General features: G+C 45.8%; 46 protein-coding genes and 1 pseudogene (1 of these 47 running past the window's edge). 29 read left to right on the top strand and 18 right to left on the bottom strand.

What is annotated here, in order from left to right:
• The 10 genes from BCV39_RS05270 to BCV39_RS05210 form a co-directional block, all read left to right on the top strand.
• On the top strand, positions 1-333 hold the final stretch of the coding sequence (locus BCV39_RS05270) for an anaerobic C4-dicarboxylate transporter (RefSeq protein ID WP_102433323.1). It extends 975 nt beyond the left edge of the window; the window shows 333 of its 1,308 coding nt (coding positions 976-1,308); the start codon falls outside the window, past its left edge; it ends in the stop codon at positions 331-333.
• A gap of 510 nt (positions 334-843) precedes the next feature.
• Positions 844-2,292: a YfcC family protein gene (locus BCV39_RS05265; protein WP_048659196.1), complete on the top strand. Its 1,449-nt coding sequence runs from the start codon at positions 844-846 to the stop codon at positions 2,290-2,292.
• A gap of 817 nt (positions 2,293-3,109) precedes the next feature.
• A complete protein-coding gene (gene arcA / locus BCV39_RS05255; RefSeq protein WP_017062724.1) occupies positions 3,110-4,333 on the top strand; it encodes an arginine deiminase in 1,224 nt (407 codons plus the stop codon).
• Positions 4,334-4,405: 72 nt separating this feature from the next.
• Entirely contained in the window at positions 4,406-5,317 is a 912-nt protein-coding gene (arcC, locus tag BCV39_RS05250; protein ID WP_048659197.1) for a carbamate kinase, read from the top strand.
• A 147-nt stretch (positions 5,318-5,464) separates the two neighbouring features.
• Positions 5,465-6,475 carry an ornithine carbamoyltransferase gene (gene argF / locus BCV39_RS05245; protein ID WP_102433238.1) on the top strand — a complete coding sequence of 337 codons (1,011 nt, stop codon included), beginning with the start codon at positions 5,465-5,467 and terminating at the stop codon, positions 6,473-6,475.
• Positions 6,476-6,940: 465 nt separating this feature from the next.
• The gene (gene pyrB / locus BCV39_RS05235; protein ID WP_017062721.1) at positions 6,941-7,870 is read left to right on the top strand and encodes an aspartate carbamoyltransferase; all 930 of its coding nucleotides are present in this window, start codon (positions 6,941-6,943) and stop codon (positions 7,868-7,870) included.
• Positions 7,871-7,885: 15 nt separating this feature from the next.
• On the top strand, positions 7,886-8,350 hold the full coding sequence (pyrI, locus tag BCV39_RS05230) for an aspartate carbamoyltransferase regulatory subunit (RefSeq protein WP_004729721.1): 465 nt from the start codon (positions 7,886-7,888) through the stop codon (positions 8,348-8,350).
• 326 nt (positions 8,351-8,676) lie between these two features.
• Positions 8,677-9,165 carry an arginine repressor gene (locus BCV39_RS05220; protein ID WP_048659199.1) on the top strand — a complete coding sequence of 163 codons (489 nt, stop codon included), beginning with the start codon at positions 8,677-8,679 and terminating at the stop codon, positions 9,163-9,165.
• A gap of 175 nt (positions 9,166-9,340) precedes the next feature.
• Entirely contained in the window at positions 9,341-11,206 is a 1,866-nt protein-coding gene (locus tag BCV39_RS05215; protein ID WP_102433240.1) for a protein-disulfide reductase DsbD, read from the top strand.
• 211 nt (positions 11,207-11,417) lie between these two features.
• A complete protein-coding gene (locus BCV39_RS05210) occupies positions 11,418-12,047 on the top strand; it encodes a response regulator transcription factor (protein ID WP_102433241.1) in 630 nt (209 codons plus the stop codon).
• Here BCV39_RS05210 and BCV39_RS05205 read toward each other — a convergent pair.
• Positions 12,044-13,795 carry a potassium/proton antiporter gene (locus BCV39_RS05205; RefSeq protein WP_102433242.1) on the bottom strand — a complete coding sequence of 584 codons (1,752 nt, stop codon included), beginning with the start codon at positions 13,793-13,795 and terminating at the stop codon, positions 12,044-12,046. The two genes, BCV39_RS05210 and BCV39_RS05205, sit on opposite strands and share 4 nt — an antisense overlap.
• A gap of 416 nt (positions 13,796-14,211) precedes the next feature.
• Between BCV39_RS05205 and BCV39_RS05200 the strand changes: the two genes are divergently transcribed.
• The 4 genes from BCV39_RS05200 (at position 14,212) to BCV39_RS05185 (ending at position 18,166) form a co-directional block, all read left to right on the top strand.
• Positions 14,212-14,478, top strand: coding sequence for a DUF4212 domain-containing protein (locus BCV39_RS05200; RefSeq protein WP_010435433.1), 267 nt, complete (start codon positions 14,212-14,214; stop codon positions 14,476-14,478).
• A 10-nt stretch (positions 14,479-14,488) separates the two neighbouring features.
• The gene (locus BCV39_RS05195) at positions 14,489-16,192 is read left to right on the top strand and encodes a sodium:solute symporter family protein (RefSeq protein WP_017062715.1); all 1,704 of its coding nucleotides are present in this window, start codon (positions 14,489-14,491) and stop codon (positions 16,190-16,192) included.
• Positions 16,193-16,384: 192 nt separating this feature from the next.
• A complete protein-coding gene (locus BCV39_RS05190) occupies positions 16,385-16,768 on the top strand; it encodes a hypothetical protein (RefSeq protein WP_026084247.1) in 384 nt (127 codons plus the stop codon).
• Between the two features lie 12 nt (positions 16,769-16,780).
• Positions 16,781-18,166 carry a class II fumarate hydratase gene (locus BCV39_RS05185; protein WP_048663021.1) on the top strand — a complete coding sequence of 462 codons (1,386 nt, stop codon included), beginning with the start codon at positions 16,781-16,783 and terminating at the stop codon, positions 18,164-18,166.
• A gap of 93 nt (positions 18,167-18,259) precedes the next feature.
• Here the strand turns inward: BCV39_RS05185 and BCV39_RS05180 are convergent, their stop codons facing one another.
• Both BCV39_RS05180 and BCV39_RS05175 read right to left on the bottom strand, forming a co-directional pair.
• Positions 18,260-21,691, bottom strand: coding sequence for a PAS domain-containing hybrid sensor histidine kinase/response regulator (locus BCV39_RS05180; RefSeq protein WP_102433249.1), 3,432 nt, complete (start codon positions 21,689-21,691; stop codon positions 18,260-18,262).
• Positions 21,692-21,802: 111 nt separating this feature from the next.
• Positions 21,803-22,993 (bottom strand): 3-phenylpropionate MFS transporter, encoded by a 1,191-nt coding sequence (locus tag BCV39_RS05175; RefSeq protein ID WP_099165046.1) that lies wholly within the window; start codon positions 22,991-22,993, stop codon positions 21,803-21,805.
• Positions 22,994-23,223: 230 nt separating this feature from the next.
• Between BCV39_RS05175 and BCV39_RS05170 the strand changes: the two genes are divergently transcribed.
• From BCV39_RS05170 to fis, 9 genes are all read left to right on the top strand, one after another.
• Positions 23,224-25,056 carry a DUF294 nucleotidyltransferase-like domain-containing protein gene (locus BCV39_RS05170; RefSeq protein ID WP_102433243.1) on the top strand — a complete coding sequence of 611 codons (1,833 nt, stop codon included), beginning with the start codon at positions 23,224-23,226 and terminating at the stop codon, positions 25,054-25,056.
• An 11-nt stretch (positions 25,057-25,067) separates the two neighbouring features.
• Positions 25,068-25,700 (top strand): 3'-5' exonuclease, encoded by a 633-nt coding sequence (locus tag BCV39_RS05165; protein WP_048663023.1) that lies wholly within the window; start codon positions 25,068-25,070, stop codon positions 25,698-25,700.
• A gap of 218 nt (positions 25,701-25,918) precedes the next feature.
• Entirely contained in the window at positions 25,919-27,868 is a 1,950-nt protein-coding gene (gene acs / locus BCV39_RS05160; protein ID WP_009844693.1) for an acetate--CoA ligase, read from the top strand.
• Positions 27,869-28,190: 322 nt separating this feature from the next.
• The gene (gene aroQ, locus BCV39_RS05155) at positions 28,191-28,640 is read left to right on the top strand and encodes a type II 3-dehydroquinate dehydratase (protein WP_010435475.1); all 450 of its coding nucleotides are present in this window, start codon (positions 28,191-28,193) and stop codon (positions 28,638-28,640) included.
• Between the two features lie 74 nt (positions 28,641-28,714).
• On the top strand, positions 28,715-29,170 hold the full coding sequence (gene accB, locus BCV39_RS05150; RefSeq protein ID WP_048659206.1) for an acetyl-CoA carboxylase biotin carboxyl carrier protein: 456 nt from the start codon (positions 28,715-28,717) through the stop codon (positions 29,168-29,170).
• A gap of 15 nt (positions 29,171-29,185) precedes the next feature.
• On the top strand, positions 29,186-30,529 hold the full coding sequence (gene accC / locus BCV39_RS05145) for an acetyl-CoA carboxylase biotin carboxylase subunit (protein WP_017062706.1): 1,344 nt from the start codon (positions 29,186-29,188) through the stop codon (positions 30,527-30,529).
• Between the two features lie 170 nt (positions 30,530-30,699).
• A complete protein-coding gene (gene prmA / locus BCV39_RS05140) occupies positions 30,700-31,587 on the top strand; it encodes a 50S ribosomal protein L11 methyltransferase (RefSeq protein WP_009844690.1) in 888 nt (295 codons plus the stop codon).
• Between the two features lie 140 nt (positions 31,588-31,727).
• Entirely contained in the window at positions 31,728-32,696 is a 969-nt protein-coding gene (dusB, locus tag BCV39_RS05135; protein WP_032546269.1) for a tRNA dihydrouridine synthase DusB, read from the top strand.
• A 23-nt stretch (positions 32,697-32,719) separates the two neighbouring features.
• Positions 32,720-33,016 carry a DNA-binding transcriptional regulator Fis gene (fis, locus tag BCV39_RS05130; RefSeq protein ID WP_004729744.1) on the top strand — a complete coding sequence of 99 codons (297 nt, stop codon included), beginning with the start codon at positions 32,720-32,722 and terminating at the stop codon, positions 33,014-33,016.
• An 89-nt stretch (positions 33,017-33,105) separates the two neighbouring features.
• On the opposite strand, the gene zntR is transcribed toward fis, so the two are convergent.
• Positions 33,106-33,546 carry a Zn(2+)-responsive transcriptional regulator gene (zntR, locus tag BCV39_RS05125; RefSeq protein WP_048659207.1) on the bottom strand — a complete coding sequence of 147 codons (441 nt, stop codon included), beginning with the start codon at positions 33,544-33,546 and terminating at the stop codon, positions 33,106-33,108.
• A 325-nt stretch (positions 33,547-33,871) separates the two neighbouring features.
• Here zntR and purH point away from each other — a divergent pair, with 325 nt between their 5' ends.
• Positions 33,872-35,482, top strand: a complete 1,611-nt coding sequence (gene purH, locus BCV39_RS05120) for a bifunctional phosphoribosylaminoimidazolecarboxamide formyltransferase/IMP cyclohydrolase (protein ID WP_102433244.1) — start codon at positions 33,872-33,874, stop codon at positions 35,480-35,482.
• Positions 35,483-35,764: 282 nt separating this feature from the next.
• The gene (purD, locus tag BCV39_RS05115) at positions 35,765-37,054 is read left to right on the top strand and encodes a phosphoribosylamine--glycine ligase (RefSeq protein ID WP_048612396.1); all 1,290 of its coding nucleotides are present in this window, start codon (positions 35,765-35,767) and stop codon (positions 37,052-37,054) included.
• 182 nt (positions 37,055-37,236) lie between these two features.
• On the opposite strand, the gene BCV39_RS05110 is transcribed toward purD, so the two are convergent.
• A complete protein-coding gene (locus tag BCV39_RS05110) occupies positions 37,237-37,935 on the bottom strand; it encodes a DUF1481 domain-containing protein (protein WP_048659209.1) in 699 nt (232 codons plus the stop codon).
• Positions 37,936-37,982: 47 nt separating this feature from the next.
• Positions 37,983-38,255 carry a nucleoid-associated protein HU-alpha gene (gene hupA / locus BCV39_RS05105; protein WP_004729753.1) on the bottom strand — a complete coding sequence of 91 codons (273 nt, stop codon included), beginning with the start codon at positions 38,253-38,255 and terminating at the stop codon, positions 37,983-37,985.
• A gap of 270 nt (positions 38,256-38,525) precedes the next feature.
• Here hupA and BCV39_RS05100 point away from each other — a divergent pair, with 270 nt between their 5' ends.
• Positions 38,526-39,707 carry a hemolysin family protein gene (locus tag BCV39_RS05100; protein WP_102433245.1) on the top strand — a complete coding sequence of 394 codons (1,182 nt, stop codon included), beginning with the start codon at positions 38,526-38,528 and terminating at the stop codon, positions 39,705-39,707.
• Positions 39,708-39,787: 80 nt separating this feature from the next.
• Here the strand turns inward: BCV39_RS05100 and BCV39_RS05095 are convergent, their stop codons facing one another.
• Positions 39,788-40,375, bottom strand: coding sequence for a DUF416 family protein (locus BCV39_RS05095; protein WP_017062699.1), 588 nt, complete (start codon positions 40,373-40,375; stop codon positions 39,788-39,790).
• Between the two features lie 71 nt (positions 40,376-40,446).
• Between BCV39_RS05095 and BCV39_RS05090 the strand changes: the two genes are divergently transcribed.
• Positions 40,447-41,373, top strand: coding sequence for a D-2-hydroxyacid dehydrogenase (locus tag BCV39_RS05090; RefSeq protein WP_102433246.1), 927 nt, complete (start codon positions 40,447-40,449; stop codon positions 41,371-41,373).
• Entirely contained in the window at positions 41,373-41,966 is a 594-nt protein-coding gene (locus BCV39_RS05085) for a uracil-DNA glycosylase family protein (RefSeq protein WP_102433247.1), read from the top strand. The genes BCV39_RS05090 and BCV39_RS05085 overlap by 1 nt, the downstream gene beginning before the upstream one ends.
• A gap of 103 nt (positions 41,967-42,069) precedes the next feature.
• Here BCV39_RS05085 and hemE read toward each other — a convergent pair whose 3' ends face one another.
• Complete coding sequence (gene hemE, locus BCV39_RS05080) at positions 42,070-43,137, bottom strand: uroporphyrinogen decarboxylase (RefSeq protein WP_017060530.1); 1,068 nt, start codon at positions 43,135-43,137, stop codon at positions 42,070-42,072.
• A gap of 299 nt (positions 43,138-43,436) precedes the next feature.
• A complete protein-coding gene (gene nudC, locus BCV39_RS05075; protein ID WP_102433248.1) occupies positions 43,437-44,246 on the bottom strand; it encodes an NAD(+) diphosphatase in 810 nt (269 codons plus the stop codon).
• Between the two features lie 165 nt (positions 44,247-44,411).
• Between nudC and BCV39_RS05070 the strand changes: the two genes are divergently transcribed.
• A complete protein-coding gene (locus tag BCV39_RS05070; protein ID WP_048605474.1) occupies positions 44,412-44,909 on the top strand; it encodes an Rsd/AlgQ family anti-sigma factor in 498 nt (165 codons plus the stop codon).
• Positions 44,910-45,268: 359 nt separating this feature from the next.
• Here BCV39_RS05070 and rpoC read toward each other — a convergent pair whose 3' ends face one another.
• The 9 genes and pseudogenes from rpoC to tuf form a co-directional block, all read right to left on the bottom strand.
• The gene (gene rpoC / locus BCV39_RS05065; protein ID WP_017060527.1) at positions 45,269-49,471 is read right to left on the bottom strand and encodes a DNA-directed RNA polymerase subunit beta'; all 4,203 of its coding nucleotides are present in this window, start codon (positions 49,469-49,471) and stop codon (positions 45,269-45,271) included.
• A gap of 92 nt (positions 49,472-49,563) precedes the next feature.
• Complete coding sequence (gene rpoB, locus BCV39_RS05060; protein WP_017060526.1) at positions 49,564-53,592, bottom strand: DNA-directed RNA polymerase subunit beta; 4,029 nt, start codon at positions 53,590-53,592, stop codon at positions 49,564-49,566.
• 235 nt (positions 53,593-53,827) lie between these two features.
• On the bottom strand, positions 53,828-54,196 hold the full coding sequence (gene rplL / locus BCV39_RS05055; RefSeq protein WP_017631516.1) for a 50S ribosomal protein L7/L12: 369 nt from the start codon (positions 54,194-54,196) through the stop codon (positions 53,828-53,830).
• Between the two features lie 57 nt (positions 54,197-54,253).
• Positions 54,254-54,748 carry a 50S ribosomal protein L10 gene (gene rplJ, locus BCV39_RS05050; RefSeq protein ID WP_010435550.1) on the bottom strand — a complete coding sequence of 165 codons (495 nt, stop codon included), beginning with the start codon at positions 54,746-54,748 and terminating at the stop codon, positions 54,254-54,256.
• Between the two features lie 250 nt (positions 54,749-54,998).
• Positions 54,999-55,703 carry a 50S ribosomal protein L1 gene (gene rplA / locus BCV39_RS05045; protein ID WP_048659214.1) on the bottom strand — a complete coding sequence of 235 codons (705 nt, stop codon included), beginning with the start codon at positions 55,701-55,703 and terminating at the stop codon, positions 54,999-55,001.
• A 4-nt stretch (positions 55,704-55,707) separates the two neighbouring features.
• Positions 55,708-56,136: a 50S ribosomal protein L11 gene (rplK, locus tag BCV39_RS05040; RefSeq protein WP_010435555.1), complete on the bottom strand. Its 429-nt coding sequence runs from the start codon at positions 56,134-56,136 to the stop codon at positions 55,708-55,710.
• A 213-nt stretch (positions 56,137-56,349) separates the two neighbouring features.
• Positions 56,350-56,898, bottom strand: a complete 549-nt coding sequence (gene nusG / locus BCV39_RS05035; RefSeq protein WP_010435556.1) for a transcription termination/antitermination protein NusG — start codon at positions 56,896-56,898, stop codon at positions 56,350-56,352.
• A 13-nt stretch (positions 56,899-56,911) separates the two neighbouring features.
• On the bottom strand, positions 56,912-57,289 hold the full coding sequence (secE, locus tag BCV39_RS05030) for a preprotein translocase subunit SecE (protein ID WP_010435558.1): 378 nt from the start codon (positions 57,287-57,289) through the stop codon (positions 56,912-56,914).
• Positions 57,290-57,512: 223 nt separating this feature from the next.
• Positions 57,513-57,671 (bottom strand): annotated as a pseudogene (tuf, locus tag BCV39_RS05025) (elongation factor Tu); the annotation flags it as partial.

The raw sequence follows: 57,671 nt of genomic DNA, 5'->3' as shown, positions 1-57,671 counted from the left end.
GCTCTACTGGCTGACTACCCATGGATGCTGGCTCTTGTTCTGTTCTTCGCTTCGATGCTGCTTTACTCTCAAGGCGCAACAACGGTTGCACTGATGCCTGCAGCACTAGCGATTGGCGTAGCACCACTAACAGCCGTTGCTTCTTTTGCTGCGGTAAGTGCGCTGTTCGTACTTCCAACTTACCCTACGCTACTAGCAGCGGTTGAGATGGATGACACAGGCTCAACGCGTATCGGTAACTACGTTTTCAACCACCCATTCTTCATTCCAGGTGTGGTAACAATCAGTACAGCGGTAGCACTAGGCTTCGCGTTCGGCGGTCTGTTTATCTAATATTCGCTGATGATTGAACATTTAAAAGGAAGCTTCGGCTTCCTTTTTTATTTTCTACTCAACGTGTTGTTTGATACACATCAAATAACCATTATAAACTTTAAAAACCGCCTAAAAATAAAGTTTGAATAAAATTCCAAGATTATTCAACCCAACTAGAAACAACACCTATCAAATCAATCCCCCCTCGCTTTCCTTTAATCCATAGCGAATATTAATCCAAGCTAACTAACCAAAAAACCTTGCCGTTTTTCTGCCATTTTTCAGACCATTCATTAGCGATTATTTTTGTGAACAGCACCAAACTTAAATACTGACGTAAGGAATAAAATAACCGCAGCTAAATTAAATCTAACTTCATTTGGATTAGTAAATATAAAAACAAACTTAATTTAAAGTCAGCAACTTTATATCGTTGAGTGCTTTATAAGTGTCCGTGTATTTACAATCTATAAATCATTAGTCGCTAATTCACATCACTTCTATTTAAGATGATGTAAGGAGATAGCCATGACAACTCAAACGATACCAAGCGAGAAAAAAAAGGGCGGCTTCTTTGCCAACTTTAAATTCCCTTCTGCCTACACCATTCTATTTATTCTGATAGCGTTCGTCGCTCTGCTTACCTGGATTGTTCCAGCAGGCCAATACGACCGAGCAATGAATGAAGAGCTAGGCCGAGAAGTACCCGTAACCGGAACCTATCAAGCGGTAGAAGGTAACCCTCAAGGCGTGATTGACGTACTGCTAGCGCCTATTGACGGCTTCTACGACCACAATAGCTATGAAGCTGCGGCAATCGACGTTTCGCTGTTCATCCTAATCATTGGTGGCTTCTTAGGACTAGTAACTAAGACGGGGGCGATTGATGCCGGTATCGAACGCGTTACCGCCCGATTAGAAGGGCGAGAAGAGTTGATGATACCAATACTGATGGCACTGTTCGCCGCAGGCGGTACTGTCTACGGCATGGCGGAAGAATCACTACCATTCTATACATTGTTGGTGCCTGTAATGATGGCTGCTCGCTTTGACCCTCTGGTGGCTGCTGCGACGGTACTACTTGGCGCAGGGATTGGGGTGCTAGGTTCAACCATTAACCCATTCGCAACCGTGATCGCTGCCAACGCCTCTGGCATTCCATTTACCGACGGTATCGTGTTGCGTATTGCGATGTTGATTATTGGTTGGGGTATCTGTGTCGCCTACGTGATGCGCTACGCAAGAATGGTTCAAGCCGATCCAAGCAAATCCATTGTGTACGACAAATACGAAGAGAACAAAGCGCACTTCCTTGGCAACGCAAGTGGCGAAAAACTGGAATTCACCGCAACTCGTAAACTGATTCTGACCATTTTTGGTGGTTCATTCGCGGTAATGATTTACGGTGTATCCGTTGCTGGGTGGTGGATGGCAGAGATCTCTGCAATGTTCTTAGCAGCAACCATCATCGTCGGTATTGTGGCTCGTATGAGCGAAGAAGAGTTTACCACCAGCTTTATTGATGGTGCCCGTGACCTACTTGGTGTTGCGCTTATCATAGGTATTGCACGTGGTATCGTAGTGGTGATGGACCGCGGTATGATCACCGATACCATTCTGTTCTCTGCAGAACAAATGGTAACGGGGCTTTCTTCGGTTATCTTCATTAACGTGATGTTCTTCTTAGAGATTCTACTGTCGTTCTTAGTTCCATCGACCTCTGGCTTGGCGGTACTTACCATGCCAATCATGGCACCACTGGCTGACTTTGCTGGCGTAGGTCGTGACCTGGTTATCACTGCGTACCAATCAGCATCTGGCTTGGTGAACCTAATTACGCCAACCTCCGCGGTGGTGATGGGTGGCTTGGCGATTGCTCGCGTCCCTTATGTACGCTGGGTTAAATGGGTAATGCCACTAGTCGGTATCTTGATGGTGTTCTGCATCATTGTTCTGAGTATTGGTGCGCTTATCTAAAACCTACACACCTCACTTTCTCACTCAAAGCCGCTTTCTAGCGGCTTTTTTTGTCACTATCGATGACCAACAAAACCCTTCCATCGAAACACCCTCACAAGCTGCACACGCATCATTTAAAGCCACTCTATTAATCTATCTACCTATCAAAGCCGCAAAGCCTAAACGAGCTGAGACACTTGCTAGAAAGCAAAGATAACCTTTAAATATCGATACTAAGGTTAATTAAAAATCAAATATTCATCGCTACTATATTTAGATAAATACTTAGTCACTTATTAGAGTTAATTATATTCAAAGTAAATTAATCTGTAATAACCAAAGGACAAGCATTAGCTATTTTCATAGAAAATCGGATTAAAACACTCGATTGTAAAGTGTGACCGCAATAGCTTTATTCGCATTTAAATTGTTAAAGAATAATTAATTTCATATTCAAAATTAAATATATAAATACTAACATTGCATACTTCCACCTTAAGCTCATTCTTATCAATAAAATTATTTTGCATATAAACCCCTGTAATTACCACTCTAGTAATACGAGTGAAAAAAGTATGCATAATGTTCCCAAAGAGTTAACTATTTAGAAGGGATAGCCAATAGTTAAAAGTGCATAAAGTTTGTTAAAACCCTTAATTTTAAAGGGCTGAGGGATAAAAAACGATTTGTGATAGATCTCTAAGAATACCTGACTAGCAGGCGTAATATTAATTCCAGACAAGAGATATGAATAAATAATTCATTCTTCTCAACTGAAAATAAATAATTACTCTTAGCGATAAAAGTAATTCAAATATATAAGAGAGAGACGATCATGAGTAAGTTCTATGTAGGTTCTGAAATAGGTCAATTACGCCGCGTTCTAGTTCACCGTCCAAGACGCGCACTGACTCACCTAACACCCTCTAACTGTCACGATTTACTATTTGATGACGTACTGGCTGTTGAGCGTGCAGGTAAAGAGCATGACGCATTTACTCAAACGCTACGTGATCAAGGTGTTGAAGTTCTTCTTCTTACTGACTTACTAGCGGACACGCTAGCCGTGCCAGAAGCGAAAGATTGGCTTTTGAATCATCAAGTTTCTGATTACCGCTTAGGCAAAACTTTTGCTAACGACGTGCGCTGCTACTTGGGCGACTTACCAAACCTAGAGCTAGCAAAAATCCTAACGGGCGGCCTGTCTTACGCTGAGATGCCAATGAAATCATCTTCAATGATGCAAGGCATGCACGCACCAACTGACTTCATTATCGAACCTCTACCAAACCACCTATTTACTCGTGACACATCTTGTTGGGTATATGGCGGTGTATCAATCAACCCAATGGCGAAACCTGCTCGTCAACGTGAAACCAACCACGTTCGCGCTATTTACCGTTGGCACCCAACATTCGCAGGCCAAGACTTCATCAAATACTTCGGCGATGAAGAAAACATCAGCTACGACAACTCAACGATTGAAGGCGGTGACGTTCTTGTTATCGGTCGTGGCACAGTGCTTATCGGTATGTCTGAGCGTACAACAGCACAAGGTGTTGAGCACTTAGCATCTAGCCTATTCAAACACGGTCAAGCGAAACAAGTTATCGCAATGCAGCTACCAAAACACCGCTCTTGCATGCACTTAGACACCGTTATGACGCACATGAACGAAGATACGTTCTCTGTTTACCCTGAAGTGGTGAGTAAAGACGTTCAGTGCTGGAACTTAACTGGCGATGAGTCTGGTGCGGTAAAAGTGAAAGAGGAAGGCTACTTCGTAACGGCTATCGAAAAAGCATTGGGCGTAGACAAGTTAAACCTAATCACGACTGGTGGTGACAACTTCCATGCAGAACGTGAGCAGTGGAACGATGCAAACAACGTTCTAACGGTTAAACCTGGCGTCGTGATTGGCTACGAAGGCAACACATACACCAATGAAAAATACGACAAAGCAGGCATCACAGTTCTTCCGATTCCAGGCGATGAACTTGGCCGCGGTCGCGGTGGCGCACGCTGCATGAGCTGCCCAATTGAGCGTGATGGTATCTAATCACTAAGACGAAACGGCCAAGTTGAACGATCTTAAATCATCTCAGCTTGGCCAAAATGAGAGAACACAATTATGACTAAGCAAACTGTTGTTGTCGCACTCGGTGGTAATGCCCTACTTCGTCGCGGTGAGCCGTTAGAAGCCGATGTTCAACGCCGCAATATTGAAACGGCTGTGAAAACCATCTCTGAAATCGCAAAAGTGTACAACGTGGTGTTAGTGCACGGTAATGGCCCACAAGTTGGCTTACTTGCTCTGCAAGGTTTGGAATACAAGAAAGTAAATCCATACCCGCTAGATGTATTGGGCAGCGAAACTCAAGGCATGATCGGCTATATGTTGATGCAAGAGTTTAAGAACTACCTGCCTAACCGCAACATCTCTTGCATGTTGACCCAAATGACGGTTGATCCAAATGATCCTGCATTTGCGGATCCAACCAAACCGATTGGCCCAATCTACGAAGAAGCTGAAGCGCGTGAATTAGCGGAGAAATTCCACTGGATCGTCAAACCAGACGGACAACACTTCCGTCGCGTTGTGCCAAGCCCACGCCCTACTGGCATTGTTGAGCACGAAGCGATTACGCAACTTATCGATGCAGGCCACCTCGTAATTTGTACAGGCGGCGGTGGCATCCCAGTAAAAAAAGAAAACGGCAAATTAGTGGGTGTTGAAGCGGTTATCGACAAAGACATGTCAGCGGCTTTCTTGGCGAAACAACTGGATGCGGATGCACTGCTTATTTTGACCGACGCGGACGCTGTTTACCTTGATTGGGGCAAACCGACTCAACACGCATTGCGCAGTACCACCCCAAGCGAGTTAGCAATGTTCGAATTCGATGCAGGCTCTATGGGGCCAAAAATTGAAGCGTCGTGCGAATTCATTCAGCAAGGCGGCAAGGTTGTGGGTATCGGCGCACTCGAAGATGGCTTGCAAATCCTGCAAGGCCAAGCGGGTACCAATATCACCAAAGGTTAACGCACAAATAAGTTTCTATGTCCTTGTAAACACAGAATCAAACGAAACAAACCGAACCGAACAAATTTAACTAAAAATTGAATCGCGCTTTCTTGAATTTTCTTTCCCTGTAACAGGAAAGCGCCTAAATCTAAGAAGGAATACATCATGGCTTTTAACCTACGCAATCGTAACTTCCTAAAACTACTAGATTTCACTCCACGCGAAATTCAACACTTGTTAGATCTTTCTATGGAGCTAAAAAAAGCGAAGTACAACGGTTACGAACAGCCAACACTGACTGGCAAAAACATCGCACTTATCTTTGAGAAAACCTCAACTCGTACTCGCTGTGCATTTGAAGTTGCTGCATTCGACCAAGGTGCTCGAGTTTCTTACTTAGGCCCATCTGGCTCTCAAATTGGCCACAAAGAATCAATGAAAGATACCGCTCGCGTTCTTGGCCGTATGTACGATGGCATTGAATACCGCGGCTTCGGTCAAGAGATCGTTGAAGAGCTAGGCGCTTACGCTGGCGTACCAGTATGGAATGGCCTGACTGACGAATTCCACCCAACACAAATCCTGGCTGACTTCCTAACTATGACGGAATACGGCCGTGGTAAACAACTGCATGAAATCAGCTTTGCTTACCTAGGTGATGCTCGTAACAACATGGGTAACTCTCTAATGGTTGGCGCTGCGAAAATGGGCATGGACATTCGCCTTGTTGCTCCAAAACAATTCTGGCCACAAGAAGAACTATTAGCTGAATGTCGTGAAATTGCTGAACACACAGGCGGCAAAATCACGCTAACAGAAGATGTTCAAGAAGGCGTGCAAGGTTGTAACTTCCTATACACCGATGTTTGGGTATCGATGGGCGAAGCAAAAGAAGCGTGGGCTGAGCGCATCAACCTAATGATGCCTTACCAAGTCAACATGGACATGATCAAAGCGACTGGCAACCCACATGTGAAATTCATGCACTGCCTACCGGCTTTCCACGGCGAAGATACCACCGTAGGCAAACAACTTGCTGCTGAATATCCACAACTAAAAGACGGCGTTGAAGTGACAGATGAAGTGGTTGAGTCTGAATACTCTATCGTGTTCGACGAAGCTGAAAACCGCATGCACACCATCAAAGCAGTAATGGTTGCGACACTAGGCAGCTAATAAGTTAATAAGTTAAGCACTCACTTGTTCGCAAGACGTTGACAAGTTAAGTGCAATAACAGGGAAATGCGGGTGGCGTTCTTGGGATTTTGACCTTGGATAAAACCCGCATTTTTTTTCATGTACTAGAAAGGATTATTACCTGAAAAAACCTGAGATTCGCAGTTCCGACAAAGGCTTAAATGAAAGCTAAAAACGGACGCAATTTCGCATAAAAATCCATTAAATGAATACTTTACAGAAAGTATTGCATGGTCTTTTTATCTGAGTATAATCCTCCGCAATTTGTCTAAAGAGAGCAAAAAATGAACCGCAATTCTGTCGCACATAATTGTCAAACCACACGCCAAAGAGTGGCGTTGGTGTCATTTTTATTTTGCTCTATTGATCGTTTCGAAGCCTCCTATTTTTAGGGGGCTTTTTTTTGTCCGCAATTTGACTGTATGCATAGAAGGAAGACCCGTTATGGCGCATTCGTTATTTAACAAGCACATCATCTCCATACCTGAGCTCACTCGTAATGAACTAGAGCTTATCGTCGACACAGCAGCAAGACTCAAGGCCGAGCCAAACCCAGAGTTGCTGAAAAATAAAGTCGTTGCGAGCTGCTTCTTTGAGCCTTCAACTCGAACTCGTCTTTCATTTGAAACCGCCGTTCAACGCCTTGGTGGCACGGTCATCGGCTTTGATAATGGCGGTAACACATCACTGGCGAAAAAAGGCGAAACGCTTGCCGACTCAGTGCAGGTTATTTCATCTTACGTGGATGCCTTTGTGATGCGTCACCCACAAGAAGGCGCAGCACGTTTAGCGTCTGAATTCTCTAACGGTGTTCCGGTGGTAAATGGCGGCGATGGTGCCAACCAACACCCAACTCAGACCTTGCTGGATCTGTTCTCGATTTACGAAACGCAGGGCACGCTTGATAACCTCAATGTCGCATTCGTCGGCGACCTAAAATATGGCCGTACTGTGCACTCACTAACCCAAGCGCTATCAAAATTCAATAACGTACGTTTCTTCTTTATCGCACCAGAAGTATTAGAGATGCCAGATTACATCTGTGAAGAGCTAGAAGAGATGGGGATCCAATACAGCACTCACAGCAGCATTGAAGAAGTCGTGCCAGAACTGGATGTTTTATACATGACTCGCGTACAGAAAGAGCGCTTTGATGCGTCGGAATACGCACACATGAAATCGGCTTACATCCTAACCGCCGATACATTGAAAGACGCTCGTCAAAATATGAAGGTCCTTCACCCACTGCCACGCGTCGACGAAATCACCACCGACGTCGATAAAACGCCACACGCTTACTACTTCGAACAGGCTGAAAACGGTGTGTACGCACGTGAAGCTTTATTAGCCCTAGTTCTAAACGACACTTTATAAGCAGGAGATATAGTCATGGTTAAACAAACTCAGCTACAAGTAGAAGCGATCCGTAATGGCAGCGTGATTGACCACATCCCTGCTCATCTTGGGATTAAAATTCTCAAACTGTTCAAGCTGCATAAAACAGAACAACGCATCACGATGGGCTTAAACCTGCCATCATCAGCGCTCGGCAACAAAGACCTAATCAAAATTGAGAACATCTTTCTGACCAAGGAACAAGCCAACCAATTGGCTCTGTACGCTCCACAAGCGACAGTGAATCAGATTGAAGAGTACAAAGTGGTCAACAAGCTAACCCTTGTGCTGCCAGAACAAATCAACAGTGTGTTCGCCTGCCCAAATAGCAACTGTATTTCACACGGTGAACCTGTCGAAAGTAGCTTTAAAGTGCAGCTAAAACACGAAAACGTACAGCTAAAATGTCACTATTGTGAAAAAGTATTCTCTCGCGAGATCATGAGTGAAATTCGCTAACCCTTAGCGGTATTACCTTCGCAACAAAAACCACTAAAGTAACATGGATATTTATTCCCAAGCCGGAATAAATATCCATTAGCCAAAGAATAAAACCCCAAAATAAAAGCAATAAACCAGAATATTATTTGGTGATCGCCTTCAAAAAGATAACTATCCTTTAGTGGTAGACTCAATGAATAGATGATCATACATCTCGCATACCCTTCCTTCTCTACTTCGGGATTCATCGGTAAGCCTAATTAATAATCGTACTCTACGGCTTTGGGAGTGCGTTCTGCGCTATGGACAAGCGATATCCACACGTTGACCTTAAGGAGTTGTTCATGAACGAAATCACTGAGCACGGTTGCTTGTATTCAGCTGAAGATAAAACACTGACTGCGGCGTGCAAACGCTTACTACAACAACAAAGCTTCTCGACCCAAAATCAACTGCGCGAGAAACTGGTCGAGATCGGTTATACAGGCATTAGCCAATCGACTGTCTCTCGCATTTTGTCACAGCTTGGCGTTGTCAAAATTCAGAATGCCTGTGGTAAAAAGGTTTACTGCATTACAGTTGAAAGCGCGCCTGTGCGTGTCGATGCCTCCATCTCATCGCAAATCGAATTAATTACTCACAACCAAGCGATGGTGATCGTCAAAACAAACCCTGGTTGTGCGCAGTTGGTCGCAAGGTTAGTCGATATCGACCCACATACAGAGATTATCGGTACTGTTGGCGGCAATGACACTGTGCTCATTATTCCAAAAGATACGATGAACATTGATGCTTGCGAACAAGTAGTAAGAGCACGCTTAGGTGTTGCCTAAATGTCTTACTGGCAAGGGCTGTTCACTGCAGTTGCGCAGCTAACCCTCTCTCGACTGCCTAGCAAAGTGGCTCACCCGCCCTAGCGGATATTTGCTGGTCGATGAAACTAATCACAAACTATTACGGTCTGATTGAGTTAAGATACCTTCAACTCCAATTTGATGACTAAATAGTATGCGACGACTTGCCACATTACTTTTTGTTTGTGTTTCCCTGTTCACCCAGCCTGCGTGGGCGCTTTTTGGAAATGACAACGCCGAGCCAAGCTTCGGAGGCAATAACAACGGTTTTGTCCCTGTAGACCAAGCTTTCCCTTTCAATTACTACCAGCAAGACGGCAAGGTGCTTCTCGACTGGCAAGTAAAAGAAGGCTACTACCTCTACCAACATAGCCTCTCTTTCACTGGGCAAAATCTCGCGATCGGTAACGTTGAATTAGAAGATGGTAAGCCACACCAAGATGAATTCTTTGGTGAGGTGAGCATTTATACCCAGCCGTTATTCGTTCAAGTTCCCCTACAGAGTTACCAAGATGGCTCACAGCTGATCGTTAAATATCAAGGCTGTGCGGATGCGGGTTTCTGCTATCCACCCGAAACTCGAATCATCGACATTGAACCATTTGCGGCTACAGATTTTGGTTCTGGTTCAGGCGACTCTCAAGCTAATGCGGTATCGCAAGAGTCATCGGCTGCAAACAATGAAACCGATGTTTCAACGCAACAAGCTTCTCTAAAAGCAGACGTTGCAACTAACACCACTCCACAATCAAGTGCACCCGTTTCAAAAGAAGCGAGCCTAGCCGATAAGCTCGGTGACAGTTGGTGGACGCCATTATTATTCTTAGCACTTGGTGTTGGCTTAGCCTTTACACCGTGTGTTCTGCCGATGTACCCAATTCTAACGGGTATCGTTTTAGGTGGCGGCAAGCTCAGCCAAGGTCGTGCGCTGATGTTGTCGTTCATCTATGTGCAAGGTATGGCGCTAACCTACACCCTGTTAGGTTTAGTGGTTGCCTCTGCAGGTATGCAGTTCCAAGCGGCGATGCAACACCCTTACGTATTGATTGCGTTGAGCGTTCTATTCGTGGCGTTAGCCATGTCGATGTTTGGCGTTTATAACCTGCAACTGCCAAGCAGCATTCAAACTTGGCTCAACAACCAAAGTAACAAGCAACAAGGTGGCAATACCTTGGGCGTGTTCGCGATGGGTGCTATCTCTGGCTTGGTGTGTTCGCCTTGTACCACAGCGCCACTATCGGGTGCGCTGTTGTATGTGGCTCAAAGTGGTGACCTGTTTACTGGCGCGATCGCTCTATACGCATTGGCGATGGGTATGGGTATCCCGCTGATCTTAGTTGCGGTATTTGGTAATAAGCTACTACCGAAAGCGGGCAGCTGGATGGACAAGGTAAAAATCGTATTCGGCTTTATCTTGCTGGCAGCACCAATCTTCCTGCTAGAGCGTATTATCCCTGAGTTATGGGCAACAGTGCTTTGGTCTGGCCTTGGCTTCATCGCCTTCGGTTGGCTGTACCACAGCAAAAATGCACTGCCATTCGGCGGCTGGAAGCAAAGTGCGGTCGGTATCATCGCAATGCTTGGCTTGTTTGCTTCCGCACAGCCTGCATTGAACTATTGGTTTGCGGAGAAGAGCGTAACGGTAGAACAACAGCATATCCAATTTGCACGCATCAATACCGTTGAAGAGCTAGAAATCCAGCTCATCGAAGCGAAAAAGCTGGGTAAACCAGTGATGCTCGATTTCTACGCAGATTGGTGTGTGGCGTGTAAAGAGTTCGAGAAGTACACCTTCCATCAAGCTGATGTTGAGAACAAACTTTCTGACTTCGTACTGCTTCAGGCTGACGTAACAAGAAACATGCCTCAAGATATTGAACTGCTTAAACAATTACAGGTACTCGGCTTACCAACGATTGAGTTCTGGGATGGCGAGGGTAACCATGTTCCAAATGCTCGTGTCACTGGTTTTATGCCTGCCGATGTATTCTTAAAACACATGCAAGACCACCAGCTATAACGACGACATTCGTCTAAATACAAGCTCTAACGCAAGCTGCACTGCTCCTCATAACGAGATGGCAGTGCGGCTTTTTTGTGATTATAGGAAACGCTTTCCAAGAACAGGGATAAAAGTCGATATGGTTCAGACTTTTAATGCATAGATATTGTCCACATACTCAATCAGGATGATAATAAATATTAACTAAATTGTTAAAAGTATGAACGTCATGGACTCGACCTATACCATCATCATTGCTGATGACCACCCTCTCTTCCGCAACGCCCTGTTTCAGTCAGTTCATATGGCGATCAGCGGTGCGAACCTGCTTGAGGCTGATTCTCTCGACGCCTTACTGACTCTGCTTAAGAAAGAAGATGAACCCGACCTGCTGCTGCTCGACCTGAAAATGCCGGGTGCCAATGGCATGTCAGGCTTAATTCAACTGCGCGCTGAATACCCAGATCTACCGATTGTGGTGATTTCTGCCAGTGAAGATGCCAGCGTAGTGACTCAAGTGAAGAGCCACGGTGCGTTTGGCTTCATTCCTAAGTCGAGTGATATGCGTGAATTGGTGAGTGCACTGAATCAAGTGCTGAATGGCGACCCGTTCTTCCCTGAAGGACTGATTACCAACAATGCTGCCTGTAGCGACCTTGCAGAAAAGATTTCCACACTGACGCCTCAGCAGTACAGGGTATTAGGGATGCTTTCTGACGGCTTGCTGAACAAGCAAATCGCCTATGAATTGAATGTTTCGGAAGCGACCATCAAGGCACATATGACGGCCATCTTCCGTAAACTGGATGTGAAAAATCGTACTCAAGCGGTTATCTTGCTACAAGAAGTCCACAATTAGGCTTCGCTCATATCCTCTTCTAAAGTCGTCTTAGGTAAACATAAACCCAACCTGACGACTTTATGATCATCTATCTCTGCGACTACCCAAGTGATGTCATGCCACTCGAAGCTATCGCCCAATACTGGGTGCGCGCCAAGTTCGCGCTCAGCCAATTGTTTTAGCGTCATGTCGCGCTCTTCTTCCGAGCCAAGTTCAATGCCATAGCAGTCACTCACGGCAGCAATCGATAACCCAACCTCAAGGAAGAAATCACCAAAGAATCGAGCTGCATCTTCGGCTAAAGGTGCCTCACTGAATAGCTCACTTAGGCTATCTAGGTCTTTATCTTGACCAAGCACACAGAGAATATCGTTCGCCTCTAGCACGGTACTGCCCGATGGGTGAAGCAAGGTATCCTTTCTAAACAGTGCAGTAATGCGCGTTCCTTCCGGCATAGACAAACGCTTCAGTGGTTCGCCCACACACCATTTCTCTTCTTTCAGCTTGTAGACAAACATCTCCCACTCACTGGCAGGGTAGATTTCAATGCCTGTACGAGAAATCGGTGTCGGTGTTGGAGGTAAAGTCACTTGAGCCAATCTCGCGACTTTCATCAAGCTGCCGCCTTGAACAATCAGCGACACCATAACCACGAAGAAGGCGATATTAAAATACAGCTGAGCATTGGGCAGGCCAGCCATCATCGGGAACACGGCCAGAATGATCGGCACCGCACCACGTAAACCGACCCAAGAAACAAACCAACGTTCCTTGGTGGTAAAGCTTCTGAACGGCAGCAAACCCAACCAAACCGACAGCGGACGAGCAAACAAAATCATACCGAAGGCCAGTGCTAATGCAGGCAGAGCAATGTCCATCAGCGTCGATGGCGTCACCAGTAAACCCAATACCAAGAACATCACGATTTGGCTTAACCACGTCATGCCATCAAGGACATTAAGAATCGAGTGTCGAGAGCGTGTCGGACGATTACCAATGAACAAGCCCACTAAGTAAATCGATAAGATACCGCTGCCGCCAAGCATGTTAGAGAAGGCAAACAGAGCTACACCGCCACTGAGCACCAGAATCGAATACAGGCCATCAGCCAGCTGCACTCGATTGATTAAGCTCCACAGAACCCAACCGCCACCAAGGCCGATAAGCGTGCCGACACCAAACTGCATCGCGAAACTTTTCAGTAGGAAGTTCATTCCCATCTCGGCATCTGGGGTGCCAAGTAGCGTAATTAAGGTCACTGTCAGGAAGACTGCCATTGGGTCGTTGGTACCCGATTCGATCTCTAAGGTTGAGCCAACACGCTCATTGAGGCTTTGCCCTTTCAACAAAGAGAATACCGCTGCCGCATCGGTGGAGCCAACAATTGCGCCCACCAAAATGCCCTGCATCAGTGACAGGTCGAACAGCCAAGAAGCCATAAGTCCAGTTAAGGTCGCAGTACAGGCCACGCCTATTGTGGCTAGTGACAGTGACGGCCAGAAAGCGACCTTGAAGCTTGCAACCTTGGTCCGCATACCGCCATCAAGCAGGATCACAGCAAGCGCAAGATTACTCACCAAATAAGTTAGGGAGTAGTCATCGAAATTGATGCCACCGGGCCCATCTTCACCAGCTAACATGCCAACGAAAAGGAAGATCAAAAGAATAGGAACGCCCAAGCGAGAGGAGACTTGCGAAAAAAGCACACTGATGGCGATGAGCACCGCACCAGTTAAAAATAAGTGGTTAATAGTTATTGCGTCCAATTCGTCCCCCCAAAGAATAAAACCCGAGCTTTAAGCATGTTGATCTTCTGCCGTTAAGCAAGGCGCGGTCGGTAAAAGTGCCGCTGATACTATAACAAACTTATGTTTCGCTTCGTGTCATATGCAGGACTAAATACCGTTTCTCGGTCATTTAGTTGTTAAATTTTATGACTCGCACCCTAATTCATGCGTTTTTGTTAGACCTTAGGCTAATTTAACAACATTGTAACATCACATTTTTCTATGGTTATGTCTTCCAACTCCCATATTTCAGTGGATTAGTGCTAATCGCGTCCCGACTAAAGTTGCACAGATCCCTTTACTTATCCTTGCTACATTCTAAATCGTAACATTACGTTAACACGATAATTTTCTACAGAAACAGTTTCTACGGAAACGAAATAAAGGAGAAGGCAATGGCGTTCGAATCTACGGAACATGCTCAAGCCTACTGGAAGGAAAACTTGGGAATTATGGGAACACTGCTCGCGGTCTGGTTTGCAGTGTCTTACGGCGCTGGCATCTTATTTGTGGATGCCCTCAATACCGTTCAGTTTGGCGGGTTCAAGCTAGGATTTTGGTTCGCTCAGCAAGGTTCGATATACACCTTCGTGGCGCTGATATTTATTTACGTTGTTCGCATGAATGCGCTCGACAAAAAATACAACGTACAGGAAGACTAGAGGCTAGAACATGGATATTCAAACTTGGACGTTTATTCTCGTCGGTATTACTTTCGCGGTATATATCGGCATCGCAATCTGGGCTCGTGCAGGGTCTACGAGTGAGTTCTACGTTGCTGGCGGTGGTGTACACCCAGTAGCAAACGGCATGGCGACCGCCGCTGACTGGATGTCGGCAGCATCATTCATCTCAATGGCAGGTATCATCTCATTCGTTGGTTACGACGGTGCGGTTTACCTAATGGGTTGGACAGGCGGTTACGTACTACTTGCGCTATGTTTAGCACCTTACCTACGTAAGTTCGGTCAGTTTACGGTTCCTGATTTCATCGGTGAGCGTTACTACTCGAAAACTGCCCGTATGGTAGCGGTATTCTGTGCAATCTTCGTATCATTTACGTACGTTGCAGGTCAGATGCGTGGTGTAGGCGTTGTATTCTCTCGTTTCCTAGAAGTCGACATTAACCTAGGTATCATCATTGGTATGGGTATTGTGTTCTTCTACGCAGTGCTTGGTGGCATGAAAGGCATCACTTATACGCAGGTAGCTCAATTCTGTGTCCTCATTTTCGCCTTCCTTGTTCCAGCAATCTTTACGTCAATCATGATGACAGGTAACCCACTTCCACAAGTTGGTATGGGCTCTACGCTATCAGGCACAGATGTTTACTTACTTGATAAACTGGATGGACTCACCGAAGAACTCGGATTTACCGCCTATACCGAAGGTAACAAGAGCATGGTGGATGTATTCTTCATCTGTGCGGCTCTAATGGTAGGTACTGCGGGTCTTCCACACGTAATCATTCGTTTCTTCACTGTACCAAAAGTACGTGATGCTCGTATCTCAGCGGGTTGGGCTCTACTGTTCATCTCATTGCTATACACAACAGCACCAGGTGTTGCAGCATTCGCTCGTGTAAACATGATCGAAACAATCAACGGCCCTGACATGCAAGGTGTCGCAGCAGCAGACGCACCAAGCTGGTACAAAAACTGGGAAAGCACAGGTCTAGTAGGTTGGGAAGATAAGAACGGCGATGGAAAAATGTTCTACTCGGGCGATGAACGCAACGAGATGAAGATTAACCGTGACATCATCGTATTGGCTTCTCCAGAGCTAGCGAAACTACCAAACTGGGTTGTAGCACTGCTTGCAGCCGGTGGCCTAGCAGCCGCACTATCAACTGCCGCAGGTCTACTACTGGTAATCTCTACGTCGATTTCACATGACTTGTTGAAGAAAGGCTTCAGACCAAACATGACCGACAAACAGGAGCTGTTAGCCGCTCGTTTGGCAGCTATGGTCGCGATTGTCGGTGCAGGTTACTTGGGTATTAACCCACCAGGCTTCGTAGCACAGGTAGTAGCGTTTGCCTTCGGCTTAGCCGCAGCATCCTTCTTCCCAGCGATTATCCTAGGTATCTTCTACAAGAAGATGAACAAGGAAGGCGCAATTGCAGGTATGTTGTCAGGTATTGCCTTCACAGCAAGCTACATCATCTACTTCAAGTTCATTAACCCAGCAGCAAGCACACCTGAAAACTGGTGGTTTGGTATCAGCCCAGAGGGCATCGGTACGCTAGGTATGTGCCTAAACTTCGTAGTATCAATTGCTGTAAACAAGGTAACTGCTGAAGTGCCACAAGATGTACAAGATATGGTTGAGAACATTCGTTACCCGAAAGGTGCTGGTGAAGCTCACGACCACTAAGCAGAGATGTTTAGCAAAAAATGAATCAGTACTTACATTGTAGGGATTAGGTACTGAATCTCAGAAAGCCGATACGTTATGTATCGGCTTTTTCTTTTCCCGTTTTATTTTATAAAAAGACAAACAAAAGGTTGTTTTTAAAATCTCATTTGATAATAATTATCATTAAGATCCAGTGGGGAGATGCAAGTGATGATGAAAGAACAGCAGGGTCTCTATTCGAGGTTTTACAAAGCACAAGATCGCTTTGCTTCATTAGAACAAGTCCAAGGCCATGAGCCATTTGTGATTCGAGACTACATCGAGTGCGCACTGACGCTTTCCGCTTACTATGAAAAGCACGCCGCCCAAGAAAACATCTTGTTGTGCGAGCTGTACCTGCGCCAAGTTTTCTTCCATCTGATTGAAGCGATTGAGTCTCCTGAGCGCAGTTTCGCCTTTCGTCATATCTGCCTAGACTCTATTCACTCACCACTATTTTATTTGAAACGCCACTACTGCCAGCAGCCTCAAGGCCAAGCGCGTTTTTTGAATCTCAGCCAAACACTACAACAAGTCCAAGCCCCACTTGGCTAACAAGGATAGAACATGACCCTACAATATCGAATTGAGAAAGACAGCATGGGGGAAGTGAAAGTCCCTGCTGATGCGCTATACCAAGCACAAACTCAACGTGCTGCAGATAACTTTGCTTTTAGTTCACACAAGATGCCAACCAGCTTCATTCAAGCATTGGCATTCATTAAACAGGCCGCCGCAGACACCAACGCTCAGTTGGGTTTATTGGAAGGTGATATCGCCAACGCGATTGCCGAAGCGAGCCAAGAGATCATCGATGGTAAATACCTCGATCAATTCCCGATCGATGTTTATCAAACTGGCTCTGGTACTAGCTCCAACATGAATGCTAATGAAGTGATTGCCACGCTCGCTTCAAGAAGCTTACAAGGCGACGTAAACCCGAATGATCACGTCAATATGGGTCAAAGCAGCAACGATGTGGTACCAACTGCAATTCAAGTCAGTGTCGCTCTTATGGCTGAAAACAAACTACTGCCTGCATTAACTCACCTTTCTGAAGCACTTACCGTTAAACAGCAAGAGCTTGCTGAGGTAGTGAAAACCGGTCGTACTCATCTAATGGATGCGATGCCAATTACCTTTGCTCAAGAGCTTGGTGGCTGGAAGTTCCAGATTGAACACGCCAAGCAAGCCATTGAAAGCACCCTGCCCGCTATCAAGGCGCTAGCTCAAGGTGGAACAGCGGTAGGAACCGGGATCAATGCCGACCCACGCTTTGCCGATAAGTTTGCAAGTCACCTATCTCAATCGACAAAGATCAGTTTTAACTCGAGTGAGAACTTCTTTTTCAACCTCAGCAGCCAAGATGCGATCGTTGCCTTTTCAGGGCAGCTCAAAACTGCAGCAGTTGCGATCATGAAGATCTCAAACGATCTTCGCTGGATGAACTCAGGCCCGCTAGCAGGTTTAGGTGAGATCGAATTGCAGGCGCTACAGCCGGGTTCTTCTATCATGCCGGGCAAAGTGAACCCTGTGATTCCAGAAGCCGCAGCGATGGCAGCAGCACAAGTGATTGGTAACGACACGACGATTACTGTGGCAGGCCAATCAGGCAACTTCCAACTGAATGTGATGCTGCCAGTCATTGCTCATAACGTATTAGAAAGTATCGAGCTTTTAGCTAACAGCTCCATCGCATTGGCTGATAAAGCCGTTGCGACCTTTACTGTGCGCCAAGACAATCTTGATTTAGCACTTTCAAAGAATCCAATTCTGGTCACGGCACTCAACCCTGTGATTGGTTACTTGAAAGCTGCGGATATTGCTAAGAAAGCCTACAAAGAGGGTTTGCCAATCCTTGAGGTTGCAGAAAGAGAAACCGATCTCAGCCGAGAAGAACTCAGCAAACTGCTTGATCCAACCACACTGACGCAGGGTGGTATTGCTGGTTAAAACCAGTAACTCATAGCAAGTCTATCGGATCAAAAAAAGGCCTCATCTGAGGCCTTTTAGTCTCTAATAGTTAATTAAAAATAGTGATTTGAATTAACTCACGCGATTCAATACCGCTCTGAGTTTTAGCGGCTTCACAGGCTTGGCAATAAAACTAAAGCTGTTGGCCTTTATCGCTGCCAACATGTCATCTGTTCTATCGGCACTGATGATGACCCCTTCAAAAGAGTCTCCAAGGCGCAGTCGACACTGTTGCAACACCTCAAGTCCCGTTCGACCATTGTCGAGACGATAATCAGAGAAGATCACATCCGGCTGCCAGTCGTCATCGAGACACTTCAAGCTTTCAACCAGATCAACCGCGGTCTTAACCTCACAACCCCAACGACCAATCAGGTTCTCCATCCCGACCAAAATTTCGCGCTCATTATCGACACACAATATTTTCAGATGTTCGATGTCGCTGGTCGCCATTGGCGCTGAAGCTTGCACAACTGGAGCCACTTTTTCCGCTCGAGCTAAGGTGATGGAAAAGACACTACCTTGACCCGGCCATGAGCGCATCGAAATTTGATGACCAAGTACATGAGCAATACCTTTCGAGATGGCTAACCCTAACCCCAACCCTTGATCAGAACGCACTTGGCTGCCACGAGTAAATTCTTCGAAGATCTCTTGTTGCTTGTCTTCATCGATACCGGTTCCGTTATCCCACACATCGATTCGCACTTGCCCGTTCACTCGCCTTGCACCCAGAACCACTTTACCTTCCGGGTTATAGCGAAAGGCGTTGGTCAAAAAGTTCTGAATCACACGTCTCAATAACTTAGGATCAGAGTGAATGAACAATGACGATGGGATCATCTTGAACTCAATTTTTTGTTGTCTCGCTAAGGCACTAAATTCCGCATTTAAGTTGGTTAGCACATCGTGTACAGCAATCGCATGAATGTTGGTTTCTAGCTTCCCTGATTCCAGTCGAGAGATATCCAGTAAGTCACCAATCAGATCTTCAGCAGCACCAAGCGCACTCTCGATGTGAGATGACAGTTGCTTCACCTCTTGCTCTTTCGCCACCTCAGAAAGTGACGAAGCAAACAAGCGCGCAGCATTGAGCGGCTGCATTAAATCGTGGCTTACCGCGGCGAGAAAACGACTCTTTGATTGGGACTCTTGATCCGAAATCTGAGTTGCTTTTACCAAGCGATGATTCAGTTTCTCGAGCTCTTGAGTTCGCTCATGCACTCTTGATTCCAAGCTTTCATTGGCATCTTTTAGCGCTTGCTCTGCTTGTCGGAATACCGTGATATCAGTGAAGCTCATTACGAAGCCGCCACTTGGCATCGGATTACCTTGCACCTCAATCACTCGGCCATCAGGACGAATACGAGAAGAGGTGTGTCGAGTGCCTTGTTCAAGGTGATAAACACGGCGGCGAACGTGATCTTCTGGGTCACCCGGGCCACACAAACCTTGTTCAGCATTATGACGAATCACATCTGAAATGGGTCGTCCAACCTGAATCAAACCCGCAGGGAATTCAAACAGCTCTAAGTAACGTTGATTCCACGCCACCAGCCTCATTTGTTTGTCTATTACAGCAATGCCTTGGCCAATATGTTCAATCGCGCCTTGCAATAAACCACGGCTGAAATCGTACAGTTCAGAGGCTTCATCAACGATGGTCGCTACTTCTTCAAGCTGCATGTTTCTGCCCTGTAAAGCGGAAGTAAGTACTAACTTAGCAGAAGAGGCACCGAATACACCGGCGAGTACACGCTCTGCGTGTCGAATCAAACTCGCAGGTGCTTGTTGATTAGGAAGTAACGGCTGCCCGTGTTGTTGCCAATAGCTGTGTAAGGCACTTTTCGCTCGCTTTCGACCGACAAAACGCGACGCCAACATCTCTAATTCAGCCACGGTTACACGGCTTTGATAAAGGCTAATGTTCTCATTTTCAGGCAGCGGCGTGCCAACAAATGCTGCTGATTGTAAGCGCTCACTTAGGCTTGGCCTGGTCGACATCGAAACCACGGCATAGCACAAGGTATTAAGTACAATACTCAGCACAATGCCCCAGTTCGAACTGCTGATATTCCAGCTACTGAGCAGTTCTGGCGGCGTGATCATCCACAGCAAAAGGTTACTTTCACTATCGCCTGCCAACATGCTGGTTTGACTCATCAGGGTAATCAGCCAAATCACTGAACCGACCATTAAGCCGACATACACACCCTTTCGGTTACCCGGACGCCAGTACAAACCACCAATCAGTGCCGGAGCAAATTGAGCAATCGCCGCAAACGAAAGGAAGCCGATCGCAGACAAGGAGTGAATGGTGTCGAGCGCCTGATAGAACAACCAAGCACCAAGCAGAAGCAATAAAATAAGCCCGCGACGAATTACGAGTAGCAGCCCCGAAAAATGACGATGGGTTCTTTGAGTTAGGCGCATGCGACGCAGAAGCAATGGCATAACTAAATCGTTCGAAACCATGATCGCCAATGCGATAGTCGATACGATCACCATACCACTTGCGGCAGACGTACCACCAAGGAACGCAAGCAAGGCAATATGATTGGCGCCTTCAGCCATCGGCAGGCTAATCACATACGTATCTGCAGGCATGCTTGGAAGCAGCCCTTGCCCCGCCCATGCGATAGGAAGAACAAACAGCCCCATCAAAATCAGATAAAGCGGAAATAACCAACGTGCTGTGTGTAGATCTTGAGGACGTTCGTTCTCTACCACCATGGTATGGAATTGGCGTGGCAGACAAACAATCGCCAACATAGTTAAAACGGTATGAATGATTAGAGTCGGAATATTCGGTGATTCGTAGGTGGAAGCCGCCACATCAAGCAAATCGATTTTGTCGCTGCTCATCGCCAAGTACATGATAAACAGACCAACAATCAGGAATGCCGCCAGCTTAACGATGGACTCAAATGCCACCGCCATCATCATGCCACGGTGATGTTCCGTGTTATCTATATGCCTGGTACCAAACAACATCGTAAAGATGGCCAGCGCGCCAACCACAAACCAAGAAACATGATAATCCTGATAGCCAAAATCTTGAGCCAGACTAGGAGCAACAATATCGAGCCCCATGGTAATACCGCGCAGTTGCAGCGCGATATAAGGAAGAATACCGACCACTGCGATAACCGTCACAGCTACCGCTAAGCCCTGAGATTTTCCGTAACGAGCCGCGATAAAGTCGGCAATCGAGGTGATGTGTTCTCGCTTCGCAATCAGGATCAACCGCGCCAAGATCCGCCACCCTAGTGTAAAGACCAGAATCGGGGCGAGATAAATGGGTAAAAAAGACCAAGGGTTATTGCTCGCCTGCCCCACCGTTCCGTAGAAGGTCCAAGAGGTACAATACACCGCAATAGAAAGGCTATAGATCCATGGACGCCAGCGTGATAGCCAGCGAACTTGCCTGTCTCCATACCATGCGATCAGAAATAACACGCCCAAGTAAGCTAAAGAGACTGGAATTACTACCCATCCTTGCATTGAAAACCCTTTCTTCATCCATAAAAAAACCTCTCCATAAGGGAGAGGTTTCATTTAACTAGGGAAGTGCGTTTAACTCAATCGCATCGCTTAAATTATGTGCTTTGGGCTTTAATTCTGAGCATCAGATTGAGCTGAGGCTGTTTGATTGACTTCAACCACTGAACTTCTTTCATCCAGCTTAATGAACAAGGCCAATCCACCCATCGCAGCCATGCCCCAGAAAATATTCGCTCCCCAAAGCTCATAACCCCAACCACTTAAGGTGGTCATTAACGCGATAAAGGCACCTAATGGAATCGCGTTGTACAGAGCTTGCAGGGCAACCATCTTGTTCTGTTCTTCAGATTGGATGTATTGAATCGCCGCGATGTGTGCCATGGCGAATGTCACCCCGTGCAGCAACTGAGCCACTATCAATACTGGAATCGCAATCGTTGATGCTGTGATACCCCAACGAGCCATTACCCCGATGCCAGCAATCACAAACAGAGTGCGCAATGATAATCCAGCAAACAATCGCTTGCTCAGAGCAAATACAGCCACCTCAGCAACCACAGCCAAGCTCCACAGATAACCGATGATCGCCTCAGAGTGCCCCGCCTCTTTCCAGTAAATCGCACTAAAGCTGTAATACGCGGCGTGGCTTCCTTGAAGCAGTGCCATCAATGCAAGAAACTTCACTACCGACGATTCACGTAATAGTTGACCAAGTTTAGGTCTTTCAGCGACTTGCTCTGATTCTGTCACCGGCATTACGTTCGGGTTTCTCATCGCGAACAACAGAGAAACCAAAACTCCTGCCAGCGCAGTATACAAAATCATATCCGTGCCAAATTCAGCCACCAGATAACCAACCACCGTTGAACCAGCAATAAATGCCACTGAACCCCACAAACGTGTACGTCCGTAATCAAGCATCTTGAGACGGCTGTAATGGTTCGCCATTGCATCAGAAAGCGGAATAATCGGTCCATAGCAGAGGTTGAACATTACCGTTGCTAGCAACATCAATAAAAAGCTACCACCAGTAAAGAAATGGAAACCAACAAATAATAGCGCGACAAAACTGAGGCAACGCAATGCTGGTATTAAATGCTCAACTTTATGGATACGTGGGGTGATCACAAAGTTGGCAACACAACGCGTAGCCAAACCCACACCAATCAATACGCCAATGTCCCCTGCAGAAACGCCTTGGTCTTCAAACCACAGCGCCCAAAATGGCAGATAAACGCCATAGGCAAAAAAGAAACCAAGAAAATACTGGGATATCCAGCCATAAGGGGAAGGATTAAACATAGGCGACCTATAAAAATGTGTGGAACAAGGAAGCGCCAATTATGCCTAGGTCACAAAAGATGAAAAAGGGAATTATTGAAGAGATAGTATTCCTGTATTCAATGAATATCGATATCCCATTTGAGTGAGGTATCCGGCGCTCACCCGCACCCACGATCGCATTTAGACTAAAGTCGTCTGGAGCTTCGCTGGTAATTTGTCAGACTGAAAAGAGACTCCTACTTCTTTCGATGCTTATGCCTGATAAATTTAATATGCAGCACCCGCCTTTCGATAGCCTGTCCGACACGGAGCAGTTAACGCTGCGTTCCTCATTGGATGTGGTTTATTACCGAGCACACGAGGTGATATTGGAGGCAGACCGCCCTAGTCGCCATCTGCATATTCTGATTAAAGGAGCCGTAGAGGAGCGCGCGAGCAGCGATGGAGAGATCTACGCACATTATGCCAATGACGATATCTTCGATGTACGAAGTCAGTTTGAGCCTCACACCAAACACCAATATATCGCACTTGAAGATACGCTAAGTTATCTACTGCCAACCGAGACCTTTCTCGAGCTGTACCACGCCAATGGCCAGTTTGCCGCTTACTTTGATAGCAACCTTTCGACACGAAAAGCGCTAATTGAAGCTGCCCAACAGCAACAAAATCTTGCAGAGTTCATACTGACCAAAGTGGACGAGTCGATCTATCACCCTCCACTGATACTGGAACCCAGCCAACCAATCAACCAAGTCACTCAAACCCTTAAAGAGCAAGGGTTGGACTCGGCTCTAATTCATTTAGAATATGATGATCCAAAAGCTTTTGGATCATCATGTACCTTTCCGTATGGAATCGTCACTCGAACCAATTTATTGCATGCTGTGATGCTCGATAATTACCCATTGGATGCGCCTGTCGGTGAGATCGCAACCTTCCCGGTGATGCACGTGAACCAAGGCGATTTCTTATTTAACGCTATGATTACCATGACCAGAAATCGAGTGAAAAGGTTGATGGTTTGTGATGGTAAAAATGCGGTCGGCATGGTGGATATGACACAGATCCTCAGTGCATTTTCCACACACTCTCACGTTCTCACTTTGCGTATTGCTCGTGCCACCAGCGTTGAAGAGTTGGCTATGGCCTCTAACAAACAGCGTCAACTGGTCGAGAGCTTACTCAGTAATGGGATTCGCACACGCTTTATCATGGAACTGATTTCTGCGGTCAACGAACAGATCATAGAGAAGGCTTTTGAGTTGATTATCCCTCCTGCACTGCATAACCACTGCTGCCTAATTGTGTTGGGTTCAGAAGGTCGCGGAGAGCAAATTCTCAAAACCGATCAAGACAACGCTCTGATTATTCAAGATGGTTTGGAGTGGCATCAATGCCAAAGTGCCATGAACGACCTAACCCATACATTGCAGCAATTGGGTTACCCACTATGTCCGGGCAACGTGATGGTCAACAACCCGAAATGGGTGCATTCAGAACAAGAGTGGAAGCAAACCCTCACCAGCTGGGTAAGCAAAGCAACGCCAGAGACAGTGATGGATATCGCCATCATGTCGGACGCACACGCCGTAGCGGGTAACAGGGAACTACTAAAACCAGTGAAGCAGCACCTCAGTGATTTAATGCTAGGACAAGAGTTGATTTTGACGGAATTCTGCCGCCCAGCGCTTAACTTCTCAGTACCCCTCACTCTATTTGGCAATGTGAAGCAATCCAAGTCAGGGCTCGATATCAAACAAGGCGGTATTTTCCCTATAGTGCATGGTGTGAGAGCACTTTGTCTTGAGCATGGTGTCACCGTAAACAACACCTTCGAACGCATTGAGCAGCTGGTCAGCAAGAAGGTATTAGAGCAAAGCACCGCGGATAATCTCAGTGAAGCACTCAAGCAATTCTTTAAGTGGCGCTTAGCCCAAAGGCTTTCTCAACAGCACAGCAGCAACAAAATTAACGTCAAACTGATGGAGCGAGCAGACAGAGATTTGCTTCGTCATAGCCTGCACGTGGTGAAGAAATTCAAGCAATGGCTCGGCTACCACTATCAGATACGAGATTAGGCAATTGAACGATGAATAGGTTGGTTCGCTATTACTGGCATCACAAGCTCAAAGGCTCTCTTTACCAGCCTCTGTTTACTGCGCCTATTGATCATGAATATGTATCGCTCGATTGTGAAACCACCAGCCTAGACCCTAATCAGGCGGAATTAGTCACTATTGCCGCGACCAAGATCATCGGTAACCGAATCATTACCAGCCAACCTTTTGAAGTCCGATTGCGCGCCCCGCAATCGCTCGATTGCAATTCAATAAAAATCCACCGCATTCGTCATCAAGATCTAAAGCACGGCATCGAAGAAAAACAGGCTTTAGTTGAGCTACTGAACTTCATTGGTAATCGTCCTTTAGTCGGCTATCACATCCGCTATGATAAAAAAATTCTCGACCGCGCCTGTTTAAAACAACTTGGATTTCCACTGCCTAACCGATTAGTCGAAGTAAGCCAACTCTATCAAGACAAACTCGAAAGACAGCTGCCCAATGCCTATTTCGATCTCAGTATGGATGCCATCTGTCGCCAGCTCGATTTACCGATTCCAGTCAATAAACATGATGCATTACAAGACGCTATCTCCGCTGCGCTGATCTTTGTGCGCCTGAAACATGGTGATCTACCTCGTTTCAACTCTTCTTATTCTTAATTCAACCACTGGCGCTTCACATAGAGAGCAACATCTCAAAAATGAACTTAACTCGCTATTTTGTAAGTGAAAAGCAGCGTCTCATCCTAAAGTCTAATTGTGGAAATCGCCGTCCTAGCCGAGAGTGATAACACAAAGATGGTTCTGTAATAGACCTAGAAACTGAACACAAAGGAAGTTGCCAGTTCATTAGGAATGTAGGCACAAGGAGAGATGCAATGAGTGAAGCCCACGTTTATCCGGTAAAAGAAAATATTAAATCAACCACACACGCGGATAATGACACTTACCTAGCCATGTACCAGCAATCTGTTTCTGACCCTGAAGGCTTTTGGGGTGAACACGGAAAAATCGTTGATTGGATCAAGCCTTTCACACAGGTAAAAAACACCTCTTTCGACCCTGGCCACATCGACATCCGCTGGTTTGAAGATGGCACGCTTAACGTTTCGGCTAACTGTATCGACCGCCACCTTGCTGAACGCGGTGATGAAGTCGCTATCATCTGGGAAGGCGATGACCCGGCAGATGATAAAACTCTAACTTTTAATGAACTGCACAAAGAAGTGTGCCTGTTTTCGAATGCTCTAAAAGAGCAAGGCGTACGCAAAGGTGATGTGGTTTGTTTATACATGCCAATGGTGCCAGAAGCGGCAGTAGCAATGCTGGCATGTACCCGTATCGGTGCGGTTCACACGGTAGTATTTGGTGGTTTCTCACCAGAAGCACTGTCTGGTCGTATTATCGATTCAAACTCTAAAGTCGTTATCACTGCCGATGAAGGCGTGCGTGGCGGCCGTGCGGTTCCACTGAAGAAAAACGTCGATGAAGCTCTGACCAACCCTGAAGTGAAGAACATCGAGAAGGTTGTAGTATTCAAGCGTACTGGCGGTGATGTGGCTTGGCATGAACACCGTGATGTGTGGTGGCATGATGCTATTGCAAACGTATCGGCAGATTGCCCACCAGAAGAGATGAACGCAGAAGATCCACTCTTCATCCTTTATACATCAGGCTCAACGGGTAAACCTAAAGGTGTTATGCACACCACAGGTGGTTACCTTGTTTATGCAGCGATGACATTTAAATACGTGTTCGATTACCAAGAAGGCGAGACTTTCTGGTGTACAGCCGATGTGGGCTGGATTACGGGTCACACATACCTTGTTTACGGGCCACTAGCTAATGGTGCAAAAACTATTTTGTTTGAAGGCGTGCCAAACTACCCGAACACAAGCCGTATGAGTGAAGTGGTCGATAAGCACCAAGTGAATATTCTTTACACAGCACCAACTGCGATTCGTGCATTGATGGCGAAAGGCAATGAAGCCGTTGAAGGCACATCTCGTGACAGCCTAAGAATCATGGGCTCAGTAGGCGAACCTATTAACCCTGAAGCTTGGGAGTGGTACTACAAAACGATTGGTAACGAACAGTCTCCAATTGTCGATACTTGGTGGCAAACAGAAACGGGCGGCATCTTAATCGCACCGCTACCGGGCGCAACCGATCTAAAGCCAGGTTCAGCGACGCGTCCATTCTTTGGTGTGCAACCTGCGTTAGTTGATAACATGGGTAATATCATTGAGGGTGCAACAGACGGCAACCTAGTCATTCTAGACTCTTGGCCAGGCCAAATGCGTACCGTTCATGGCGATCATGACCGCTTCGAACAGACTTACTTCTCTACATTTAAGGGCATGTACTTCACCAGTGACGGCGCTCGTCGCGATGAAGACGGTTACTACTGGATTACTGGTCGTGTCGATGACGTACTTAACGTCTCTGGTCACCGTATGGGTACTGCTGAGATTGAATCTGCTCTAGTAGCGTTCGATAAGATTGCAGAGGCTGCGATTGTCGGTATCCCTCATGATATTAAAGGCCAAGCAATTTACGCTTACATCACGCTGAACGATGGTGAGTTCCCAACCGCAGAGCTTCATAAAGAGGTGAAAGACTGGGTACGTAAAGAAATTGGACCAATTGCAACGCCAGATGTACTGCACTGGACTGACTCTCTGCCAAAAACTCGTTCAGGTAAAATCATGCGTCGTATCCTACGTAAGATTGCTACCGGAGATACAGGTAACCTAGGTGATACCTCAACACTAGCCGACCCAAGCGTGGTTGATAAGCTGATTGCTGAGAAAGCAGAACTGGCATAAGCAACCCGTTACACCCTGAATTACTGTTTAAAACAGACCTTACCTAAACCGTCACCTATGTGGCGGTTTTTTTATGGCTGATCTTGATCTCAAATATCCTCGACAAAATTAAGGCTATGACGCTTTTTTGTTAAGTTGGTAACAATTCCACGCTGTATCAATAGGAGATTAGACCAGTAAATTGCTGCGATTTGCGCTGAATTAGCTATAATCTGGTTCTAATTTTTAAATTTGGGTTTTTCTCACTGGAAATTAACCCCAAATTTTCAATAAAATGGCAACATTCACGTTCGTAAACACGATAAAGGAAGATAGCCCCACGATGTCTACAAAGTTTCGCATTCTAGTTTTAAATGGCCCAAACCTTAACCTGTTAGGCCTTAGAGAGCCTGCACACTACGGTTCTCAAACACTTGACCAGATTATTAGCTCACTGACCGAGCAAGCGAAAGCACACGATGTTGAGCTATCTCACTTACAGTCAAATCGCGAGTATGAACTGATTGAAGCGATCCATAGTGCTTATCAAAATGTTGATTTTATTATTATCAACCCAGCAGCCTTTACACATACCAGTGTGGCACTGCGTGATGCACTACTTGGCGTTGCAATCCCATTTATTGAGGTCCATCTATCGAATGTTCACGCACGTGAGCCATTCCGTCACCACTCTTACCTATCTGATAAAGCAGAAGGTGTGATTTGTGGCTTAGGTGCCCAAGGTTATCAATTTGCTTTGACCGCTGCGCTCAGCAAGCTCAACTCAAAGTAAACATAAACAACGAACTATTACTAACCTACTCAGTCAAAGAGTAAGTTCAATTAACAGATAAAGAGAAAGAAACAATGGATATTCGCAAAATCAAAAAGCTAATCGAATTGGTTGAAGAGTCTGGTATTTCTGAGCTAGAAATCTCTGAAGGTGAAGAGTCAGTACGAATCAGTCGTAACAGCACTGCACCTGTAGCACCTGTTCAATATGCAGCAGCTCCAGCTCCTGTAGCAGCGGCAGCAGCTCCTGCGGCGGCACCTGTAGCAGCAGAAGCAGCGGCACCTGCAGTTCCAGCGGGCCACCAAGTTCTTTCTCCAATGGTTGGTACTTTCTACGGCGCTCCAAGCCCAGACGCAAAACCATTCGTTAAAGTTGGTCAATCTGTAACTGCTGGCGAAACTCTATGTATCGTTGAAGCAATGAAAATGATGAACCAAATCGAAGCTGATAAATCTGGTGTTGTAACAGCTATCCTAGTTGAAGACGGTCAACCAGTAGAATTCGACCAAGCTCTAGTAATTATCGAATAATAGAGAGCACTCATTATGTTAGATAAATTAGTAATCGCGAACCGTGGTGAGATTGCACTACGTATTCTGCGTGCATGTAAAGAGCTTGGCATTAAAACGGTAGCGGTTCACTCAACTGCTGACCGTGATCTTAAGCACGTACTACTTGCAGACGAAACCATTTGTATCGGTCCAGCTCGTGGTATCGATAGCTACCTAAACATCCCTCGTATCATCAGCGCAGCTGAAGTTACAGGTGCAGTAGCAGTTCACCCTGGCTACGGCTTCCTATCTGAAAATGCAGACTTCGCAGAACAGGTAGAACGCAGTGGCTTTATCTTCGTTGGCCCTAAAGCTGAAACCATTCGCATGATGGGTGACAAAGTGTCAGCTATCACGTCAATGAAGAAAGCTGGCGTACCTTGTGTACCAGGTTCTGACGGTCCTCTTGATGACGACGAAGCGAAAAACAAAGCGCACGCTAAGCGTATTGGCTTCCCAGTAATCATCAAGGCATCTGGCGGCGGCGGCGGTCGTGGTATGCGTGTTGTTCGTTCTGAAGCAGAGCTAACAGAAGCTATCGCGATGACTCGCGCTGAAGCAAAAGCATGTTTCAACAACGACATGGTTTACATGGAGAAATTCCTAGAAAACCCACGTCACATTGAAGTACAAGTGCTTGCAGATGGCCAAGGTAATGCTATCCACCTAGGTGAGCGTGACTGTTCAATGCAGCGTCGTCACCAGAAAGTTGTGGAAGAAGCGCCAGCTCCAGGTATCACTGAAGAGATGCGTAAGTACATCGGCGAACGCTGTACACGTGCATGTATTGAGATCGGTTACCGCGGTGCAGGTACATTTGAATTCCTATACGAGAACGGTGAGTTCTACTTCATCGAAATGAACACTCGTATTCAGGTTGAGCACACGATTACTGAAATGGTAACGGGTATCGACCTAGTGAAAGAACAGCTACGTATTGCAGCTGGTCAGCCTCTATCATTCACTCAGGATGATATTAAGCTGCGCGGCCACTCAATCGAATGTCGTATCAATGCTGAAGATCCAGTTCGTTTCCTACCTTCACCAGGTAAGATTGAACGTTTCCACGCACCAGGCGGCATGGGCGTACGTTGGGAATCTCACATCTACACTGGTTACACAGTGCCACCACACTACGATTCAATGATTGGTAAGCTGATCACTTACGGTGAGAACCGTGATGTGGCTATCGCTCGTATGAAGAACGCATTGGGTGAAATGATTGTTGAAGGTATTAACGTTAATACTGAGCTTCAACTGTCTATTATGAACGACGAAAACTTCCAACACGGTGGTGCAAACATCCACTACCTTGAGAAGAAACTTGGTTTGTCATAATCCGTTCGTTTAAGAACAGTCAAAATGCTCACTTCGGTGAGCATTTTTGTTTTTGAGCCGCCGAAAAACTCAATCTTTAATCCCCATTATATTCCGTGGGGTTTTGGTGAATTTGCTCATATTTTCTGCTAGACTCGCCATCCAATTTTTCTCATATAGAAGATGCAGCCATGCCTTGGATTCAAATCAAGCTTAATGCTACCAATGAAAATGCCGAACAAATCGGCGACATGTTAATGGAAGAGACTGGTGCTCTTTCTGTAACTTTCCTGGATGCACAAGATACCCCTGTATTTGAGCCTCTGCCGGGCGAAACTCGCCTTTGGGGTGATACTGACATTCTCGCGCTTTACGACGCTGAGACTGATACTGGTGTCGTTCTAGCGCAGATTAAAGCAAGTAACATGTTCCCTGCAGACTTTGCTCATAAAGTAGAGCAAATTGAAGACAAGGATTGGGAACGTGAATGGATGGACAACTTCCACCCAATGAAGTTTGGTGAGCGTTTATGGATCTGCCCTAGCTGGCGCGATATCCCTGAACCTGACGCTGTCAACGTAATGCTAGACCCAGGCCTTGCATTTGGTACCGGTACTCACCCGACAACGGCACTGTGTCTTGAGTGGCTTGAAGGCTTAGACCTGACAGGCAAAACCGTAATCGACTTCGGTTGTGGCTCAGGCATCCTAGCGATCGCGGCGATCAAACTAGGCGCGGCAAAAGTTATCGGGATCGATATTGATCCTCAAGCTCTGCTTGCATCAAAAGACAACGCACAACGCAATGGCGTTGCTGAACAACTCGAAGTGTTCTTACCACAAGATCAACCGGAAGGTTTGCTGGCTGACGTTGTTGTTGCCAACATTCTTGCAGGTCCATTACGCGACCTTTCTGGCATCATCAAAGGCCTAGTTAAGCCAAATGGTGTGCTTGCGATGTCGGGTGTTTTAGATACACAAGCGGAAGATGTGGCGACTTATTATCGTGATGAGCTTCACATTGATCCGATCATTGAACAACAAGAATGGTGCCGAATCTCAGGTCGCAAGCAAGGCTAGACAAGACTTTGGGCGCTAATTGACTGAAATTTAAACAAATTACAAAAACAAATTGTAAATGCTCAAATATTAGTCTTTTCACGCAGCGAAAAAATGCGTAAAATGCGCGCCCTTGCTGGTACAGAACTGTGATGACATTTTTGAAAATCGGAAATTATCAACTTAAGAACAATCTAATCGTCGCTCCTATGGCTGGCGTAACGGATAGACCATTCCGTGAGTTGTGTCTTCGCTACGGTGCGGGGATGGCAGTCAGTGAAATGATGTCCTCCAATCCGAAAGTTTGGAAAACGTCAAAGTCTCAGCAGCGTATGGTACATGAAGGCGAATCGGGCATTCGTTCAGTACAAATCGCTGGTGCAGATCCGCAGCTTATGGCCGAGGCTGCTCAATTTAATGTCGATAACGGTGCGCAAATCATCGATATCAACATGGGTTGTCCAGCTAAAAAAGTGAATAAAAAGCTTGCGGGCTCAGCCCTACTGCAGCATCCAGAACTCATTGAAGACATTCTGAAGGCGGTGGTAAATGCTGTCGACGTTCCAGTAACGTTGAAAACGCGCACAGGCTGGGATACAGACAATAGAAACTGTGTCCAAATCGCGAAAATAGCCGAAGACTGCGGCATACAAGCTCTTGCGCTCCATGGAAGAACTCGCGCTTGTATGTACAAAGGTGAGGCAGAATACAAACACATTAAAGCAGCGAAACAAGCAGTATCTATTCCGGTTATCGCTAACGGTGATATCGATAGTCCGGAAAAAGCGAAGTTTGTGCTGGAGTACACCGGCGCTGATGCTTTAATGATAGGTCGACCTGCCCAAGGACGTCCTTGGATTTTTAACGAAATCCTACACTATTTGGAAAACGGCACCACGATGGACCCACTCCCGATTTCGGAAGTGAAAGACATCATGCTTGGTCATGTGCACGCTCTACATGAATTTTATGGAGAGTTTTTAGGCCCTCGCATCGCTCGTAAGCATGTGGGTTGGTATCTAAAAGAACATGAACAAGCGAGTGAGTTTCGCCGTACCTTCAACGCATTCGAAGCAGGTGATCTGCAGCTTGAAGCGCTAGAAGGTTTTTTTGATAACGTTGCACCATAATTACGAGAAGAGCTAGACCGAATATGTTCGAACAAAATCTGACTTCAGAAGCATTGACAGTAACTACAGTTACATCACAAGACCAAATCACGCAGAAGCCACTACGTGACTCAGTTAAAGCATCATTGAAAAATTACCTTGCTCAATTAAACGGTCAAGAAGTCAGCGAGTTATACGAATTAGTATTAGCTGAAGTTGAACAGCCACTACTAGACACTATCATGCAGTACACTCGCGGTAACCAAACTCGCGCAGCAACCATGATGGGTATTAACCGCGGTACTCTTCGCAAGAAACTTAAAAAATACGGCATGAACTAATCGTTCTTTCGTAATTTATTGAATTGAAAGCCAAGCTCATTTTTGAGTTTGGCTTTTTTTTGGCTTGTCGAACCGTGATAGGTAGCTGATTACTCTCCAGTGCGACAACAGCGCCCTTTGTCGACGTTTGCTGAATCCAAGGCTGCCAGAATAGAACAATGGCTTGCATCGTCGTCCACGTGGCCACAACACGCATCATTAATCTTTTTAAGTGCGGTGCGAATCTTAGTTAACTCGGTAATCTTCTCATCAATCATCTCTAGTTTTGCTGAGGTAATCGACTTCACTTCGGCGCAACTGTGCTGTGTGGCCTCGAGACGAATCTCAAGCAATTCTTTGATTTCATCTAAACTCAGCCCTAACTCTTTAGATTTGAGAATAAACGTCACCTGCTTTTGGTTATTTTCATCATATAAGCGATAACCCGACTCACTGCGACTGGCTGGCGCGATCAGGTTATTCTTCTCATAAAATCGCAAGGTATCGGCTGTTACACCGCATCGTTTCGCTAATTCACCGATCTGAAACATGTTTTTTCCTACTGTTTCGTCCATTCCACAATTAACCTTATCGTTACTTTTCAGGCTGAAATGGCACTTTTCATAATTAATTTTGAGATGCCAAACGATTGCGCGAGCTTTTTTGTAATAAATTAGTTAGAATCTGCGCCATCAAATTTGGAGTTGGTTATCTTATAGCTTAATCATAAGACTAACCCAAAAGGTCTTTACCAAAACTGGCCAATATTTTATCTCTTACTGGTATCTAAGATAATCCACGCTAAGAAGATAGAAACAAGTTCTTTTTTGGCAAATATCTTTATTTTAACCCCATGAATTTGAGGAAGATGGAAGCATGAATAACGCTCGTCCAATTCGCCGCGCTCTAATCAGCGTATCAGACAAAACTGGTATCGTTGAATTTGCACAAGCTCTTGCTAACCGTGGTGTAGATATCCTATCTACCGGTGGCACTGCTCGCCTGCTTGCTGAAAAAGGCATCTCTGTTACAGAAGTATCTGACTACACTGGTTTCCCAGAAATGATGGATGGCCGTGTTAAGACTCTGCACCCAAAAGTTCATGGTGGTGTTCTAGGCCGTCGTGGTCAAGATGATGACGTGATGGAAACTCACGGTATCAACCCTATCGATATGGTTGTTGTAAACCTATACCCATTCGCAGAAACCGTTGCTAAAGAAGGTTGTACCCTTGCTGACGCTGTTGAAAACATCGACATCGGTGGTCCAACAATGGTTCGCTCTGCAGCGAAAAACCACAAAGACGTCACTATCGTTGTTAACGCACACGACTACGAGCGCGTTGTGGCTGAAATGGACGCGAACGAGAAATCTCTAACGCTAGAGACTCGCTTCGACCTAGCTATCGCGGCATTCGAGCACACCGCTTCTTACGACGGCATGATCGCTAACTACTTCGGCACTATGGTTCCATCTTACGGTGCCTCTCTACTTGATGAAGAAGGAAAGAAGGCTGACGAAGAGTCTAAATTCCCTCGCACGTTCAACCAACAGTTCGAGAAAAAACAAGACATGCGCTACGGTGAGAACAGCCACCAAGCTGCTGCATTCTATGTTGAAGCGAACCCTGAAGAAGCATCTGTTTCTACTGCTCGCCAAATTCAAGGTAAAGCCCTTTCTTACAACAACATCGCTGACACCGACGCAGCACTTGAGTGTGTGAAAGAGTTCGACCAGCCAGCATGTGTGATCGTTAAGCACGCTAACCCATGTGGTGTTGCACTAGGTGAAGACATCCTAGAAGCTTACGACCGTGCATTCAAAACAGACCCAACGTCTGCATTTGGCGGCATCATCGCTTTCAACCGTGAACTAGACGCAGCAACAGCAACGGCTATCACTGAGCGTCAATTCGTTGAAGTTATCATTGCACCATCAGTTTCTGCTGAGGCAGTAGAAATCGTAGCGGCTAAGAAAAACCTTCGTCTACTTGAGTGTGGTGAGTGGACAACTAAGACGACTGGCTTTGACGTTAAACGCGTTAACGGTGGCTTGCTAGTTCAAGACCGCGATCAAGGCATGGTGTCTGAAGATGACCTGAAAGTGGTTTCTAAGCGTCAACCAACAGCTGAAGAATTGAAAGATGCTCTATTCTGCTGGAAAGTAGCGAAATACGTTAAATCTAACGCTATCGTTTACTCGAAAGGCGACATGACAATTGGTGTTGGCGCTGGCCAAATGAGCCGCGTTTATTCTGCGAAAATTGCAGGCATCAAAGCTGCTGACGAAGGTCTACAGGTTGAAGGTTGTGTAATGGCATCAGATGCGTTCTTCCCATTCCGTGACGGTATCGACGCGGCAGCAGAAGCTGGCATCAAGTGTGTTATCCAACCGGGCGGCTCTATGCGTGATGACGAAGTTATCGCAGCAGCAGACGAACACGGCATGGCGATGATCTTTACTGGCATGCGTCACTTCCGCCACTAATTTCCTCTTCGTATTTGGCACTGTGGCGTCGTTAGCTGCTTTCGTCCACCCCGGTCACATAGCGGGCTATGTGACCGGGGATGGGCTCAATTGCTGCCTAGCCACATCACCAACTACTTTGAGCAGAATTTATAATTTTGTTTTTTAAATATTCCGATATTTGAAATACGTAGAGCAAGTCAGTGACTTTAGTTCAAGGAAAACACGCGGAGCTTATGACTATAAGTGAGCATGTTTGACTCAGAAATAAAGGCTCTGAAGCAGCTATAAGGATTTTAAAACATGAATGTATTGATTATTGGTGCCGGCGGTCGTGAGCATGCACTAGGTTGGAAAGCGGCACAAAACCCAAACGTTGAAACGGTATTCATTGCTCCAGGTAACGCAGGTACTGCACTTGAGCCGAAACTTGAGAACGTAAACATCGGTGTTGAAGACATCGCTGGTTTAGTGGCGTTTGCTCAAGAGAAAAAAATCGAACTGACTATCGTTGGCCCTGAAGCGCCATTAGTTATTGGTGTGGTTGACGCATTCCGCGAAGTGGGTCTGCCTATCTTTGGTCCAACTCAAGCGGCAGCACAGCTTGAAGGTTCGAAAGCATTCACTAAAGATTTCCTAGCTCGTCATGACATCCCAACGGGTTACTACGCGAACTTCACTGAGATTGAGCCGGCTATCGCTTACGTACGTGAGCAAGGCGCGCCAATCGTAGTAAAAGCTGACGGTCTTGCAGCAGGTAAAGGCGTTATCGTTGCGATGACACTTGAAGAAGCTGAAGACGCAATCAAAGACATGCTAGCGGGCAACGCATTTGGCGAAGCTGGCAGCCGCGTGGTTATCGAAGAGTTCCTTGAAGGCGAAGAAGCAAGCTTCATCGTAATGGTTGACGGTTCTAGCGTGCTTCCTATGGCCACCAGCCAAGATCACAAACGTGTTGGCGACAAAGACACTGGTCCTAATACTGGCGGTATGGGTGCTTACTCTCCTGCTCCAGTTGTGACGCCTGAAATCCACAACCGTATCCTTGAGGAAGTTATCTACCCAACGGTACGTGGTATGGACGCAGAGGGCGCACCTTACACTGGTTTCCTTTACGCTGGCCTAATGATCGATGCTGACGGCACACCTAAGGTTATCGAATACAACTGCCGCTTCGGCGATCCAGAAACGCAACCTATCATGATGCGTATGGAGTCAGACCTTGTTGAGCTTTGCCTAATGGCTATCGACGAGAAACTAGACGAAGCAGAATCGAAGTGGGATCCACGCGCTTCTATCGGTGTTGTTCTTGCGGCTGGCGGTTACCCTGCTGACTACGCAAAAGGTGACGTAATTTCACTACCAACAAGCGAAGTTGAAGGCCAAAAGGTTTTCCACGCAGGTACGACAAATAACGAAGCTGGCGACGTGGTGACAAACGGTGGTCGTGTACTTTGTGCAACGGCACTGGGTAACACGGTTTCTGAAGCTCAAGAGCGTGCTTACGCGTTGACGAAGCAAGTTAGCTGGAATGGTATGTTCCACCGCAATGACATTGGTTACCGTGCGATTGCGCGCGAGCAAGAGCAGTAATCAATTTTGTTACTCGCTTACTTTCCATAACAGTAAGCAAATAGCAGTAAGCGAATAACAGCAAAAGGCGCCTCGATAGGCGCCTTTTTTATTACTCAATCTTTCTAGGAATCTGCGCCTGTACAGACAAATTAGCACTTGGCCTACAGTAGGCCAAATACTCTCAAACCTTTGATTGTTAGCTATTCTTTCAACAATGATGGCCTAACGACACAATCATGGCTGTCTTCAGCCAGCATCAGTAACTCTTTCACGCTCATCTTACCCAGTGAATCACTGCCAAGAAACGCCGCATAGCTTTCCACAGATGCCAATCGGTCGATCACGAAGCTTGGTAAAGTCTGGTTAAATTCAATGCGATCAAATTCACCACCAGCGCACGTCTTAAAAGAGCTGCCATCCCAGTAACCCTGAACCAATCTTAGCCCTTCGTCATTCTGCTTCATCGTAGTCTCTAGAACCGATTTAGCTTCTTTCTGGTAGTTTTCAAGCTGCTTAGCTTGGATAGGTAAGATTTTGCTGTCGATACGATACTGTTGATACACAGCTTCGCCCGACTTATTGAAACGCACATGGACACGATAAGGAACCAGCTTATTAGAAGAGTTACGCTGCTCGCCTTCACGAATGAATTCACGAAGCACACTTTCTGACCAAGCATAGTCAGTTTGGTACCAGCCGTAATCGCCTACAGTGACGTAGTCAGCTGAAGTATGAGGTTGTGTTAGCTTGTTTGTAACCCAGTAAAAACTTGTCGCGTCGCCCATGACTTGGCCGCCGGTGTGAGTTTCAAATTGCTCTAGGTTTTTGCGAGGGCTTGTTGAAGAACAGCCAATAAGAAATGTAGATAATAGTGAAACGAGAAGAAATGCTTTTTTCATAAAAACCTGTACCGAGGTGGAATACGACTACCTCGGTACAGTTTAGATTATTTCACTGAATCTTTCAGCGCTTTACCTGCAACAAATGCTGGAACATTTGCAGCAGCGATTTGGATCTCATCACCAGTTTTTGGGTTACGACCAGTGCGAGCTGCACGGTGGTTTACTTTAAAAGTACCAAAACCAATTAGCTGAACTTGATCGCCATCTTTAAGAGCATCTGTAACACCGCCAAGAGTCGCTTCTAGAGCAGCTTTAGCTTGTGCTTTAGAAAGGTCCGCTTTTTCAGCAATAAAGTCGATTAATTGAGTCTTGTTCATTTTAGGTTTCCCTTCTTTGTATTTTTGAATTCAATTCACTCTAAAACATAAATGCCCCATCTGGCAAAGGTTTGTCGTCGATCTTTAGCTCTAATGCCGTAGTTTTAGCCATAATATGAGTAATAACTCACAATTTGTTACTGATTTTATTAAGCAAGCCCTTGTTTAAAAGGGGCTGAGAGCAAAATTAATGATGACCTAGCCACTACTTTTTCACTATAATCCACGCTGAATCGCTGCTAAAGCGTACAATTTAATTTAAGGGCAAACATGCTGCTGCTAACTATTTACGTCTCCATTGCTATTGGAGTTTCTTTCATTTGTTCTGTTTTGGAAGCTGTACTTTTGAGTATTAGTCCGAGCTACATTGCTCAACTAAAACAAAATGGGCACCCTGCAGCAGAGTCTTTAGACAAACTGAAAACAGATATTGACCGCCCGCTTGCGTCAATTTTAACGCTCAACACCATCGCGCATACTATCGGTGCTGCGACAGCAGGTGCACAAGCGGCTGTCGTTTTTGGTAGCCAATGGTTAGGTGTCTTCTCTGCCGTGCTAACGCTAGGTATTTTGGTACTGTCTGAGATTGTTCCAAAAACCATTGGTGCAACCTACTGGCGTCAACTTGCTCCTACTTCAGCAAGTGTGCTGCGTTGGATGGTGTTCTTCCTAACACCGTTTGTATGGTTCTCAGAACAGATCACCAAACGTCTTGCTCGTGGCCACCAAGCACCCAAAATGCGTGATGAACTATCTGCAATGGCGATTTTGGCAAAAGAGAGCGGCGAGTTTGCAGAAGGCGAATCAAAAATCCTGAGCAACCTACTGGGTATTCAAGATGTACCCGTGACTCAGGTAATGACGCCGCGCCCAGTGGTATTCCGTGTTGATGCGGAAATGAGTGTGAATACCTTCCTAGAACAACATAAAGATACGCCATTCTCACGCCCGCTGGTTTACAGCGAGCAGAGTGACAACATCATCGGTTTTGTTCACCGCTTAGAGCTGTTTAGATTGCAGCAAGCCGGTTGTGGTGAGAAAGCTCTGGGTGAGGTAATGCGCCCTATCCACGTGTTGCTGAACAACATGGGCTTGGCTAAGGCCTTTGACCAGATGATGGCAAACCGCCTGCAACTGTCTTTAGTTGTGGACGAGTACGGCACCATTCAGGGCATCATCACCCTAGAAGATATCTTTGAACACCTAGTGGGTGAAGAGATTGTCGACGAAGCGGATAAGACGACTGACATGCAAGAACTGGCGTTCCAACGCTGGGAAAAGTGGAAAGAGACACACGGTGTTATCGAAAACCGCGATGACGAGGACGAGCTAGAGGAAGAAACTCCAGCAGACAACGATTCCTCAGATTCAACATCAGCGGATGACGACGACGCATCAAAAGATAAGGCATCAAAAGACAAAGCGCAGAACGAAGACAAAAAAGACGCTTAATCTAAATTTGATATCGTCAGATACAATAAAGGCTCCCTAGGGAGCCTTTGTTTTTATTCGTACCTTGGTGCGATAGCGAATTATAACGCAACACCAATGTTACTGACTGGGTCTTCACGCAGTTCGTGGCGTAGGTCTTTGATCAACTCTAAGTCACGCTCAGTCGTTTCACGTAGAGGTCGGAAAATGGCCCACTGAACGTCCCACTCTTCACATACCGCTTCGTTTTCTTTCTGGTTTTCGTTGGTCACTTCTTCAGCGCCTTGAGCAAACTCAAGCTCAGCAACCGTCTTCACCGATTGTTGACTCACTTTAATTACCGCTTCCAACATATGTTCACGGTCAAGCAGGCCATGAATTAGCGTTGCTAGGCCTTGGCATGCGTCCATTGCTGGGTAAACACCATAAAAATCAAAATCATCACCGCTAGGGAATAGCTCTTCAACCTTCTCAAGTTGACGCTCAAAGTTCACCTTTGCTGTTTTAACCGTCAGGATTTCCCAAATGCTATCCAAAACATCACGATAGATTCGAGCTTCCGCAAATTCTGTATTCTCACAAAACATGGCATAGTTAGGGTACATACGCTCACATAGACACGCCATAAAGGTAATTTGTTGCCAAGGTTCTAACTTTTCAAGACGAACCTGCAGTGGATTCTGAAGCATAGTCACTCAATAATTGCAGAAAAAGACAGCGAAAGTGTACTTGATAAACCCTGGGGGGAAAAGGTAAGCCGATGAACAATTTCACGAATAAGCTCTATATTCTTACTGAGCATAACGATACCTATACGCAACTGATTCTAAACCAGGATTTACCCGACCTAGAAATCACTCAAAACCCCGAGTTAGCTGAAATTGTATTAGCCTCGCCTCCCCTGATAGCCGAGCGCCTTGGCGAGTTTAAAGAGCTAGACTGGGTACAGAGTACCTACGCTGGCATCAATAACCTCACTCAGCCAGACCTTCGTCAGGATTACACGCTGACCAACGTCAAAGGTATCTTCGGTCCTGCTATCGCGGAGTACGTTTTAGGTTACGCAATCAGCCACTGTAGACACTTTCCTCATTACCACCAGCATCAACAACAACGAAACTGGCAGCCACAGCTTTATACTAGCCTAACTGACAAAACTATGGTGATTTTAGGAACAGGTTCAATCGGCAGTCATTTAGCAAAAACCGCGGCCGCTTTTGGTATTCATACCATAGGTGTCAACCGTACGGGCATCCCATCCAAACAAGAAACCTTTAAAGAGACGTTCCACATCAATGAGATAGAGGCTGCCCTCAAGCAGGCCGATATTGTGGTCAACACCCTGCCATCAACTGCTGAAACCTATCAGTTGTTGAACCAAGCCACGTTAGGCTATTGCTCTAATGTGTTGCTGTTTAATGTCGGTCGAGGAGAGAGCATCGACAATAAAGCCTTGTTGCTCGCCATAAAAAACAGATGGGTAGAACACGCATTTTTAGATGTGTTTGAAAGTGAACCCCTCTCGCAAGAACACCCTTTCTGGAAACTACCGCAAGTCACCATCACTCCGCACATCGCTGCACTCAGTGAGCCAAGACAAGTGGTCGAGATCTTCGCAGAGAATTACCAACAATGGCGAGATGGCTTTACACTTAATCATGTCATCGATTTTGATAAAGGTTACTGATGTCCTCTTCGTTACTTAAAGAGGTTCGACAATGCCGAGCTTGTGAACCTCACCTATCACACGGTGCCAACCCAGTAATTCAAGCACACCCAAATGCGCGTTTGCTGATCATAGGTCAAGCGCCGGGTATCAAGGTGCATGAGTCGTCGATCCCTTGGAATGACGCCAGTGGCGAACGATTAAGAGAATGGTTAGGGATAAACAGCGATACCTTTTATGACGAACAAAAGGTCGCGATTGTTCCTATGGGGTTCTGCTACCCAGGCAAAGCGAAGAGTGGCGATCTGCCACCACGCAAAGAATGCGCAGAGCTCTGGCACAAAAAGGTACTGCAGTCATTGCCCAACATTCAAATGACACTATTGATTGGTCAATATGCGCAAAACTATTATTTAAAGGAAAGAACCACCAAAACGCTGACAGAAACAGTCAAAAACTGGCAGGCTTGGGCGCCTGAATTTTTGCCATTACCTCACCCTTCGCCACGCAATAATATCTGGCTAAAGAAGAACCCTTGGTTTGAAAGTGAAGTCATTCCCTATATCAGGAAACACATCTCAGAGCATTTGGCCTACCATGATCCAAATACCTAATTAACTGCACACAACAAGATTAAACCGCGATCAAATACCAATTTCAGACAATAAAAAAGCGCTGTTGGTTTCCCAACAGCGCTTTCAGTCATCTTACTCAGAGTTACTTGTGGTAAGGCTTAGACAATTCGTGAACAGCGTCAACGAATACACCAGCGTTCTCTGGCGGTACATCTAAGTGGATACCGTGGCCTAGGTTAAATACATGACCTGTACCACCGTCGCCGAAGCCTTCTAGGATGCTGCCCACTTCTTCGCGAATACGTTCAGGCTGAGCGTAAAGCATTGAAGGATCCATGTTACCTTGCAGAGCAACTTTGTCGCCGATGCGAGCTTTTGCATCTGCGATGTTGATTGTCCAGTCTAGACCAACCGCATCACAACCTGTTGCTGCGATAGACTCAAGCCACATGCCACCGTTCTTAGTGAACAAAGTAACCGGTACACGACGACCTTCGTTTTCACGGATTAAGCCATCAACGATTTTGTGCATGTATTGCAGTGAGAATAGGTTGTAGTCACGAGGAGTCAGTACACCACCCCATGTATCAAATACCATTACTGATTGAGCACCCGCTTTAATTTGCGCGTTCAGGTATTCGATAACACTGTCAGCCAGCTTGTCTAGAAGCAGGTGTAGTGTTTGTGGTTCTGCGTACATCATCTTTTTGATCTTAGTGAATGCTTTAGAGCTCCCACCTTCAACCATGTATGTCGCTAGAGTCCATGGGCTACCAGAGAAACCAATCAGCGGCACTTCGCCTTTCAGGTCTTTACGGATCTGACGAACGGCATTCATTACGTATTGAAGCTCACCTTCTGGATCGGGTAAGCCAATCTTCTCTACGTCAGCTTTACACGTGATAGGACGCTCAAACTTAGGACCTTCACCTGTTTCAAAGTACAAACCTAAGCCCATTGCATCAGGGATAGTTAGGATGTCTGAGAACAAGATTGCCGCATCAAGCGGGAAACGACGTAAAGGTTGAAGTGTTACTTCTGATGCCAGTTCCGCGTTTTTGCACAAAGACATGAAATCGCCCGCTTCAGCGCGCGTTGCTTTGTACTCAGGAAGATAGCGGCCAGCTTGGCGCATCATCCATACCGGTGTGTAATCAACAGGCTGTTTTAAAAGTGCGCGTAAATAGCGATCGTTTTTTAATTCGGTCATTCCGTTAAATTCCAATTCAATCTTGTCTAGTTTTGATGGCAAGTATTCTAACACTGATTGAAGGGTAAAAGCTGTGTGCTTTGCAACCTAGATCAAGTTATTAACTTTTAAATCAATGCTTAATTTGCACCCAATTACGGGAGCATGTTAAAAATTTGTTCGCTAGCGAAAATTACAATTATAACATCTGAGTAGTCACTACTCAGCATCTCATAACGACATCTTACTTACCCCCTCCACTTGTGGAGGGTTTTTTTTAGCTTTTGACTACCCATAGGCTAAATACTATCACAGGCCAATTAGTGCTCTAGCATCTGCTCCGTCACACCATCTTTCATCACGTCATCAACTGTTTTCTCAATCAACTGTCTCGCAATGGTTCCAACAGGAGCAACATCAGGTAGGCCTGTTACGCCAAACCATTGAGCATCCGATAGCTCGCTATAGTCAGGCTTAAGCGTACCACCAGCATAATCTGCAAGAAAGCCCATCATCATACTCGATGGAAACGCCCATGGCTGACTGCCAAAGTAACGAATGTTGTCGACATCGATACCCGTTTCTTCTTTGACTTCTCTTGCCACACACTGCTCTAAGGTTTCTCCGACCTCTAGGAAGCCCGCTATCACGGTATACATGCCTGTTTTATGTCTTGGGTGCTGCGCAAGCAATATCTTGTTGTGGTTTCGTACAGCGACAATGATGCACGGGAAGATACGAGGATAATGAAGCGTGCGGCAATCTCCACACTGCATCGCCACCTGGTTATGATTGAGGTGATTACGGCCGCCACATTGAGGGCAAAAGCGCATACTTTGAGTCATATGCCCATATTGGATGGCTTTGCTTGCAGTCAAGAAACTCGCTTCAGGCCAGTGCAGCAACTCTCTTAGGCTGACCATGCTCAACTTATTCTCCACATCACAATCGTTGAGCCAATACACCTTGCGACCTTGATGTTGACCAATACAGATTGCATGCTCAATACTCAGCCCTAGCTCTTCAGCAGAGCCAAACGGAAACTGATCATTATTAACCCAAATATCACTACCAGAAACGACGCACCAATAAGCTTGCTCTGTCATTTTTTTATCACTTTTTTTTAACATCCCTATACCTCATTGCTTGCAGTTCGTTCATTTTACTGGCAATCTAATTTCATACTAGAGTTGTAGCAGAGAATATTTCAAGCTATTACTTTTAGTAGCTACCAATAAAACGGACCCTGCTTAGGCAATTACTTGATCACAAGGTTGTGATCAGATCATGAGGACATGGTCATGCTAAATAAATTCAAACAAATACAAGAACAATGGGGTGGCTCTAATGAGGTCATCGATCATTGGCTCGAAACTCGACAGTCTCTAATCGTTGAGTATTGTAAGCTTGCCGCTCTGCAGCCTTCATCGTCGAAAGCAACTGCAATCACCGAACTGCCTTCTCCAGAAGAGCTCCAAAAATTCAGCCAACACCTTGTTGATTACATCTCTGAAGGTCATTTCAAAATCTATGACATGGTGATGGATAAATGGCAGTCTACTGGCTTCAAAGCAACAGACGAAATCAACCAATCTTATGGTCATATCGTTCTTACCACAGATCCACTGCTCAACTTCACCGATAAATACGCTGCCATTGAAGCGACCGATACATTAGAAAGCTTTGATAGTGAGCTATCACTCGTTGGTGAGATTCTTGAGGCGAGATTTGCGGTTGAAGACCAACTGATACAACAAATTGCCGACAGCCTAGCGGTCCCACCAGGAGCGTAATGGCTTAACATCTTCTAAGCTTGCCTCTGTGCAAGCTTTTTGTTTTGTCTGTAGCGTTACCTAAAACATCCAACTCTTCTACCAGAGGTTATTGGTTCGTCCCTACTCTGATGTTTTGCGATAACCAGACTTAACACTTGTCACCAGTTTCACCCTCACGCTCTTCCTGCAAACACTCAAAACTACCTTCGAAAAAGTACTCGTGACTAAGTCCACCAGCCAAGCAATCAAGCAATCAAGCAATCAAGCAAACCTATCAGATTCTAATCTATAGGCCCTCGTTAAACACCAATACGCCAGATACAAAAAAGGCACCCAAAGGTGCCTTTTTCTTATCTCTTAGAGACTACTCGTAGAGCTTACTCTTCTGAAGAGAAACCAGCGTTTAGAAGTGCTGCTAGGTTGTCAGTAGCTTGTTCAGCTGAAGGACCTTCTTGCTCTTCTTCACGTTGCTTTTGACGCTCTTGGTGGTATGCGAAACCAGTACCAGCTGGGATCAGACGACCAACAATTACGTTCTCTTTCAGACCGCGAAGGTCATCACGCTTACCAGAAACCGCAGCTTCTGTTAGTACGCGAGTCGTTTCTTGGAACGATGCAGCTGAGATGAATGACTCAGTTGCAAGAGATGCTTTAGTAATACCTAGTAGATCACGTTCGAAACGTACTAGTTCTTTACCTTCAGCTTCTAGCTTACGGTTAGCAATCTTAACATTGTGGTACTCAACTTGTTCGCCAGGTAGGAACGGAGAGTCACCAGAATGAGTGATTGTACACTTACGTAGCATTTGACGAACGATAGTCTCGATGTGCTTATCGTTAATCTTTACGCCTTGTAAGCGGTAAACTTCTTGAACTTCGTTCGCGATGTACTGAGTTACTGCGTGGATACCACGTAGACGCAGGATATCGTGTGGAGTTTCAGGACCGTCGGCGATTACATCACCACGTTCAATCTTCTCACCTTCGAACACGTTCAATTGACGATGCTTAGGAATCATCTCTTCGTAAGCGTCACCGCCTTCACGAGTGATTACTAGACGACGCTTACCTTTCGTTTCTTTACCGAAAGACACAGTACCTGTGTGCTCAGCAAGGATCGCAGGCTCTTTAGGCTTACGAGCTTCGAATAGGTCAGCTACGCGTGGTAGACCACCGGTGATATCTTTGTTTCCGCTCGATTTTTGAGGGATACGAGATAGTGTGTCACCAATGCCAACTTCAGCGCCATCTTCAATGTTTACAATCGCTTTGCCAGGTAGGAAGTAGTGAGCTGGCATATCAGTACCAGGGATCATTACGTCGTTACCTTGCTCATCAACAAGTTTGATAGCTGGACGCATATCTTTACCTGCTGCTGGGCGAGCTGCTGCGTCTGTAACTTCACTTGAAGAAAGACCCGTTAGATCGTCAGTTTGACGAGAAACTGTAATACCATCGATCATATCTACGAATTGGATACGACCTGCCACTTCAGTGATGATTGGCATGGTATGCGCTTCCCAGTTAGCTACAACTTCACCAGCAGTAACTGCTGCGTTGTCGCCTTTGGTTAGCATCGAACCGTAAGGAAGTTTGTGCTTCTCTTTAGTACGGCCGAATTCATCAATAATCGTCATCTCAGATGCACGAGAAGTGATAACCAGTTTCTTATCTTTGTTAACTACGAACTTAGCATTGTGAAGTTTCACAGTACCAGTTGTCTTAGCTTGGATGCTGTTCTCTGCTGCTGCAGTAGATGCCGCACCACCGATGTGGAACGTACGCATCGTTAGCTGTGTACCCGGTTCACCGATAGATTGTGCAGCGATAACACCAACTGCTTCACCTTGGTTCACTAGGTGACCACGTGCTAGGTCACGACCGTAACACTGTGCACAACAACCGAAGTCTGCATCACAGGTAACAACAGAGCGCACTTTCATGCTATCTACTGAGTTGTCTTCCATGATTTGACACCACTTCTCATCAATCAGAGTATTACGTGGAATCAGTACATCTTCAGTACCAGGCTTAAGAACGTCTTCAGCTACTACACGACCTAGAGCAAGCTCAGAAAGTGCAACTTTAACGTCACCACCTTCGATGTGAGGCATCATGTCGATACCTTCATGTGTGCCACAGTCATGTTCGTGTACTACAACGTCTTGAGCAACGTCTACTAGACGACGAGTTAGGTAACCCGAGTTTGCTGTTTTCAGTGCTGTATCCGCAAGACCCTTACGAGCACCGTGCGTTGAGATAAAGTACTGAAGGACGTTTAGACCTTCTTTAAAGTTCGCGGTGATCGGCGTTTCGATGATTGAACCATCTGGACGCGCCATCAGACCACGCATACCTGCTAGCTGACGAATCTGAGCTGCAGAACCACGTGCGCCCGAGTCGGCCATCATGTAGATGCTGTTGAACGATTCTTGCTGTTCTTCTTCGCCGTCACGGTTGATAACTGTTTCAGAAGATAGGTTATCCATCATTGCTTTCGCAACGCGGTCATTCGTAGATGCCCAGATATCGATAACTTTGTTGTAACGCTCACCCGCAGTAACAAGACCAGATTGGAATTGCTCTTGGATTTCGCGAACTTCTTCTTCAGCAGATTCAATTTCATCGTATTTCGCTTGAGGTACAACCATATCGTCGATACCTACAGAAACACCAGAAAGTGCAGCGTATGCAAAACCTGCGTACATGATTTGGTCAGCAAATACTACTGTATCTTTTAGACCAAGCTTACGGTAACACTCGTTAAGAAGAGTAGAGATCTGCTTCTTACCTAACTTTTGGTTAACGATGCTGTACGGTAGGCCAGCTGGAACGATTTGCCATAGCATTGCACGGCCGACAGTTGTATCAACCATCTTCGTTTCAGTAGTGCTGTTACCATCTTCGTCTACTACAGTCTCGGTGATACGTACTTTAACGCGAGCGTGTAGCTCAGCAGTCTTAGTACGGTATGCCTTTTCAGCCTCAGCAGGGCCAGCAAGGTACATACCTTCGCCTTTCACGTTGATCTTGTCACGTGTCATGTAGTAAAGACCCAATACAACGTCCTGAGAAGGTACGATGATCGGATCACCTGACGCTGGCGACAGAATGTTATTCGTCGACATCATCAGTGTACGTGCTTCAAGCTGTGCTTCTAGAGTTAGAGGCACGTGTACCGCCATTTGGTCACCATCGAAGTCGGCGTTGTATGCCGCACACACTAGTGGGTGAAGCTGAATCGCTTTACCTTCGATTAGTACTGGTTCAAACGCTTGGATACCTAGACGGTGAAGTGTAGGTGCACGGTTAAGCAGTACTGGGTGTTCGCGGATTACTTCGTCTAGGATATCCCAAACGATAGCTTCTTCGCGCTCTACCATCTTCTTAGCAGCTTTGATTGTCGTAGCCATGCCACGAGTTTCTAGCTTGCTGTAGATGAACGGCTTAAATAGCTCAAGTGCCATCTTCTTAGGAAGACCACACTGATGTAGACGAAGGTATGGACCTACTGTGATTACAGAACGGCCAGAGTAGTCTACACGTTTACCTAGAAGGTTCTGACGGAAACGACCCTGTTTACCCTTGATCATATCAGCAAGAGATTTCAGAGGACGCTTGTTCGAACCAGTGATAGCACGACCACGACGACCGTTATCTAGAAGTGCATCAACAGACTCTTGCAGCATACGTTTTTCGTTACGTACGATGATGTCCGGAGCAGCTAGCTCTAGAAGACGCTTCAAACGGTTGTTACGGTTGATCACACGACGGTAAAGGTCGTTCAGATCTGAAGTCGCAAAACGACCGCCATCTAGTGGTACTAGAGGACGTAGATCTGGCGGCAGAACCGGAAGTACAGTCAGAATCATCCATTGCGGATCGTTACCCGATGCAATGAACGCTTCAACTAGCTTCAGGCGCTTAGTAACTTTTTTACGCTTAGTTTCTGAGTTAGTTGTTTCTAACTCTTCGCGCATTTCTTCCACTTCTTGATGAAGGTCCATTGTTGCAAGCAGATCTTTGATCGCTTCAGCACCCATCTTAGCAGTGAATTCGTCACCCCACTCTTCTAGACGATCCAGATACTCTTCTTCAGTAAGCATCTGAGATTTTTCTAGATCAGTCATACCTGGTTCAGTTACTACGTACATCTCGAAGTAAAGAACACGTTCGATATCACGTAGAGGGATATCCATTAGTAGACCGATACGAGACGGTAGTGATTTTAGGAACCAGATGTGAGCAACTGGTGAAGCTAGCTCGATGTGGCCCATGCGGTCACGACGAACTTTAGTTTGTGTAACTTCAACGCCACACTTCTCACAGATAACACCACGGTGCTTCAGGCGCTTGTATTTGCCACAAAGACATTCGTAGTCTTTAACTGGACCAAAAATACGTGCACAGAACAGACCATCACGTTCAGGTTTGAACGTACGATAGTTAATTGTTTCCGGCTTTTTAACTTCACCAAAAGACCATGAACGGATCATGTCTGGTGAAGATAGACCGATTTTGATTGCATCAAATTCTTCGGTCTTATGCTGTGCTTTTAGAAAGTTTAATAAGTCTTTCACATTCAGCTCCTGTAAGGAGTTAAAGGAGCTCACTGCTGTAGCAAGCTCCCTTTTACCAAATAATCCTATCTTCTTTTAAAAAAGAGGAGGGATTACTCTTCGTCTTCTAGCTCGATGTTGATACCTAGCGAGCGAATCTCTTTCAACAGTACGTTGAACGACTCAGGCATACCAGGTTCCATGCTATGGTTACCGTCTACGATGTTCTTATACATCTTAGTACGGCCGTTAACGTCATCCGACTTAACTGTTAGCATTTCTTGTAGAGTATATGCAGCACCGTATGCTTCTAGTGCCCATACTTCCATCTCACCGAAACGCTGACCACCGAACTGAGCTTTACCACCAAGTGGTTGCTGAGTTACTAGGCTGTAAGAACCAGTTGAACGAGCGTGCATCTTGTCATCAACCAAGTGGTTCAGTTTCAGCATGTACATGTAACCAACAGTTACAGGACGCTCAAACGAATCACCAGTACGACCATCAAACAGTTTAAGCTGACCAGATTCTGGCAGATCACCCAGTTTAAGTAGTTCTTTGATTAGAGACTCAGAAGCACCGTCGAACACAGGAGTAGCAATCGGTAGACCGCCACGTAGGTTCTTGATCAGTGTACGAACTTGATCATCAGACAGTTCAGCAATATCAACTTTCTGACGAGTATCACCAAGATCGTAAACCTTCTGTAGGAACTCACGGAACTTATGCAGTTCTTGTTGTTCCTTAACCATTTGGTTGATCTTGTCACCGATACCTTTCGCAGCCAAACCTAAGTGAACTTCTAGGATCTGACCGATGTTCATACGCGATGGTACACCCAGCGGGTTAAGTACGATGTCTACAGGCTGACCTTTCTCATCGTATGGCATGTCTTCAACAGGGTTAATCTTAGAGATTACACCTTTGTTACCGTGACGACCGGCCATCTTATCACCAGGCTGGATACGACGTTTAACCGCTAGGTAAACTTTAACAATCTTAAGAACGCCAGGCGCTAGATCATCACCTTGAGTGATTTTACGACGCTTAGTTTCAAACTTCTTATCGAAGTCTGCTTTTAGCTCATCCCACTGCTCAGCAAGTTGCTCAAGCTGTGTTTGTAGCGCATCGTCTTCTAGAACTTGCTCTAGCCATTGCTTACGACCGATAGTATCAAGCTTAGCTTCAGAGTAACCACCAGACAGAAGTACAGCTTTAACACGGTTAAGAAGGCCACCCTCAAGAATTTGGAACTCTTCAGTTAGGTCTTTCTTAGCTTCTTTAAGCTGCATCTGTTCGATTTCAAGTGCACGCTTGTCTTTCTCTACGCCATCGCGAGTGAAGACTTGTACATCGATGATAGTACCCGAAACAGAGTTTGGTACACGTAGAGAAGTATCTTTAACATCAGATGCTTTCTCACCGAAGATAGCACGTAGTAGCTTCTCTTCAGGAGTCAGTTGAGTTTCACCTTTAGGGGTTACTTTACCAACTAGGATGTCGCCACCCTTAACTTCAGCACCAATGTAAACGATACCTGACTCGTCTAGTTTAGACAGAGCAGACTCACCTACGTTTGGAATATCAGCTGTGATCTCTTCAGAACCCAGCTTAGTATCACGAGCCACACAAGAGAGTTCTTGGATGTGGATTGTCGTGAAACGGTCTTCTTGAACTACGCGCTCAGATACTAAGATCGAGTCTTCGAAGTTGTAACCGTTCCAAGGCATGAATGCGATACGCATGTTTTGGCCAAGAGCAAGTTCACCAAGGTCTGTTGAAGGACCATCAGCAAGAACATCGCCGCGTGCAACTGGTTCACCTGGAAGTACAGTTGGACGTTGGTTAATACATGTGTTTTGGTTCGAACGCGTGTACTTAGTTAGGTTGTAGATATCGATACCAGCTTCGCCAGGTACCAATTCATCTTCGTTAACCTTAACTACGATACGAGAAGCGTCTACAGACTGAACTTGACCACCACGTTTAGCAACCGCTGTAACACCAGAGTCAACTGCGATGTTACGTTCGATACCCGTACCTACTAGAGGCTTATCAGCCTTAAGTGTTGGTACAGCTTGACGTTGCATGTTGGCACCCATCAATGCACGGTTCGCATCATCGTGTTCTAGGAACGGGATAAGCGAAGCAGCGATAGATACAACTTGGTTTGTCGCAACGTCCATGTAGTCAACGTGATCGCGTGGGTGAAGACCAGATTCACCTTTTTGACGAGCTGTGATTAGCTCATCTGCAAACGTACCTTCTTCAGTAAGAATGGTGTTTGCTTGCGCGATTACGAATTGACCTTCCTGGATTGCAGACAGGTAATCAACTTCTTCTGTTACTACACCATCAACTACACGACGGTACGGAGTTTCTAGGAAACCGTAATCGTTACAACGTGCAAACGCAGATAGCGAGTTAATTAGACCGATGTTTGGACCTTCAGGCGTTTCGATCGGACATAGACGACCGTAGTGAGTTACGTGAACGTCACGTACTTCGAAGCCTGCGCGCTCACGAGTAAGACCACCAGGACCTAAAGCAGAGATACGACGTTTGTGCGTAACTTCTGACAATGGGTTGTTTTGGTCCATGAACTGTGAAAGCTGTGAAGAGCCAAAGAATTCTTTAACTGCAGCAGAGATCGGCTTAGCGTTGATAAGATCTTGAGGCATGATTGCATCAAGGTCACCAAGGCTTAGGCGTTCTTTAACGGCACGTTCTACACGAACTAGACCAACACGGAATTGGTTTTCTGCCATTTCACCTACAGAACGGATACGACGGTTGCCAAGGTGGTCGATATCGTCCACTTCACCAATACCGTTACGGATACCAATCAGTTTCTTCATCACTTCGATGATGTCTGATTCATCCAGAGTACCGCGCTCTTCTTCTTCTTCACGCTCGATAGAGCTGTTGAACTTCATACGACCTACAGTTGATAGGTCGTAACGTTCTTCAGAGAAGAATAGGCTTTCGAATAGAGACTCTGCAGCTTCTTTCGTTGGTGGCTCGCCAGGACGCATCATGCGGTAGATTTCTACCAATGCAGAGATGCGATCTACTGTGCTATCTGCACGTAGAGTGTCTGACATGAATGGACCGTGATCTAGGTCATTCGTGAACAGAGTTTGTAGAGCCTTGTGGCCTGCTTGAGACAGGTTAGCAAGTGCTTCTAGGCTAATCTCTTGGTTCGCGCCAACGATGATCTCGCCAGTTGCTTCATTGATGTAATCTTTAGATGCAACTTTACCAACGATGTACTCTACTGGTACTTCGATGTGCTCAACGCCATCTTTTTCAAGTTGACGGATATGGCGAGCAGTAACACGACGACCAGTCTCAACGTAAGTTTTGCCGTTTGCTTCGATGTCGAATGACGCAGTTTCACCACGTAGACGATCAGGAACCAACTCCATAAGAAGAGTTTGGTCTTTAACTTCGAAATTCACTTTGTCGAAGAACAGATCAAGGATCTCTTCAGTCGATTTACCAAGTGCACGAAGAATAATCGATGCTGGTAGCTTACGACGACGGTCGATACGTACGAATAAGTTATCCTTAGGATCGAACTCAAAGTCTAACCATGAGCCACGGTAAGGAATTACACGTGCGTTATAAAGAACTTTACCTGATGAGTGGGTCTTACCCTTATCACTGTCGAAGAACACGCCTGGGCTTCGGTGCAGCTGGGATACGATAACCCTCTCGGTACCATTAATTACGAAAGTACCATTGTCTGTCATAAGCGGAATTTCGCCCATGTAGACTTCTTGTTCTTTAATGTCTTTTACAGTACCTGCTGGTGCATCTCGATCAAAGATAACTAGACGTAGTTTTACGCGTAGTGGCTTTGAGTAAGTAACACCGCGGATTTGACATTCTTTAACGTCAAAAACTGGCTCACCAAGACGGTAGCTAACGTATTGCAGCTCAGAATTGCCGTTGTAGCTCTGAATTGGAAATACAGAACGGAAAGCAGCTTCAAGACCGTATTGACCTTCTGGATCCTGTTCGATGAATTTGTCGAAAGAATCAAGCTGGATCGATAACAGGTATGGAATGTCCAAAACTTGTGGACGAGTACCAAAATCCTTACGGATGCGCTTTTTCTCGGTATAAGAGTAAACCATGGGGTTCCTCAGCTCGCTGATAAGTGACCCAAACCACCCAAAACACTCTTCAGAGGGGGTGGTGACAAACAGCTGTTTAGTGGTAGTGAACAATCATTTCGAAAAAATGACTGTTTTTTTGCTCGGATTATGACGGTTAAACAGCGGAAATTTCGTCATAGCCCTACAGCGCAAAAAGGCCGGTGGTTAATAAACCACCAGCCATTAGCCTTGCGGCTATGAAATTAAGTAATAATTACTTGATTTCAACAGAAGCGCCAGCTTCTTCTAGCTGTGCTTTAAGAGCTTCAGCTTCAGCTTTGTCAACGCCTTCTTTAAGCGCTGCAGGAGCTGAGTCTACAAGACCTTTAGCTTCTTTAAGACCTAGGCCAGTTGCGCCACGTACAGCTTTGATAACTTGTACTTTGTTAGCGCCAGCAGCAGTTAGGATAACGTCGAATTCAGTTTGCTCAGCAGCAGCGTCGCCGCCAGCTGCGCCGCCAGCTACAACAGCAGCAGCTGCAGTAACGCCGAATTTCTCTTCCATAGCTTCGATAAGCTCAACAACTTGCATTACAGACATTTCTGCAACTGCGTCTAGGATTTGCTCGTTAGTAATAGACATAACAATTCTCTTTTAAGTCAACAATAAGTTTAAATAGCAACCAGTGAAAAGCAAGGCTTATGCCGCAGCTTCTTCTTTTTGGTCGCGAACAGCAGCGATAGTACGAACCAGCTTGCCAGCAGAAGCTTCTTTCATGCACATCATTAGGCGTGCGATAGCTTCGTCGTAAGTTGGTAGTGTCGCTAGTACTTCAGCATCAGTAACTGCGCCTTCAAATGCAGCAGCTTTGATCTCGAAATCTTTATTCTCTTTAGCGAAGTCTTTGAAAAGACGCGCTGCAGCACCTGGGTGCTCATTAGAGAATGCGATCAGAGTTGGACCAGTGAAAGTGTCTACTAGACACTCGTAGTCTGTACCCTGAACCGCACGGCGTGCTAGTGTGTTACGAACAACTTTCATGTAAACACCCGCTTCGCGAGCTTGTTTACGTAGAGAAGTCATTGCGCCAACTTCAACGCCACGAGAATCAGCTACAACTGCAGAAAGTGCACCACTGGCAGCTTCGTTGACTTCAGCAACAATTGCTTTTTTGTCTTGAAGATTTAAAGCCATTTGGATTAACCTCTGGTTGTGATTACAGCACTCAATACAAAATGTAATGAGCGTTTACGATGTTATTTAAAAATGAATAAATTCACTTCAAACCACAACATCGCCTACGTAGGTTTTATTAAGCTATCAATAATCTAATGAAAATCGACAGCGCCTACGGTCTTGGGATAGATGATTTCAAATTGCTTTAAAACCACCCAACCACAAATATTAGGCGCAGAAGTATACACTAAATCTGCGCCTAAGCAAATTAGTTTGCTTGAGTGTCAAGACTAGCTTGATCAACAGCAACACCAGCACCCATCGTAGTAGAGATGCTTACTTTCTTCAGGTAAGTACCCTTAGCTGAAGAAGGCTTAGCTTTCTTAAGAGCAACTAGAAGAGCTTCTAGGTTCTCTTGAAGCTGGTTAGCTTCGAAAGATGCTTTACCGATAGTAGTGTGGATGATGCCGTTCTTGTCGTTACGGTAACGAACCTGACCAGCTTTAGCGTTCTTAACCGCTTCAGCAACGTTAGGAGTTACAGTACCAACTTTAGGGTTTGGCATAAGGCCGCGTGGACCTAGGATTGTACCTAGTTGACCAACAACACGCATTGCATCTGGAGAAGCAACAACAACGTCGAAGTTCATTTCGCCTTTTTTCACTTGCTCAGCAAGATCTTCCATACCAACGATATCTGCGCCAGCTGCTTTAGCTGCTTCTGCGTTTGCACCTTGAGTGAACACAGCAACGCGGATGTCACGGCCAGTACCGTGAGGTAGCACAGTTGCGCCACGAACGTTTTGGTCAGATTTACGAGCATCGATGCCTAGGTTAACAGCAACATCTACAGACTCAACGAATTTAGCAGTCGCTAGTTCTTTAAGAAGAGCAACAGCTTCGTTGATTTCGTATTCTTTAGTCGCGTCAACTTTGTCGCGGATTACGCGCATACGCTTAGTAAGTTTAGCCATGATCTTATCCCTCTACCACTAGGCCCATTGAACGAGCAGTACCAGCAATAGAACGCTTCATTGCTTCGATGTCAGCACCAGTCATATCAGCAGCTTTAGTTTCTGCGATTTCCTGTACTTGAGCGTCAGTTACAGTACCAACTTTCTCAGTGTTTGGACGACCTGAACCAGACTTAACGCCAGCAGCTTTCTTAAGAAGAACAGCAGCAGGTGGAGTCTTAGTTACGAACGTGAAAGAACGGTCGTTGTAAACAGTAATAACTACTGGAGTAGGTAGACCTTTCTCAACAGATTCTGTTTTTGCGTTGAACGCTTTACAGAATTCCATGATGTTCACGCCGTGTTGACCTAGAGCAGGACCAACCGGTGGACTTGGGTTTGCCATACCAGCTGCAACTTGCAGTTTGATATAAGCTTCAACTTTCTTAGCCATGATATTTCCTAATATTTTGGGTACATGCGCTAGCCGTAAGGCGAGCTCCCCATAAATTCAATTAACTCTTTTTTACTTCCGCAGAAGCAAAAAGGCGCGAAATTATAATCATAATTCGCGCCTTTAACAACCCTAAAAAGGTGATTTTTTATACTCTTTTATTTTGAACAACTTATGAAGTATTTATCCACAGCTTGCTCAAAGGTCAGAGTTTTAGTCCAGTTTTTCAACCTGACCAAATTCAAGCTCAACTGGTGTTGCACGACCAAAGATCGATACAGATACCTTAATGCGGCTTTTCTCGTAATCTACTTCTTCAACAGTACCGTTGAAGTCAGCAAATGGACCATCGTTCACACGAACCACTTCACCCGCTTCGAACATTGTCTTAGGACGTGGAGACTCGCTCGCTTTCTCTAGACGGTTCAAGATAGCATCAGCTTCTTTATCAGTGATTGGTGCAGGACGATCAGAGGTACCACCAATGAAGCCCATAACACGCGGAATGCTGCGTACTAAGTGCCATGATTCATCATTCATGATCATTTGAACTAATACGTAGCCAGGGAAGAATTTACGTTCACTTTTACGACGTTGGCCAGCACGCATTTCCACTACTTCTTCAGTAGGTACTAGCACATCGCCAAATAGTTCTTCCATGTTGTGCATTTTAATATGCTCGCGTAGCGACTGTGCAACACGACCTTCAAAACCAGAAAAGGCTTGAACTACATACCAACGTTTTTTTGGAGCTTCACTCATGAATCAGAACCCTCTACACCCCAGTTGCTAGAGAAACTAGACGGACCATAATGCCGTCAATTCCCCAAAGCACTAGAGACATAACAATACATACAGCTAAAACGATCAATGTAGTTTGCATAGTTTCTTGGCGAGTAGGCCAAACAACTTTACGAATCTCCATACGAGATTCTTTTGCAAAATCGATCGCAGCTTTACCTTTAGTTGTTGTTGCTGCAACGCCTAGTGCGGCAGCAATCAGCACAACTACACCTGCAGCGCGAATTACAACAGACAATTCACCATACAGGTAATTACCCACAACAGCAGCAGCCAACAGAACAAAAGCGACAATCCACTTCATTGTATCTGCTGCACCTGAGCTATCAGGAGTTTCAGCGTTTGCTTTCATAAAACCAACCTGTGATAAGTCTTAAATATAGACGACAATAACCCCGCTGTTGCAGGGCACATTCCTTTGCGTTGCAAAACAACACATCTAACAGTCATTTTAGTCAAAAAGACCGTTTAATTCTTTGCTAAGAGCAAAAATCGATGTCAAAACATCCAACTCTTTTTTTAGCGCAGAAAAAGGGCATCAAATGATGCCCTTTTTACTAGTGGTTCGTCAAATCTTATGCAAAGATTTTAGCTACAACACCAGCACCAACTGTACGGCCACCTTCGCGGATTGCGAAACGTAGACCTTCGTCCATTGCGATTGGAGCGATTAGCTCAACAGTCATTTGAACGTTGTCACCTGGCATTACCATCTCTACGCCTTCTGGTAGAGT

Origin of the sequence: Vibrio sp. 10N.286.55.E10 (genome assembly GCF_002872555.1) — a bacterium.
Classification (GTDB): Bacteria; Pseudomonadota; Gammaproteobacteria; order Enterobacterales; family Vibrionaceae; genus Vibrio; species Vibrio crassostreae.
Note: the sequence above shows the minus strand (reverse complement) of the source record. Positions and strands in the feature narration are given on the sequence as shown.

Bases quoted from the DNA above. Each gene is read 5' to 3' on its own strand.
- BCV39_RS05265 (WP_048659196.1), top strand. From the start codon at position 844: ATGACAACTCAAACGATACCAAGCGAGAAAAAAAAGGGCGGCTTCTTT.
- arcA (WP_017062724.1), top strand. From the start codon at position 3,110: ATGAGTAAGTTCTATGTAGGTTCTGAAATAGGTCAATTACGCCGCGTT.
- arcC (WP_048659197.1), top strand. From the start codon at position 4,406: ATGACTAAGCAAACTGTTGTTGTCGCACTCGGTGGTAATGCCCTACTT.
- argF (WP_102433238.1), top strand. From the start codon at position 5,465: ATGGCTTTTAACCTACGCAATCGTAACTTCCTAAAACTACTAGATTTC.
- pyrB (WP_017062721.1), top strand. From the start codon at position 6,941: ATGGCGCATTCGTTATTTAACAAGCACATCATCTCCATACCTGAGCTC.
- pyrI (WP_004729721.1), top strand. From the start codon at position 7,886: ATGGTTAAACAAACTCAGCTACAAGTAGAAGCGATCCGTAATGGCAGC.
- BCV39_RS05220 (WP_048659199.1), top strand. From the start codon at position 8,677: ATGAACGAAATCACTGAGCACGGTTGCTTGTATTCAGCTGAAGATAAA.
- BCV39_RS05215 (WP_102433240.1), top strand. From the start codon at position 9,341: ATGCGACGACTTGCCACATTACTTTTTGTTTGTGTTTCCCTGTTCACC.
- BCV39_RS05210 (WP_102433241.1), top strand. From the start codon at position 11,418: ATGGACTCGACCTATACCATCATCATTGCTGATGACCACCCTCTCTTC.
- BCV39_RS05200 (WP_010435433.1), top strand. From the start codon at position 14,212: ATGGCGTTCGAATCTACGGAACATGCTCAAGCCTACTGGAAGGAAAAC.
- BCV39_RS05195 (WP_017062715.1), top strand. From the start codon at position 14,489: ATGGATATTCAAACTTGGACGTTTATTCTCGTCGGTATTACTTTCGCG.
- BCV39_RS05190 (WP_026084247.1), top strand. From the start codon at position 16,385: ATGATGAAAGAACAGCAGGGTCTCTATTCGAGGTTTTACAAAGCACAA.
- BCV39_RS05185 (WP_048663021.1), top strand. From the start codon at position 16,781: ATGACCCTACAATATCGAATTGAGAAAGACAGCATGGGGGAAGTGAAA.
- BCV39_RS05180 (WP_102433249.1), bottom strand. From the start codon at position 21,691: ATGCAAGGATGGGTAGTAATTCCAGTCTCTTTAGCTTACTTGGGCGTG.
- BCV39_RS05175 (WP_099165046.1), bottom strand. From the start codon at position 22,993: ATGTTTAATCCTTCCCCTTATGGCTGGATATCCCAGTATTTTCTTGGT.
- BCV39_RS05170 (WP_102433243.1), top strand. From the start codon at position 23,224: ATGCTTATGCCTGATAAATTTAATATGCAGCACCCGCCTTTCGATAGC.
- BCV39_RS05165 (WP_048663023.1), top strand. From the start codon at position 25,068: ATGAATAGGTTGGTTCGCTATTACTGGCATCACAAGCTCAAAGGCTCT.
- acs (WP_009844693.1), top strand. From the start codon at position 25,919: ATGAGTGAAGCCCACGTTTATCCGGTAAAAGAAAATATTAAATCAACC.
- aroQ (WP_010435475.1), top strand. From the start codon at position 28,191: ATGTCTACAAAGTTTCGCATTCTAGTTTTAAATGGCCCAAACCTTAAC.
- accB (WP_048659206.1), top strand. From the start codon at position 28,715: ATGGATATTCGCAAAATCAAAAAGCTAATCGAATTGGTTGAAGAGTCT.
- accC (WP_017062706.1), top strand. From the start codon at position 29,186: ATGTTAGATAAATTAGTAATCGCGAACCGTGGTGAGATTGCACTACGT.
- prmA (WP_009844690.1), top strand. From the start codon at position 30,700: ATGCCTTGGATTCAAATCAAGCTTAATGCTACCAATGAAAATGCCGAA.
- fis (WP_004729744.1), top strand. From the start codon at position 32,720: ATGTTCGAACAAAATCTGACTTCAGAAGCATTGACAGTAACTACAGTT.
- zntR (WP_048659207.1), bottom strand. From the start codon at position 33,546: ATGTTTCAGATCGGTGAATTAGCGAAACGATGCGGTGTAACAGCCGAT.
- purH (WP_102433244.1), top strand. From the start codon at position 33,872: ATGAATAACGCTCGTCCAATTCGCCGCGCTCTAATCAGCGTATCAGAC.
- purD (WP_048612396.1), top strand. From the start codon at position 35,765: ATGAATGTATTGATTATTGGTGCCGGCGGTCGTGAGCATGCACTAGGT.
- BCV39_RS05110 (WP_048659209.1), bottom strand. From the start codon at position 37,935: ATGAAAAAAGCATTTCTTCTCGTTTCACTATTATCTACATTTCTTATT.
- hupA (WP_004729753.1), bottom strand. From the start codon at position 38,255: ATGAACAAGACTCAATTAATCGACTTTATTGCTGAAAAAGCGGACCTT.
- BCV39_RS05100 (WP_102433245.1), top strand. From the start codon at position 38,526: ATGCTGCTGCTAACTATTTACGTCTCCATTGCTATTGGAGTTTCTTTC.
- BCV39_RS05095 (WP_017062699.1), bottom strand. From the start codon at position 40,375: ATGCTTCAGAATCCACTGCAGGTTCGTCTTGAAAAGTTAGAACCTTGG.
- BCV39_RS05090 (WP_102433246.1), top strand. From the start codon at position 40,447: ATGAACAATTTCACGAATAAGCTCTATATTCTTACTGAGCATAACGAT.
- BCV39_RS05085 (WP_102433247.1), top strand. From the start codon at position 41,373: ATGTCCTCTTCGTTACTTAAAGAGGTTCGACAATGCCGAGCTTGTGAA.
- hemE (WP_017060530.1), bottom strand. From the start codon at position 43,137: ATGACCGAATTAAAAAACGATCGCTATTTACGCGCACTTTTAAAACAG.
- nudC (WP_102433248.1), bottom strand. From the start codon at position 44,246: ATGTTAAAAAAAAGTGATAAAAAAATGACAGAGCAAGCTTATTGGTGC.
- BCV39_RS05070 (WP_048605474.1), top strand. From the start codon at position 44,412: ATGGTCATGCTAAATAAATTCAAACAAATACAAGAACAATGGGGTGGC.
- rpoB (WP_017060526.1), bottom strand. From the start codon at position 53,592: ATGGTTTACTCTTATACCGAGAAAAAGCGCATCCGTAAGGATTTTGGT.
- rplL (WP_017631516.1), bottom strand. From the start codon at position 54,196: ATGTCTATTACTAACGAGCAAATCCTAGACGCAGTTGCAGAAATGTCT.
- rplJ (WP_010435550.1), bottom strand. From the start codon at position 54,748: ATGGCTTTAAATCTTCAAGACAAAAAAGCAATTGTTGCTGAAGTCAAC.
- rplA (WP_048659214.1), bottom strand. From the start codon at position 55,703: ATGGCTAAACTTACTAAGCGTATGCGCGTAATCCGCGACAAAGTTGAC.
- rplK (WP_010435555.1), bottom strand. From the start codon at position 56,136: ATGGCTAAGAAAGTTGAAGCTTATATCAAACTGCAAGTTGCAGCTGGT.
- nusG (WP_010435556.1), bottom strand. From the start codon at position 56,898: ATGAGTGAAGCTCCAAAAAAACGTTGGTATGTAGTTCAAGCCTTTTCT.
- secE (WP_010435558.1), bottom strand. From the start codon at position 57,289: ATGAAAGCAAACGCTGAAACTCCTGATAGCTCAGGTGCAGCAGATACA.